This is a genomic window from Streptomyces sp. NPDC094147 (genome assembly GCF_044764265.1).
GTDB lineage: Bacteria > Actinomycetota > Actinomycetes > Streptomycetales > Streptomycetaceae > Streptomyces.
Window position 1 is genome coordinate 675,451 of record NZ_JBIWHT010000001.1, and the last position, 56,848, is coordinate 732,298.

The following is a 56,848-nucleotide window of genomic DNA, read 5'->3' on the forward strand; positions in this document are numbered from 1 at the left end:
CGACGAGTCCGCCATGCCGGGCATCGCGGACATCGCATGGCCGCCGCTCGGGCCCGACGCGTCCGCCGTTCCCGGCATCCCGGCCATCGGCTGGGTCCGGGCGAAGAGGAAGTGCAGGGCGCCCTGTGCGGCGACCTGGCCGCCCGCGATGGCGGCGACCCCGCGCTGCCGTCCGGCCGCGCACCAGGCCGGCACTCCCGTCGCGGCGAACGCGACGAGCAGCACCGGCAGCGGAATGTCATGGCCGGACATGGACGAATGCCCCACCGCGGCCAATGCCACGCACAACGCCGCGAACATCGCGGCCCGCAGGGTGCGCAGCGGCGACCGGGCATTCGTCATGACGGCCAGATCATGCCATTTGCCGCCGTCGGCCCGATGCGCGGGGGTCGGCCCGAGGCCCGGCACAGCTGGTCACCGCCTCCACCCCGATGAGCGCCCACGGCACGAAGAGGCGGGGCACCTCGACGGTGGTGCGCGGCGCGGCGCCGGAGAACGGGCAGTTGTCGCGCGCGGTCTGCGACGCGGCGATCGCTCAGCAGCGCGCGAACCGGTCGAGCGCCGCCTGGGCCGCCCCGCTCATTCCGGGGTGGCCCAGGCCGTGGCCGGCGTCATCGATCACGGCGAGTTCGCAGTCCGGCCAGCGAGCGGCGAGCGCACGGGCGGGGTCGGGCGGCGAGCTGATGTCCTGCGCGCCGGTGATGAGCACACCGGGAATTCCCGCCAACTCGGCCGCTCCGTCCACGAGTTGACCGTCCTCCAGCCAGGCGGCGTGCCGCCAGTAGTGGGTGACGAGCCGGGCGAAGGTCATCCGGAAGGCGGGGTCGGCGTACCGCGAGTCGCCGAAGTCCTCGGCGAGCGGGGACCCCGGCTCCCGTACGTGCGTGTCCTCCCAGCGGCACCAGTTCCGGGCGGCCTCCTCGCGCACGGCCGGATCGGGGTCGGCGAGCAGCCGGGCGTACGCGTCGACCAGGCGCTCGCCCTCGCGGGGCCGGGCGGCGTCGCGGAAGGCGGCCCACGCGTCGGGGAAGTGGACCCGGACGCCCTCGGTGATCCACTCCACTTCGGCGCGGCCGGTCGTCACGACCGAGAAGAGGACGACCTCACTGACCCGCTCCGGGTGCGCCTGCGCGTACGCCAGACCGAGCGTGGAGCCCCAAGAGCCGCCGTACACAAGCCACTTGGCGATGCCGAGGTGCGCGCGCAGCCGTTCCATGTCGGCGATCAGGTGCTGGGTGGTGTTGGTGGCGAGGCCGGTCGCCGGGTCGCTGACCGACGGCGTGGACCGGCCGCAGCCGCGCTGGTCGAAGAGGACGACGCGGTAGCGGGCCGGGTCGAAGTGGCGGCGCCAGGACGGGCCCGCGCCGGAGCCGGGCCCGCCGTGCAGCGCGACGGCGGGCTTTCCGTCGGGGTTTCCGCAGACTTCCCAGTAGACGTGGTTGCCGTCACCGGTGTCGAGCATGCCGTGGTCGTACGGGGCGGTCCCGGGAAAGGTCATGGGGACCAGCATGGCAAAGGGCCGCGCCCGCCGGGGCGCGGCCCTTCACATCGAGCGCCGGTTACGCGACCGCGAGGTTCACGGTGATGTTGCCGCGGGTCGCCTTGGAGTACGGGCAGACCTGGTGGGCCTTCTCGATCAGGTCCTGGGCGGTGGCGCGGTCCACGTTCGGGATGTTCGCGGTGATCTCGACGTAGATACCGAAGCCGTCGTCGTTCTTGCCTATGCCGACGTGCGCGGTGACGGTCGAGCCGGAGATGTCGGCCTTCTCGTTGCGCGCCACGACACCGAGCGCGCCCTGGAAGCAGGCGCTGTAACCGGCGGCGAACAGCTGCTCCGGGTTGGTGCCCGCGCCGCTGCCGCCCATCGCCTTCGGCGGGTTGACGACGACGTCCAGCTGACCGTCGTCGGTGGAGACCCGGCCGTCCCGGCCGTTCTCGGCGGTGGCGACGGCGGTGTAGAGAACCTCGGACTTCTGGATGGACATGCTGGGGTGCTCCTCCTGGGTTCGCGGCCGCTCGCGCCTCACGGCCGCCGTGATGTGGAAAAACCTTATCGGATCGCGGAAACCGTGAGGCGGAGTGTGCGACGGGTCACCCCGGCCGCCGCTCCCTACTTGCCGAGGGAGACGACCATCTTTCCGGTGTTCTCGCCGCGCAGCATGCCGAGGAAGGCCTCGACGGCGTTGTCGATGCCGTCGGCGAAGGTCTCGCTGTACTTGAGCCCGCCCGAGGCCAGCCAGCCCGCGACCTCGCCGACGAACTGCTGCTGAAGCCCGTAGTGGTCGCCGACCAGGACGCCCTGGAGGCGCAGCCGCTTGCCGATGATCATGGCCATGTTGCGCGGGCCGGGGGTGGGCTCGGTGTCGTTGTAGCCCGCGATCATGCCGCAGATGGTGGCGCGCCCGTGCACGTTGAGCACGGAGATGGCCGCTTCGAGGTGCTCGCCGCCGACGTTGTCGAAGTACACGTCGATGCCGTCGGGGGCGGCCGCGCGCAGCTGCTCCAGGACCGGGCCCTTCTTGTAGTTGAAGGCGGCGTCGAAGCCGAGCTCCTCCACCAGCCACTTGACCTTCTCGTCGGAGCCGGCCGAGCCGATGACCCGCGAGGCGCCCTTGAGCCGGGCGATCTGGCCGACCTGGCTGCCGACGGCGCCGGCCGCGCCGGAGACGAACACCGCGTCGCCCTCCTTGAAGGAGGCGACCTCCAGAAGACCCGCGTACGCGGTGAGGCCCGGCATGCCCAGCACACCGAGGTACGCGGAGAGCGGGGCGAGAGCGGCGTCCACCTTGGTGGCGTGCTGCGCCTCGACGTCGGCGTACTCGCGCCAGCCCAGCGGGTGCAGGACGTGGTCGCCCACGGCGAACTTCTCGTCGTTCGAGGCCACGACCTCGCCGACCGCGCCGCCCTGCATCGGCTTGTCGAGCTGGAACGGCGGAATGTACGACTTCACGTCGTTCATCCGGCCGCGCATGTACGGGTCGACCGACATGAAGAGGTTGCGGACCAGGATCCGGCCCGGGGCCGGCTCGGTGACGGGGGCCTCCCGCAGCGCGAAGTCCGACGGCACGGGCCAGCCGTTCGGGCGGGCGACGAGGTGCCATTCACGGCTGGTGGCGGGGAGTGCGGACGAGGTGGCCATGGGGTGCGTCCTCCTGCGAGCAAATGCGTTCAGATCGGATACCCGAGCGGCATCGGTCGATGCTTCAGGTACTGAAAGAACAATGCTCCGAGATATTTGAGATTGTCAAGTAACTGGGTACGCTGAGGGGCATGACCCCCCGAATGGATCCCCTGAGCCTCGAAGTCGTGGAGCTGATCGGCACGGTCGTCGGCCGCTACTACGAGGAGTACGAACGGGCCGCCGCCGAGCACTCCCTCACCGGCGCGCAGGCCCGGGTCCTCGGTCTGCTCTCCCTCGAACCGATGCCGATGCGGCGGATCGCCCAGAAGCTGAAGTGCGAGCCGTCGAACATCACGGGCATCGTGGACCGCCTCGAAGCCCGCGGCCTGGTGGAACGCCGCCCCGACCCGGCCGACCGCCGCATCAAACTCGCCGCCCCCACCCCCGAGGGCCTCACCACGGCCACCCGCCTACGCGACTCCCTGAACTTCGCCCGAGAGCCATTGGCGGAACTGTCGACACAGGAGCGGACGGTGCTGCGGGATCTGCTGCGGCGGATGCTGGGGTCTTGATCAGCCCCGACCGGCGAAAATCCAGCCCCTCGTGAGGGTCCCCCCGGCCCTTTGGGCCTTGGGGGAGTTTGAGGAGCGGAGTGCCGGGGGCGGCGCCCCCGGCAACGGCGAGTCAGATGCACCAGATCAGGAACGGCGTACAGGTCTTGGTCGGCTTGGGCGACGGAGGCGGTGGTGGCGGTGGCGGTGGCGCCCCCGGCGTCGAGGGCCCACCGGAGGGCGCGGGTCCGCCCGGTCCGCCCGGTCCGGGCGACCCGGACGGCCCCGGCGAGACGGGGGCCGACGGCGCGGACCCGGAGGGCCCGGGGTCGGGCGCGGCCGGATCGGAAGCCCCGCCCGCCGCGGAACCGTTCTTGCGCGGGTCGGCCTCGCCGACCCCGGACCGGCCGCTCCGCCCCGACTCCCCAGAGCCCGAGCCGGAACCCCGCCTCCGCTCCCGCGAGACCGGCTTGCCGCTCGGCTTGACCGGCACCGCCGCCGCGCTGCCCGACGGCAGCGGCTGAGGGTCGGAGATCGTCTGGTCCTGCCGCACCGCGGACGCCCGGTTGTCACCCGACGGCTGCGTGGCCACCTGTACGGCCACCACTGCCCCGAGCACCAGCGCCAGGCCGGCCGCACCGAAGAGGATCACCCGCCCGCGCCCGCGCCGCGCCCGCCGCCCTCTGCGGGCACGCCGATGGCCGGAGGGTGCGAGCACCTCCCCGCGGTCAACGCCGGACGTGGCACCGGCGTACACCAGGAGCTCGTCCTCGGGCGCGCGCCAGAGCTCCTCCGCGGGGGTTCCGCAGCCGGCACAGGCCAGTGCGCCGTTGAGGTGCCGTTGGCAGGAGTGGCAGTAATCCATGGCCAACGGAGGCTATTCGGCGGTCGGCCAAAAAAAGGGGCCGGTGGTGTGTGGATCCTGTGTGGAAGGTCACCTTCCGTGGCGTGGCGTCGTGACGAATCGTCATGGACCGGGGCGTTGTCAGTGGGGCGGGGCAGGATGGACGTCATGACGGAAACCGTGACGCCGCCGTTCGGCCCGCTGGACTTCCAACTCGTGCTGCTGCGGCGGATGGCCGACCACCAGCCGGGGCTCGTCGAGGACGCCCGCCAGGAGCTGGGCGCCTCAACAGCCGACCTGCGCGAGGCCAACAAGCGCTGGCAGGCGATGCTCCGGTCCTCCCGTTCGCGCGGCGCCCTGGCCCGCTACCGCTCGGTGCTCGGGGCGCCGGAGGCGGTCGTGCCGCGCACGATCGGGGATCTGCGCTGCGAGGCGCAGCTGTGGCCGGTGCCGCTCTGGCCGGAGCTGCGGTTCGAGGTGCTGGCCGGGCCCGGTGGTGCGGTGTGGAACGAATGGCTGGTCAGAGCCCCCGGCATACCGGGTCCCGAGTTGCGCGGGGAGGAGGATCTGCGGCCCTGGTCGTGCACGGTGGACGAGGTGGCACGGGCCTTCGCCCCGGCCCGCCCGATGGAGGGCTCGGCGCCGACCCGCTGGCAGCTGGCCCTGACGCTGCCCGACGGCCGGGAGCGCGTGGCGGAGTTCACGTGGGGGTTGCTCCAGCGCCTGCTGCCCTGACATTCCGGTACGTCATCTGCCCGCACGTCATCTGGAGGAGGCCACTGAAAGGACACCGCTGAACAGGCTGACCAACCGGCAGCCGAGCTCCGCCGGCAGCCACCTCAGCCGATCGCCGGATCGCCGGCCGGCGCCGGCCAGACCGGGGTCGACCCGCGGGCCATCCCCTTTCTGGCTGACCGTCAGTCGGCTTCTCCCCGACCGGCGCAGCCCAGCGCGCGCCGGTCCCCAAACGGTCGCAGGATGCGAATCAATACCGTTTTCGGGAGGATCTGCCGTGACCGTCAGTCTTGAGCAGTTGCGCCGTTGCCATGTAGCCGTCGACCTCGGAGCCGCCAGGACCCGGGTCTACATCAAGGGTGCCGGGCTCGTCGTGGACGAGCCGAGCGTGGCCGCCGTCAACACCCGTACCGGCGCACTGATCGCCGTCGGCACCTTCGCCGAACAGATGACGGGCCGCACGCCCGAGTACATCCGGGTGGCCCGCCCGGTGACCGGCGGCACCGTCGTCGACATCGAGATGGCCCGGCGCATGCTCCGTCATCTGCTCGGCGAGAAGCTGCGCCGCCAGTTGCGCCGCAAGCCGCGGCTGCGCGCCGCCGCGTGCACCCCGCACAACAGCAACCCGCTCGCCCAGCGCGCCGCGGTGGAGACGCTGATGGGGCTGGGTGCCTGCCGCGTCGAGCTGGTCGACACCCTGATCGCGGCCGCCGTCGGCTGCGGACTCCCGGTGGAGCAGCCCACCGCCACCATGATCATGGCGTGCGGCGCCGCCACCACCCAGATCGCCGTGCTCTCGCTGGGCGCGATCGTGACGGCCGTACGCATCCCGGTCGGCGGCGAGGCCATCGATCACGCCGTCATCCAGCACCTGCGCCAACAGCACGAACTGATGATGCCGAGCCAGTCCATGCGCCCGCTGCAACTGGCCCTGAGCGGCAACGGACTCACCCCGCAGGGCCCCGAGTCCACCGAGATCCACGGCCGCGACGTCGCCACGGGCATGGCCCGCTCGGTCCTGGTCGACACGGCCGCCGTACGCGATGCCATCCACACCCCGCTGACCGCCGTGCTCGACGGCATCGGCAAGGTGCTCCGGGAGTGCCCGCCCGATCTGGTCGCCGACCTCGCCGAGCGGGGCATCATGATGGTCGGCGGCAGTGCGCTGCTGCCCGGCTTCGACCAGATGCTGCGCACCTCGACGGGCATGCCGGTGCGCATCGCGGAGCGCCCCGACGTGTGCGCGATCCTCGGCCTCGGCGCGATGCTGGAGGGCAGCATCCACCCCATGGTCATCGACCCGATGGCTGAGTGAACGGCGCGACTGAGCGGTCCTGCGGAAGCCCGGTGCGGTGCGGTGCGCCCTGAAGGAGCGCGAGGCTGTGACACCATGCGGCTCCGCCGCGTGGGCGCGGCCGGCCTCCCCCAAACTCTCGACTTCGTTCGAGCAGGGGGGACCCCCATCGGCCAGCAGCCGGCAAACGCCGCTCCCCGCGGAGCGCTCGGCGGCCCCGACCGGGGCGGACGGCCGCGGTGAGGGATCCTCGAAGGATGACTGAAGCGGAGAATCCGGACAGTACGGCCGGCCCGGCCAGTGCGCCACCCGGGCTGCCGGTGCTCCTCGCGGCGGTGCTCGGCGTCGGCACCGAGCTCGAACTGCACACCACGCTCCAGCACATCGTGGACACGGCGACCGAGCTGACCGGTGCCCGCTACGGAGCGCTCGGGGTGGTCGACCCAGAGCGCGACCGGCTCACCGAACTGTTCACGGCCGGCCTCACCGACGCCGAACGCGAACGGATCGGCCGGCTGCCCGACGGCCGCACCGGGCTGCTCGGCGCCCTCGTCCACGACCCGCGGCCGCTGCGGCTCGACGATCTGACCACCGACCCCCGCTCGGCCGGACTGCCGCCCGGCCACCCCCCGATGCGCTCGTTCCTGGGCGTACCGATCCGGGTGCACACCCAGGTCTTCGGCAACCTCTACCTCACCGAGAAGCGCGGCGGCCCCTTCACCGAGGAGGACCTGGCACTGCTGCGGGTCCTCGCCGCACAGGCCGGGATCGCCATCGGCAACGCCCGGCTGTACGAGACCGTACGGGTGCGGGAGCGCTGGATCGAGGGCGCCGCGGCCGTCACCACCTCCCTGCTCACCGGCGACACCGCGGCGGACGCGCTGATGACGGTGGCCGAGCGGGCCCGGCTGCTCGCGGACGCGGCGGCCGGGGTGGTGCTCCAGCCCACCGCGGCGGGCGGCATGGAGATCGTCGCCGCCTCCGCGCCGGACGACCCCGACGACATCGTGGGCACCACGATCCAGCCGGGATCGCCGGTCCTGGTCCAACTCCTGGGCGGGGAGCCGGTGTTCGTGGAGGACTCGGCGACCGACCCGCGGATGACCACCCACGTGCGCAGCCGCTTCGGACCCAGCATGCTGCTCCCGCTGCAGAGCGGCGGCAAGCTGATCGGCACCCTCGCCCTGCCCCGGCGGCGCGGCGCCCGCCCCTACACGGAGGTGGACCGGCTGCTCGCCGCCCAGTTCGCCTCGCAGGCGGCCCTCGCCCTCGTACTCGCCGACGCCCAGCACAACCGCGAACAGCTCGCGGTGTACGAGGACCGCGACCGGATCGCCCGCGATCTGCACGACCTGGTCGTGCAGCGGCTGTTCGCCACCGAGATGATGCTGGAGTCGACCCGGCGCCGGGCCGAGAAGGCCGCGGCCGACGACACGGACGAGACGCTCACCCGGGCCGTGGACGAGCTGGACTCCACCATCCAGGAGGTGCGCACCGCGATCTTCGCCCTCCAGCAGCCGCCCGCCGACGCCCCGACGACCCTGCGCGGCCGGGTCCTGCGCGAGACGGCCGGTGCGGGCGCGCTGCTCGGCTTCCGGCCCTCGGTGCGGTTCGACGGCGCGGTCGACACCCTGGTCACCGAACCGGTGGACACCCAGCTCCTCGCCGCGCTGCGCGGCGCGCTGGCCGCGGCGCACCGCCGGGCCGGGGTGTCGTCGGTGCGGATCGCCATCGACGCGGGCGCCGAACTGCCGGACGGGCGGGCCGGGGTGCGGCTGACCGTCGTGGACAACGGGATGCGCGACGACGGCATCCGGGGCACCACACTGACCTGGCAGGCACCGCTGTAGCAGGCGGGCGGGCGCCCGCGAACGCGTACGGCAGGACGGGGATCACGCGTGCGGACGGCGCCGCGTAGGGTCGGTGACCTGGGGCCCGGCACCGTCCGGCGCCCGCCCGTGCCGTCGACCGCGAGGAGTCCCGTACGTGTCCCCTCTCTTCCCCTCCCTGTACGCCGCCGAGCCGCGGGAGGCGATCCGCTTCGGCGAGCACTCGCTGACCCATGCCCAACTGGCGGGCGCGGCGGGCTCCCTGGCCCGCCGCCTCGCGGGTGCCGGGCGGGTCGCGGTCTGGGCGACACCGACCCCGCAGACGGTGGTCGGCGTGGTGGCCGCCCTCGTCGCGGGCGTGCCCGCGGTACCGCTCAACCCGAAGACGGGCGAACGGGAGCTGACCCACATCGTGCGCGACAGCACGCCGACAGTGGTCCTGGCCTCGGAGGGAGACCAACTCCCGCCCGCCCTGGCCGATTTGGTACGTATCGACGTACCGCTCGCCGGGACCGCCGGGCCGCTGCCGCCGGAGCCCGCCGACGACGCGGCCGCGCTGATCGTCTACACCTCCGGGACCACCGGCCCGCCGAAGGGCGCGGTGCTGCCGCGCCGGGCCATCGCGTCGACGCTCGACGCGCTCCGGGACGCCTGGGGCTGGACGGCGGACGACGTCCTGGTGCACGGCCTCCCGCTGTTCCACGTCCACGGGCTGATCCTGGGCATTCTCGGCCCGCTGCGCCGCGGCGGCTCGGTGCGCCACCTCGGCCGGTTCTCGGTGGAGGGCGTCACGCGGGAGCTGTCGGCGGGCGCCACGATGCTGTTCGGGGTGCCGACGATGTACCACCGGATCGCCGAAGTGGTGGGCCGGGACCGGGAGTTGGCGAAGGCGCTGGCGGACGCGCGCCTGCTGGTGTCCGGGTCCGCCGCGCTGCCCGCGCCCGACCACCGCCGCATCGCGCAGGCGACGGGCCGGGCGGTGATCGAGCGCTACGGCATGACCGAGACGCTCATGCTGTGCGCGGTACGGGAGAGCGACGGCGCCCACCCCGGGACGGTGGGGACCCCGCTCCCCGGGGTCGAACTGCGCCTCGCCGACGAGGCCGACGGCATCGGCGAGATCCAGGTGCGCGGCCGGAACCTGTTCAGCGGCTATCTGAACCGGCCGGAGGCGACGGCCGCCGCGTTCACCGAGGACGGCTGGTTCCGCACCGGCGACCTGGCGAGCCGGGACGCGGACGGCCGGGTGCGGATCGTCGGCCGCAAGGCCACCGACCTCATCAAGAGCGGCGGCTACAAGATCGGCGCGGGCGAGATCGAGAACGCGCTGCTCGACCATCCGGGCGTCCGCGAGGCCGCGGTGACGGGCGAGCCGGACCCGGACCTGGGCGAGCGCATCGTTGCCTGGGTGGTGCCGACCGACCACCAATCCCCGCCGTCGGCAACGGAGTTGAGCGACCATGTCGCGTCCGAACTGGCCCCGCACAAGCGCCCGCGCGTGGTGCACTTCCTCACGGAGCTGCCCCGTAACGACATGGGCAAGATCATGAAGCGAGCCCTGCATGTCTGAGCGCATGTCCGCACGCGCGGCGATCGCGACCGTCGCCGCCGACTTCACCGAATTCGCCGCACCCGAGCGGGACTTCCCCGAGGACGGGCCCATCTCCTGGGCGGGATACGACAGTTCACGCGCGAGAGCGACGGAGCGTACCGGCGAGGACGAGTCGGTCGTCTGCGGCCTCGCCTTGGTCGAGGGGCGGCCCTGCGTGCTGATCTCCTTCGAGTTCGGCTTCCTGGGCGGCTCCCTCGGCCGGCGCACGGGCGACCGCCTGGAAACCGCGTACCGGGCGGCGCGCGAGCGGCGCCTGCCGCTGGTCTCGCTGATCGCCACGGGCGGCAGCCGCATGCAGGAGGGCATGCTCGCCCTCACCCAACTCCAGCGCGTGGCACGGCAGTCGACGCTGCTGAGGGAGGCCGGGCTCGCCCAGATCGCGGTACTGCGCGACCCCACGACGGGCGGCGGCTGGGCCACCCTCGGCGCGGGCGCCGATGTGATCCTGGCCCTGCCGGACGCCCAGATCGGCTTCGCGGGCTCCCGGGTGCGCCCCGCGGACGCGGATCCGGCCGCCTACGGCGCCCGCGGCCAGCTGGCCGCGGGCCAGATCGACGCGATCGTGCGCGGCGAGGACCTGCGGGGCGTCCTCGCCGGGTGGCTCACGCTGCTCGGCGGCGGCCGGCGGACCGAACCGGCGCCGGTGCCCGAGGCGTTCGGATCGGCGGGGCTGCCCGCCGACGGGTGGGAGGCGGTGCGGCGGGCACGGTCGGCGGGCCGCCCGCGCGCCGAGGCGTACCTGGACGCGTACTTCACGCACCGGCGGGCGCTGGCCGGCGACCGCTGCGGGGGTGTCGACCCCGGGATGCTGTGCGGGTTCGGCCTGCACGAGGGCGTGAGTTACGCGTACGCCGCCCAGACCGGCACCGCGACCCGTCCGGCGGGCTACCGCACCGCGGCCCGCCTGGTCCGGCTGGCCGACCGGCTCGGCATCCCGGTGCTCACCCTCGTCGACACCCCGGGGGCGGCGAACGACGCGGCGGCGGAGCGGGGCGGGCAGGGCGCGGCGATCGCCGACGCGTTCGCCGCGCTGGCGGCCGCGCGGGTGCCGGTGACCACGCTGGTCATCGGCGAGGGCGGCTCGGGCGGCGCCCTCGCCCTGACGTCACCGGGCCGCACCTGGGTGACGGCGGACAGCTACTTCTCGGTGATCGCGCCGGAACTGGCGGCGGCGATCCTGAAGCGCCCCCCGACGGAGATCGAGCAGACGGCCTCCCAACTCCGGCTGCGCCCGCAGGACTTGGTGGAGCTCGGGGTGGCGAGGGGGATACTGGGCGCCTGACGGTCCGGGGCGCGGGCCCCGGCCGGCCCGCTACGGCACGGGGTTGCGCGCGTCGTAGCGGGCGAAGCCGCGGCGGCTCAGGCCGAGCACCGTCACCGCGAGGACGCACGCGAGGCCGCCGCCCACGATCATCACGGCGGGCGAGGTGAGGTCGGCGACCGTACCGGCGAGGAAGTCACCGAGCCGGGGCCCGCCGGTGACCACCACGATGAAGACGCCCTGGAGCCGGCCGCGCATCTCGTCGGGCGCCGCGACCTGCATCATCGTGTTGCGGAACACCATGGAGACGGTGTCCGAGAACCCGGCGAGCGCGAGCATGAACAGGCCGAGCCACAGGTGCCGGGTCAGCCCGAACACCGCGATCGCGGTGCCCCATCCGCCGACCGAGATCAGCACCGCGAGCCCGTGCCGGCGGACGCGTCCCTGCCAGCCGGAGAACACCCCGCCGAGCAGCGCGCCGACGGCGGGCGCGGCGACCAGCAGTCCGGTGGTGCGGGCGTCGCCGCCGTACCAGAGGACGGCGACGGCCGGGAACAGGGCGCGGGGGTGGGCCAGGATCATCGCGCAGAAGTCGCTGAAGAACGTCATCCGCAGGTTGGGCCGGGTGGCCAGGAACCGCAGCCCGTCCAGGACCGAGGCCCGCTGGGCGCCGGTCCGCTCGGGCAGCATCGCGGGCAGCCGCCACATCGCGTACAGGGAGGCGGCGAAGGTGATCGCGTCGATGAGGTACGCCGTCCGGTACCCGGCGAAGCCGACGACGAGCCCGCCCAGCATCGGGCCGACGAGCGTGCCGGTCGTCATGATCATCGAGTTGAGCGCGTTGGCGGCGGGCAGTTGCTCGGGCGGCAGCAGCTTGGGGATCATCGCGGATCTGGCGGGGGCGTTCAGCGCCTGGCAGACCGACTGGAGCGCGATGACGGCGTACAGGAACCAGACGTTCGCCAGCCCGGCGAAGGCCCCGGCCGACAGGGCCGCGGAGAGCACCGCGGACCCGAGCGCACTGTGCAGGCCGAGCTTGCGGCGGTCAACGGTGTCGGCGATGGCACCGCCGTACAGGCCGAACACGACGAGCGGTACGAGGGTGAAGATGCCGACCAGGCCGACGTAGAAGCTGGAGCCGGTGAGGTCGTAGACCTGGAGGGAGATCGCGAGCGCCGTCATGGCGCTGCCGACCCAGGAGACCATGTTGCCGAACCAGAGGCGGCGGTAGTCCGGGGAGGTGCGCAAGGGGGTGAGGTCGGCGAATATGCTCCGCCTCGCCCGTATCGCCCCGGTGCCGGTCCCGGTGGTGTCCGGCTGCGGCGTCTCGGTCTCGCTGGGTTGCTCGGCTTGTTCGGTCACGCGGGATGCTAACCCCCGGCCGGGACCGGCGGCACGGCCGGGGAAGTCACCGGCCCGGATCGGCGGCCCGGCCGGGAGGTCGCCTTCCCGCACCGGCCGAGACCACCGCGTGCAGCCGGTCCGCCGCCGCCCGCCCGAACGCGGGGTCGTTGATGTGGGTGTCGTACTCGAAGATCTCCGTGCCGCTGCCCCGCGGCCGGTCGGGCCCCGCGGTCAGGATCCCCCCGACGAGATCGTCCGCGAGCTCACTGAGCGTCAGGTCCAGTACGCCCGCGAACATGCCATGTTCGGCGAGGGTCTCCAGGGTGCGCCCGCCGACGCCGCTGACGTGGAACACCAGCACGTCGTAGCCGAGCTCGGCCAGCCGCTCGCGCGCCGCGTCCACCCCCGGGGTGGTCACCCCGACCATGCCGGCCGCTGTCAACGGCCGCCCGCCCGAGGCGAGTTGCCCGGGTCCGAGCTCCCGGGAGGCCGCGGCGAACCCCTTCGCCATCCCGGCCACCGCGTCCGCCGCGTTGGCGAACACCGGGCCCGTGACGCGGTTGATCCCGGCGATGTCGACGACGCTGTACATCATCGCCATGTCCGAGGACCCGACGTACGGGGCGACGTCGCCGCCCGCCATCGAGGACACCATCAACTTCGGTAGGCCGAGCGGGAGTCCGCGCATCGCACGGGTGGCGATGGAGGTGCCCCGGCTGCCGCCGACGGCCATGACGGCGTGCAACTCCCCCTCGGCGTAAAGGCGTTGGAAGGTCGCGGTGGCCCTTCGGCCATCGCCGTGACGGCGGAGCCCCGGTCCCCGCCGGTCCGTAACGCGGCCAGGTCGGCCCCGGCCGACGCCGCCACCTCCGCCCGGGTCACATCCGCGGGCACTCGCGGCTCACCGATCACCCCGGCGTCCACCCGCACGACGTCGACCCCGGCGCGCGGCAGCCGCTCGCGTATCCAGCCGTATTCCTCGCCCTTGGTGTCCAGCGTTCCCACCAGCACCACTACAGCAATGATCTGTAATGTCCACGCCCGGCCCGCCTCCGGCAAGACCCCCTCGCCACCCGGGCCGTACCCCGGGCGGGTCAATGGCCCGGGACCCACTTGCCCGAGCAATGTCCGGCCGTACGGCACCGGCGAACAAGCCCCCGCGCGCCCATCGCCTCAGGTGGGGGGCGTGGCGGCGCCGTCCGGCTGCGGGGACCACCTTTATGCCACGTCCGCATGCGCGCGCCGCAGCCCTTGGCCGCCGCTACGCTTCCCCCGATCAGTCAGCGTCAGAACCGCCCCCGCCCTCATCCGGCGGGGGCGGCCACGCATCACCCGGAAGGCCATCCATGAACACCCTGATCTCCGCCGCCACCCGCAGCGCCACCACCCCGCAGACCACCCGGCGTGTGCCGCTCACCGCGCGGGCCGCGGCACAGCACGCCGGCCACGCCCCGGCCGCCCTCGACCGCGTCACCACAGCCGCCACCAACGTCCCGAGCGCCTCGGCGTTCCAGTCCGCCCTGTGAAAGCTCCGTAACCCCAGGGCCCCACGAAGAAGCCCCCGGCAGCCGCACGGACTTGTGCGCATCGCCGGGGGCTTCTTCCGTTCCGGGATACTCACCGAGGCCCCCCGAGCAAAAGGACACCATGCAGATCCAGACCTTCCCCGAGGCCGACACCCCGGCCCCCCTGCGCGCCCAGGTCCTCGCGCTTCAGGACGAGGCCTGGCCCCGGGACGTGCCGAGCAGCGGGACGAGCCATGACCCGGCGCTGCGGCCCGTGTCCATGCTGCTGGTCGACGGCCCCACCGTGCTCGCCGCCCTCGACATCCTCACCAAGGAGATCGAGCACGCGGGCCACCGGCTGCGGGCCGGTGGTCTGAGCACGGTCGTCACCCGGCGGGCGGCCCGCGGGCAGGGTCACGGGCGCACGCTGGTGACGGCCGCGCGTGAGCACATGGCTCGCGGCGGAACGTACGACATCGGGCTGTTCACCTGCGACCGCCCGCTGCGCGCGTTCTACGAGGCCGCGGGGTGGCAGGAACTGCCCGGCACGGTCCTGGTCGGCGGCACCGACGACGACCCGTTCCCCAGCGACCGCCCCGGCTTCGACAAAGTGACGATGGGCGCCTTCTTCACGCCAGCGGGCCGTGCGGCGCGATCCGCCTTCGCGCACACACGGATCGCACTGCACCCGGGCGGCATCGACAAGCTGTGGTGACGCCACAGGAGGCACGCTGACGACCTGTTGGGGGGTGCGGTGGGCCGTGCGGGTGATCCCTCGATGGAGGCCCTCCGCCGGTTCACGGCGGGCCCGTTGAGCCCTTCCTCGGCGGCGGTTGCCGTCTTCCCCGGATACGCCAAAGGCGCAGGCCAGATCGTTTCTGCACCTGCGCCTAGCAGTGGGGCGGGTGGGACTCGAACCCACGGCCGACGGATTATGAGTCCGCTGCTCTAACCGGCTGAGCTACCGCCCCTAACGGCGCGTCGCGCACATTTGTGCGCGCCGTCTGCCGCAGCATAGCCGCTCATACGATCTCCTGCCTCGGATGGTCGGCATCGCACGACCATGAGGACCGCGCGGAGATCCCAGCGGTTCCGCCGGATACGAAAAAGGACCCCGAAGGGTCCGATTCCGCTGCTCTCCCGACTGGACTCGAACCAGTAACCTGCCGGTTAACAGCCGGCTGCTCTGCCAATTGAGCTACAGGAGATCGAGCTCCCCCGACTGGACTCGAACCAGTAACCTGCCGGTTAACAGCCGGCTGCTCTGCCAATTGAGCTACAGGGGAATGCCTCGTTGCTTCGAACGTACCCACCTCGGGTGATCCCGGGCGGCGTGCGTTCGCTGCGACACATACATTAGCGCAAGCAGGGGGGTGCTCCGCCAATCGGTTCCGCCCCGGGTGATCACGGGGCCGCGCGGGTAGGCGCGGCACACACGCTAGGAAGGGTGACCGCCATGCGATACCGGCTCACGTTCGCCGTCGGACTGGCTCTCGGATACGTGCTCGGAACCCGGGCGGGGCGCGAGCGTTACGAGCAGTTGAAGAAGTCCGCACGTCAGATGGCGCAGAACCCCGCCGTGCGGAACACCGCCGAATCGGCCGCGCAGACCTCGCGCGAGGTCGCTGGCAAGGCCTTCCAGGCGGTGAGCGACAAGGTCGGGGAGCGGATGCCCGCCTCCGTCGCCGACCGGGTGCGCTCCCTGCGCGAGCGCGGCCAGGGCTCCGAGGACGACTGGGGCACCAGCAACACCTGAGCCGCGCGCGACCGGGGCACCGCGATCACCCGCACCCCGCGCGCGACCGGGGCACCGGCACCACCCGGCCCCGCGCATGTCGCGGGGCGCCCCGCACCAGTTGGCCCGCGCCCCGGCGAACTCCCTGACAGCGTTGTCCCGGCCACCGCCGTCCCAGCAGTCCTCCGCGTGCGGCAGAATCGTCGACCATGGGGATAGTCGCCGGGCTGGACAGTTCTTCCGCCTTCACTCGCATCGTCGTCTGCGACACCGACACGGGTGCCGTGCTGCGGCAGGGGTACGCCCCGCATCCCGTCGAGCCGAAGGCGACCGAGGTCGATCCGCAGGCCTGGCTGCTCTCGCTGGGCGAGGCCGCGACCGGCGGGCTCCTCGAAGGGGTCCAGGCGATCGGCGTCTCCGCCCAGCAGCACGGCCTGATCGCGCTGGACGGCCAGGGCACGCTCGTACGGCCCGCGCTGACCGGGAACGACAAGCGGGCGCAGGTCGCCGCCGCCGACCTGGTCGACGGGCTGGGCAGCCGGGAGGCCTGGGCGCAGGCCGTCGGGTGTGTGCCGCAGGCCGCGCAGGCGGTGGCCAAGCTGCGCTGGCTGGCGCGCACCGAGCCGGAGGCCGCGCAGCGCACGACCGGGGTGCTCCAGGCGCACGACTGGCTGGTGTGGCAGTTGCTCGGCCGGCCGGCCCGCCGCACCACCGACCGCGGCGCCGCGTCCGGCACCGGCTACTGGTCCGCCGCCACCGGCTTCTACCGCCCCGATCTGGTCGAGCTCGCGCTCGGGCACCAGGTGGCGCTGCCCGAGGTGCTCGGGCCGTCGGACGCGGCCGGCACCACCCCCGAGGGGCTGCTGATCTCAGCCGGTACCGGCGAGACGATGGCGGCGGCTTTCGGGCTCGGCGTCGGCGCGGGCGACGCGGTGGTCTCGCTCGGCGCCTCGGGTTCCGTCATGGCCGTGCATCACGAGGCGCTGGCCGATCCGAGCGGGATGATTACGTCCTTCGCCGACGCCACCGGGATGCATCTGCCCGTCGTGCATACGAGCAACGCCGTCCGGGCCCTGCGCGGCACGGCGGAGATGCTCGGCGTCGAGAACCTCGACGAACTCAGCGCGCTGGCCCTCAAATCCACGCCGGGCGCCCGCGGTCTCGTACTGCTGCCGTACCTCGAAGGCGAGCGGACGCCCCGGCTGCCGCACGCGGCCGGGACGCTGGCCGGGCTGCGGCGCGAGTCGATGAAGCCGGAGCACCTGGCCAGGGCCGCCTTCGAGGGGATGCTCTGCTCGCTGGCCGACGCCCTGGACGTGCTGCGCGGGCGCGGCGTGGAGGTCCGGCGGGTGTTCCTGCTCGGGGCCGCGGCCGAACTGCCCGCCGTGCAGGCGGCCGCGCCGGCCGTCTTCGGTACGCAGGTGGTCGTGCCCCAGCCCGCCGAGTACGCGGCACTGGGCGCGGCGCGGCAGGCCGCCTGGGCGCTCGGCGTCTCGCAGGGCACGCTCGCGGCGCACACCCCGCCGGCCTGGCAGGGCGCTTCGGCGCAGGTCTTCGAACCGGGCGAGGAACTGGCGGCGGGTCAGGCGGTTCGCCAGCAGTACATCGCGACGCGTGACGAGATCCACCCGGGCGCCTTCGGCCAGGGTGCTTGACGCGGACCCGGTGCGGGCTCTTTGCTATTCCTTTTGACTCCAGCACGATAATCGCTTGAGCTTCCAGGGGTGGAGTGTCGCAAGATGGGGGGTCGAACCCCCGATCTTGCCGACCCGGAGAGCCTGCGCGTGCTCATACGACTCCTGCGGAGCCATCTGGTTCCGTACAAGAAACCGATAGCCCTGCTGGTCCTGCTGCAACTGCTGCAGACCAGCGCCACCCTTTATCTGCCCACCCTCAACGCGAACATCATTGACAACGGTGTCGTGAACGGGGACACGGGCTACATCCTGGGACACGGCGGCATCATGATCGCCGTCAGCCTCGTCCAGGTGTTCTGCAACATCGGCGCCGTCTACTTCGGCGCCCGGACCGCGGCGGCCCTCGGGCGCGACGTCCGGGCCGCCGTCTTCGCGCGGGTCCAGTCGTTCTCCGCGCGCGAGGTCGGCCACTTCGGGGCGCCGTCCCTGATCACCCGCACCACCAATGACGTCCAGCAGGTCCAGATGCTGGTCCTCATGGCGTTCACGCTGATGGTCTCCGCCCCGATCATGTGTGTCGGCGGCATCATCATGGCGCTGGGCCAGGACGTGCCGCTCTCCGCGGTGCTGCTCGCGGTCGTCCCGGTGCTCGGGATCGCCGTCTCGCTGATCGTGCGCAAGATGCGGCCGCTGTTCCGCACCATGCAGACCCGCCTCGACACGGTGAACCGGGTGCTGCGCGAGCAGATCACCGGCAACCGCGTGATCCGGGCCTTCGTCCGGGACGAGTACGAGCAGGGGCGCTTCCGGGGCGCCAACACCGAGCTGACCGACGTCTCGCTGTCCACCGGGCGGCTGATGGCGCTGATGTTCCCGACCGTCATGACCGTCGTGAACGTGTCCTCGGTCGCGGTCGTCTGGTTCGGTGCGCACCGCATCGCCGGCCACCACATGGAGATCGGCCAGCTCACCGCGTTCCTCGCGTACCTCATGCAGATCGTGATGGCCGTGATGATGGCCACCTTCATGTTCATGATGGTGCCGCGCGCCGAGGTCTGCGCCGAGCGCATCGAGGAGGTCCTCGGGACCGACACCAGCGTGGTGCCGCCCGAGAACCCGGTGCGCGAGCTGCGCCGGCACGGTCATCTGGAGGTGCGGGGCGCCGACTTCAAGTACCCGGGCGCGGAAGCCTCCGTGCTGCGGGGCGTGGAGCTGGTGGCCCGGCCCGGCGAGACCACCGCGATCATCGGTTCGACGGGCAGCGGAAAGTCGACCCTGCTCGGGCTCGTGCCGCGGCTGTTCGACGCGACCGACGGCGAGGTGCTCGTCGACGGCGAGGACGTCCGCACACTCGACCCCGTGCTGCTCGCCAAGACCGTGTCGCTGGTGCCGCAGAAGCCGTACCTGTTCTCCGGGACCGTCGCCACCAATCTGCGGTACGGCAATCCCGACGCGAGCGACGAGGAGCTCTGGCACGCCCTTGAGGTCGCGCAGGCCAAGGAGTTCGTCTCCGAGCTGGAGGGCGGCCTCGACGCGCCGATCGCGCAGGGCGGCACGAACGTCTCCGGCGGTCAGCGCCAGCGGCTCGCCATCGCGCGCACCCTGGTGCAGCGCCCGGAGATCTACCTCTTCGACGACTCCTTCTCGGCGCTCGACTACGCCACGGACGCGGCCCTGCGCTCGGCGCTCGGCCGCGAGACCGCCGAGGCCACGGTCGTGATCGTGGCCCAGCGGGTCTCCACCATCCGGGACGCCGACCGGATCATCGTCCTCGACGAGGGACGGGTCGTCGGAACCGGCCGCCATCACGAGCTGATGGCCGACAACGAGACGTACCGGGAGATCGTGCTCTCCCAGCTGACGGAGGCTGAGGCGGCATGAGCGGGCCCGGTGGACGCATGATGATGGGCGGCGGCCCGGATCAGCGGTCGATGAACTTCAAGGAGTCCGGCAAACGGCTGATCAAGCAGCTGGCGCCGGAGAAGGCCACGCTGTCGGTAATGCTGCTCGCGGTCGTGTGCAGCGTCGGCCTGTCGGTGGTCGGGCCGAAGATCCTCGGCAGGGCGACCGACCTGGTCTTCGCGGGTGTGATCGGCAAGAACCCGCTGATGCCGGCCGGAATCAGCAAGGCGCAGGCCATCGAGGCCCTGCGCGCCAAGGGCCAGGGCTCGCTCGCCGACATGCTCTCGGGGGTCGACTTCACCCCGGGCAGCGGCATCGACTTCCACGCGGTCGGCGGAGTGCTGCTCGCCGCGCTCGCGGTGTACGTCGGCGCCGGGCTGATGATGCTGGTGGCGACCCGGCTCTCCAACCGGGCCATCAACAAGACCGTGTTCCGGATGCGCGAGGACATCCAGACGAAGCTGTCGCGGCTTCCGCTGTCGTACTTCGACAAGGCCAAGCGCGGTGAGGTGCTCAGCCGCGCGACCAACGACATCGACAACATCTCCCAGACGATGCAGCAGACGATGGGCCAGCTCATCAACTCGCTGCTGACCATCGTCGGCGTGCTGGTGATGATGTTCTGGATCTCGCCGCTGCTCGCGCTGGTGGCGCTGGTCACGGTGCCGCTGTCGGTGGTCGTGGCGACGAGGGTCGGCAAGCGCTCGCAGCCGCAGTTCGTCCAGCAGTGGAAGTCGACGGGCAAGCTGAACGCGCACATCGAGGAGATGTACACCGGGCACGCCCTGGTGAAGGTCTTCGGGCGCCAGCAGGAGTCGGCGAACGCCTTCGCCGAGCAGAACGACGCGCTGTACGAGGCCTCGTTCAAGGCGCAATTCAACAGCGGCGTCATGCAGCCGCTGATGATGTTCGTGTCCAACCTGAACTACGTCCTGGTGGCGGTGGTCGGCGGTCTGCGGGTCGCCACCGGATCGCTGTCCATCGGTGACGTCCAGGCCTTCATCCAGTACTCGCGGCAGTTCTCGATGCCGCTGACCCAGGTCGCCTCGATGGCGAACCTGGTGCAGTCGGGGGTGGCCTCGGCCGAGCGGATCTTCGAGCTGCTCGACGCCGAGGAGCAGGCGCCGGACGCGTCCTCGCCCCAGCGCCCCGACCAGCTGCGCGGCGCGGTCGCGCTGGAGAAGGTGTCCTTCCGGTACGAGCCGGAGAAGCCGCTCATCGAGGACCTCTCGCTGAAGGTGGAGCCGGGTCACACGGTCGCGATCGTCGGCCCGACGGGCGCCGGCAAGACGACACTGGTGAACCTGCTCATGCGGTTCTACGAGGTCACCGGCGGCCGCATCACCCTGGACGGGGTGGACGCGGCGCGGATGACCCGCGAGGAGCTGCGCTCCGGCATCGGCATGGTGCTCCAGGACACCTGGCTGTTCGGCGGCTCGATCGCGGACAACATCGCGTACGGCGCCGCCAAGGAGGTCACGCGCGAGGAGATAGAAGCGGCCGCGAAGGCGGCCCACGCCGACCGGTTCATCCGGACGCTCCCCGAGGGCTACGACACCGTCATCGACGACGAGGGCACCGGGGTCAGCGCGGGTGAGAAGCAGCTCATCACCATCGCGCGGGCGTTCCTGTCCGACCCGGTGATCCTGGTCCTGGACGAGGCGACGAGCTCGGTCGACACCCGTACCGAGGTGCTGATCCAGAAGGCGATGGCGCGCCTCGCCCACGGGCGTACGTCGTTCGTCATCGCGCACCGGCTCTCCACCATCCGGGACGCGGACGTCATCCTGGTGATGGAGAACGGCTCGATCGTCGAACAGGGCACGCATGACGAGCTGTTGGCGGCTCAGGGGGCGTATGCGCGCCTGTACGCGGCCCAGTTCGCCCAGGCGGTCGCCGAAGTCGACTGATCGGTGGGGCAGTCGGGGCCGGTGCGGGATCCGCACCGGCCCCTTTCCGTTCAGTCCAGGTAGCCCCTGAGCTGGTCCGCGAAGGCGTGGTCGCGGAGTTTGTTGAGGGTTTTGGACTCGATCTGGCGGATGCGTTCGCGCGTCACGCCGAAGATGCGGCCTATCTCCTCCAGCGTGCGGGGGCGGCCGTCGGCCAGCCCGTAGCGCAGCTGGACGACCTTGCGTTCGCGTTCGCCGAGCGTGGAGAGCACGGCCTCCAGGTGCTCGCGCAGCAGCAGGAAGGCGGCGGACTCGACGGGGGACGCGGCGTCGCCGTCCTCGATGAGATCGCCGAGCGCGACATCGTCCTCCTCCCCCACCGGCGCGTGCAGCGAGACCGGTTCCTGGGCCAGGCGCAGGACCTCGCCGACCCGTTCCGGGGTCAGGTCGAGGTGGGCGGCGACCTCTTCGGGCGTCGGCTCGTAGCCGCGCTCCTGGAGCATCCGGCGCTGGACGCGCACCACGCGGTTGATGAGTTCGACCACGTGGACGGGGACGCGGATGGTGCGGGCCTGGTCGGCCAGCGCGCGCGACATGGCCTGCCGGATCCACCAGGTCGCGTACGTCGAGAACTTGTAGCCGCGCGCGTAGTCGAACTTCTCGACCGCCCTGATCAGTCCGAGGTTTCCCTCCTGGACCAGGTCGAGCATGGTGAGCCCGCGCCCCACGTACCGCTTGGCGACGGAGACGACCAGGCGCAGATTGGCTTCGATGAGGCGGCGCTTGGCCATCCGGCCCATGACGACCAACTTGTCGAGATCGACGGCGAGTTGGGAGTCCAGGTCGGATGCCGTGCTCAGCCGCTCCTCGGCGAAGAGGCCCGCTTCCACGCGCCGGGCGAGTTCGACCTCCTCGGCGGCGGTGAGCAGCGGAATGCGGCCGATCTCGCGCAGGTACTGGCGGAAGAGGTCGGAGGAGGGGCCACCGGTATCCGCGCGGCCGGGCCGCGGGTCGGGTGGTTCGGGGGCCTCTTCCTCGGCGACCTGTTCGGGCCCGGCGGCCGGGCCGGACGGCTCCGCCTCCGGGTGGTGTACGGCCCGCGACTGCGGGGGTACGGCCGTGACGACGTCGTTGTCGGTCAGGGTCTGGGTCTGCACGGGGGCGACCTCCAGGGTGATCGCTGCCGGATCGGGGGCGTGCGGCAGCGGGACGGAGGCGGCCGGACCGCTTTCCGTCCCGTACACGATGAGCGGATCCGCGGGGGTGAGGGGCCCACCGTCATGGGTGGACCGGCCGCGCTCCGAGGACTCAGGCACCGCAACCCAGTGTGGGGTACGACACATGATCGACGCGACGGGCGTGCGGTGACTTTTTGAAGCCGGTGCGTGACCGGGTGATTACCCGGGCGGATATGCCGCCGCCTCTGAGCGGACCCCCTAGAGGGCTGCCGCGCCCTTGTTGCGCAGGGCCTGGCCGTACTGCTGGAGGACCCACAACTCGTTCTGGACGGCGGCCAGTTGGGCCGGGTCGCCGTTCTGGCCCAGGCGGGCCAGGGTGCCCTGGATGTCCAGGAGGCGGCGGTCGACGGCCCGGCGGCGAACGGCCACCAACTGCTCCCCCGCGTACGCCTCGTCCACCGTGCGGGCGTGGACGGCTTCCACGGCGAGCTCGGTGACCAGGGCGCGGACCACGTCGTTGGGGGCGCGGTCCATGACGGCCGGGAGGTAGTCGGAGGGGGCGTCGGTGGCGCCGCCCGCTTCCTGGATGCACTGGCGGACCGCCGCGTACGGCGGGGCCGTGAACTCGTCGCTGCCGTACGCGTCGAAGGCCGGGGACACCAGGTGCGGGTGCTGCAACGCCAGCTTGAGCAGCTCGCGTTCGGTGCGGTGGGCGGGGCTGCGCAGGTTCAGCGCGGGGCCGGGGGCGGCTGCCCGGGGGGCGGCGCTCTCGTACTGCTGCTGACGGTGGCCCGTGGGCGCGGGGCCCTTGCCGCCGCGGTCGCGGGCCCAGCGGGCGAGCTGGGCGACCCGCTTCACCACGAACTGGGTGTCCAGGATGCCGAGGATTCCGGCGAGTTGGACGGCGACCTCGTGTTGGGAGGCGACGTTCTTGATGCGGGCGACGATGGGGGCCGCCTCGTCGAGGGCCGCGGCCCGGCCGGCCGGGGTCTCCAGGTCGTAGCGCCGGACGATCTGGCGGATCGCGAACTCGAACAGCGGCGTACGGGGCTGGACCAGGTCCGCGACCGCCTCGTCGCCCTTGGCGAGGCGCAGATCGCAGGGGTCCATGTTGTCGGGGGCGATCGCGATGTACGTCTCGGCGGCGAACTTCTGGTCGTCCTCGAAGGCGCGCAGGGCCGCCTTCTGGCCGGCCGCGTCGCCGTCGAAGGTGAAGATCACGCGGGCCGAGCCGTTGTCCATCAGCAGGCGGCGCAGGATCTTGATGTGGTCGCCGCCGAAGGCCGTGCCGCAGGTCGCGATGGCGGTGGTGACACCGGCCAGATGGCAGGCCATGACGTCGGTGTAGCCCTCGACCACGACCGCGCGGCTGCTCTTGGCGATCTCCTTCTTGGCGAGGTCGATTCCGTACAGGACCTGCGACTTCTTGTAGATCGGCGTCTCGGGGGTGTTCAGGTACTTCGGGCCGTTGTCGTCGTCGCGCAGTTTGCGCGCGCCGAAGCCCACCACCTCGCCGGAGACGTCGCGGATCGGCCACATCAGGCGGCCGCGGAAGCGGTCGATGGGGTTGCGGCGGCTCTCCTGGGCGAGGCCCGAGGTCAGCAGCTCCTTGTCGCTGAAGCCCTTGCCGCGCAGATACCGCGTCAGATGGTCCCAGCCCGCCGGGCTGTAGCCGACGCCGAAGTGGGCGGCGGCGGCCTGGTCGAAGCCGCGCTCCGCGAGGAACGTGCGGCCGATCTCGGCCTCGGGGCTGTCGAGCTGCTCGATGTAGAACTGGGCGGCGGCCTTGTGCGCCTCGACCAGGCGGATGCGCTCGCCGCGCTGGTGCGCGGGGTTGTAGCCGCCCTCTTCGTAGCGGAGCGTGATGCCCGCGGTGGCGGCGAGCCGCTCGACCGCCTCGGAGAACGACAGGTGGTCGATCTTCCGGATGAAGGCGATCGTGTCGCCGCCTTCCTGGCAGCCGAAGCAGTGGAAGAGACCCTTGCTCGGGCTGACCTGGAAGGACGGGGACTTCTCGTCGTGGAAGGGGCAGAGGCCCTTGAGGTTGCCTCCCCCCGCGTTGCGCAGCTGGAGGTACTCGGACACGACGGCGTCGATCGGGACCGCGTCCCGGACCGCCTTCACGTCGTCATCGTTGATCCTGCCTGCCACGCATGAAGTCTACGGGGACGGTGTGACATCAAAGAGCGAGGGAGGCGAGCGGGACCGCCGGATCGGCCAGCGCCTCGGTGTCCACCTGCGCCCCGGACCGGATCAGGGCCTGGATCGGCTCTGTGACATCCCACACGTTCACGTTCATCCCGGCGAGCACCCGGCGCTCCTTCAGCCAGAACGCGATGAATTCGCGCTTGCCCGCGTCCCCGCGGATCACCACCTGGTCGTACGAGCCGGGCGGCGCCCAGCCCGAGTATTCGAGCCCGAGGTCGTACTGGTCGGAGAAGAAGTAGGGGACGCGGTCGTAGGTCACGTCCTGGTCCAGCATGGCGCGGGCGGCGGCCGGCCCGCCGTTGAGCGCGTTGGCCCAGTGCTCGACGCGCAGCCGGATGTCGAGCAGCGGGTGGTGGACGGCGGCCACGTCGCCTGCCGCGAAGATGTCCGGGTCGGAGGTGCGCAGCGAGCCGTCCACGGCGATGCCGCCGCCGTGCGCGCGGTCGACCATGGCGAGGCCGGCCGTCTCGGCGAGCGAGCTGCGCGGGGCGGCGCCGATCGCGGCGAGCACGTCGTGCGCCAGGTGTTCCTCGCCGTCGTCGGTGCGGGCGGCCAGGACCATGCCGTCCTGGCCGGTGATCTCGGTGAGGCGGGCGCCGAAGTGGAAGCGGACGCCGTGCTCGGCGTGCAGGTCGGCGAAGAGCTGGCCGAGCTCGGGGCCGAGCACGTTGTGCAGCGGGGTGGGCTCCGGCTCGACGACGGTGACTTCCGCGCCGTACCCGCGGGCGGCGGCCGCGACCTCCAGGCCGATCCAGCCGGCGCCCGAGATGACGAGGTGGCCGTTGTCGCGGCCGAGCGCCTTCAGGACGTGCTTCAGCCGCTCGGCGTGGGCGAGGCGGCGCAGGTGGTGGACGCCGGCCAGGCCCGTGCCGGGGATGTCCAGGCGGCGCGGTTCGGCGCCGGTGGCCAGGAGCAGCCGGTCGTACTGGATGAGCGTGCCGTCGCCGAGCCGTACCGTCTTGGCGGCGCGGTCGATGGCGGTGACGGTCTGGCCGAGATGGAGCTCGATGTCGGCCTGCGCGTACCAGGCCGGCTCGTGCACGAAGACGCTGTCGCGCTCCTCCTTGCCGGCCAGGAAACCCTTGGACAGGGGCGGTCGTTCATAGGGGTGCTCGCGCTCGTCGCCGATGAGGATCACCCGCCCGTTGAAGCCCTCCGAGCGGAGGGTCTCGGCGGCTTTCGCCCCCGCGAGACCGCCTCCGACAATGACGAATGTCCGATCTGCGTCGACCACTTGATGCCTCCTTGTTGCGCTGCCGCCATCTGCGAGCGTCCCGCACGGAGCGTGATGGGGGAAGGGGGCTTGCTCCGTTGGGGCGCCGGGTCGGCCTGGATTACCGGTGGTGCACGGTGAGTCTGGAGTGCAGGGAGCGGGCCGCCGCGTCGGTGAGCGAGGCGATCTGGTCGACGATCACGCGCTTCTTCGTGCGGTCGTCGTCGGCCTCGTCGTACAGCGCGCGGAACTGCGGGTCCAGGCCTTCGAAGGGGGCCCGCGCGGTCAGCGCGTCGGCGAGCTCGGCGAGGACGGTGCGCTGGTCGGCTCGGAGCCTTTCCTGTTCGTCGCGCTGCATCACGTAGCGGTCGGCGACGGCCTTCAGCACGGCGCATTCGGTGCGCGTCTCGCGCGGGACGACCAGCTCCGCCCCGTACCGCATCAGGTGCCCGGAGCCGAACGCGGCGCGGGTGGCGCCCTCGGCGGCCAGGCAGAACCGGCCGATGAGCTGGCTGGTGGCGTCCTTGAGGCGGGCCTGGGCGACCGCCGAGCCGTCGTAGCCGCGCGGCCACCACTCCCGCTGGACCAGCCGCTCCAGAGCCTCGGTCAGCTCCTGCGGATCGGTGTCCCGCGGTACGTATCTGCCGATCGCCACCCGCCAGATGGCGGCCCGCTCGGTCTCGGAGAAGAGGGCGCGGGGGTCGATGTGGCCGGCGTGCAGTCCGTCCTCGAAGTCGTGCACCGAGTACGCCACGTCGTCGGACCAGTCCATGACCTGGGCCTCGAAGCATGTGCGGTAGGGCATGGCGCCCTCCCGGACCCATTCGAAGACCGGCAGGTCGTCCTCGTAGACCCCGAACTTCACCGAGGTCTCGTCGGTGGGGTGGCCGCCGCGCGCCCAGGGGTACTTGGTGGCGGCGTCCAGGGCGGCCCGGGTGAGGTTGAGGCCGACGCTGACGGGTTTTCCGGTGACCGAGGAGCGCACGAAGCGCTTCGGTTCGATGCGGGTGAGCAGGCGCAGTGACTGGGCGTTGCCCTCGAAGCCGCCGATGTCCTTGGCGAAGTCGTTGAGCGCCTGCTCGCCGTTGTGCCCGAACGGCGGGTGGCCCATGTCGTGGGCGAGGCAGGCGGCCTCGACCAGGTCCGGGTCGCAGCCGAGGGCGGCGCCCAGCTCGCGGCCGACCTGGGCGCACTCCAGCGAGTGCGTGAGGCGGGTGCGCGGGCTGGCGTCCCAGACCTGACTGCGAGAGCCCGGGGTGACGACCTGGGTCTTGCCGGACAGGCGGCGCAGTGCCCCCGAGTGCAGCACGCGCGCGCGGTCGCGCTGGAAGGCGGTGCGGCCGGGCCGCTTGTCGGGCTCGGCGGCCCACCGCTCAGTGTCGGCCTCGGCGTAGAACTCCATGCACCGACAGTAAACGGAGTCACTGACAAGCGGACTCAAGCGGCCGTCGAGGCCGGCCTTTCCAGCCGCGCTCGGGCCACGCCGCGGACCGAACTTCGGGCCGCCCCGAGACCGCTTCTCGGGCCGTGCTTCCCTGCCGCTGCTCAGGCCGGGACGAGCGCCGTGCCGCGGAGCATCGGCGCGGCCGGCCGCGCCAGCGCCTCCTCGTACCGGTGCAGGACGAGCCTGGCCATGGCCGGATGCGCACCCAGGGGGGCGGCGGCGAGCCACGGCGCCTTTGCCGCGCTCTGGGCCGCGAAACATCCCGGCGCGGTGAAGTACGAGGCGATGGCGACCCGGTTTCTGCCGCGCGCGGCGAGTGCGCGCAGCGCCTCGGGCACGGTGGGCGATGCGGCAGAGGCGTACGCGGGCAGCACCGGAACGCCGCCCAGGCGTTCGCTCAGCAGCCGGGCGGTGCGCCGGGTGTCGGCGGCCGAGTCCGGGTCGCGGGATCCGGCGGCGGCCAGCACGACCCCGGCGCCGCGTACCGTCCGGGCGTCGAGGTGCCAGCCCGCCTCCACGAGCCGCCCGTACAGCGCCTCGACGAGCAGCGGGTGCGGGCCGAGCGGGGCCGCCGTCCACGTCCGCAGATGGCTGCCCGCGGTGGCGAGGGCCCCGGGGATGTCGTGCTTGACGTGGTGGCCCCGGCCGAGCAGCAGCGGCACGACGACGGCCGCTCCGCGCAGCCCGGCCAGCGTGTCGGTGAGCAGCGGGCGGTCGATCTCGATGTGGCCGAGGCGGACGTCGAGGCCCGGCCGCAATTCGCGGACCCGCTCCAGGAGCGCGGTGACCGTCCGCAGCGCGCCGGGGTCGCGGCTGCCGTGCGCGACGGCGACGAGGGCGGGGCGGCCGGTGGGGGGCATGGGGGCGCGGGTTCCGTTCAGTCGTACGCGGCTGAGCTGACTGCCCAGTTGGGCCGTGATGCGGGTGAGGAGCTGCGCGGTGGTGTCGAGCGGCAGGGACTGGCTCGTCTCCGTCTGCGCATGGGACCGATCCGTCTCCGTCATGGACCGATCCTGCCGGGCGCACGTTGCCGGGCCGTTGCGCGCCGGTGACAGGTGTTTTCCATGGCCTCACGGGGGCGGCGGGCCGGGGGTGCGGACGTGGTCATGTCACAGAGCTGTACGGATGCGGGCGGTGCGGCGAACCGGCGTGGGTGGCCGCCGCGTCCGTCCCGTCGTACACCCACGGAGATCACCAGGGGGAACCGAAGTGCCGCGCATCCGACTGAAGCGACCGTGTCTGCCGCGCACCCGGGCCGGCCGGCGACGGCTCGTGCAGGCCGTCGTGGCCGGGTGCGTGCTCGCGCTCGCGCCCGCCACCTGGATGTACGCGACCACCGGCGACCGGATCGGCACGGTGGCCGACGCTCCGGCGTCCGGGGTCGCCGTGGTGTTCGGGGCCGGCCTGTGGGAGGGCAAGCCGTCGCCGTACCTCGCCAACCGCCTTGACGCGGCTGTGCAGTTGTACCGTGCGGGCAAGGTGAAGGCGGTCCTGGTCACCGGGGACAACGGCCGCGCCGAGTACGACGAGCCCGACGCGATGCGCGCCTATCTCGTCCAGCACGGGGTGCCGGACCGGCGCGTGGTCAGCGATTTCGCGGGGTTCGACACCTGGGACTCCTGCGCGCGGGCCAAGCGGATCTTCGGCGTGGACCGGGCCGTCCTGGTGAGCCAGGGCTTCCACATCCGGCGCGCGGTCGCGCTGTGCGAGGCCGCGGGTGTCACGTCGTACGGCGTCGGCGTCGCTGCCGCGCACGACGCGACCTGGTACTACGGCGGGGTACGGGAGGTGTTCGCCGCGGGGAAGGCCGCGGTGGACGCGGTGTTCCAGCCCGATCCGACCTTCCTCGGACCGAAGGAGCCCGGCGTCGCCCGCGCGCTGGCGGGCTGAGAGCCTGCGTCCAGCCCCGCCGGGACGCACCCTCACCGGGCCGCGGTGGCCGGGATGAGGCCGCCGCACCCGGCGCGTAACCGCCGGTGGGCGCGGGCGTAACACGGCCGTCCCAGACTGGCGGGATGCTCCTGGACTCCCCCGCCGCCGCGACCGCCACCCACTGCCCGTACTGCTCGCTCCAGTGCGGCATGGGGCTGCGGGCCGCACCCGGCGCGGACGGGGGGCTCGAAGTGGTCGAGCGCGACTTCCCGGTGAACCGGGGCGCGCTCTGCGGCAAGGGGCGCACCGCGCCCGCGCTGCTCTCCCCAGGGGCCCGGCTGACCGGGCCGCTGATCCGCCGCCCCGCCACCGGCCGGCTCGAACCGGCCGGCTGGGAGGAGGCCCTGGGTCTGGTCGCCGGGCGGCTCGGCTCCGTACGGCGGGAGTACGGGGCCGACGCGGTCGGGGTGTTCGGCGGCGGCGGGCTGACCAATGAGAAGGCGTACGCGCTGGGGAAGTTCGCCCGGGTGGTGCTCGGGACCTCGCAGATCGACTACAACGGGCGGTTCTGCATGTCGTCGGCGGCCGCCGCCCACCAGCGGGCGTTCGGTGTGGACCGGGGGCTGCCGTTCCCGCTGGCGGACGTGGCGCGGACCGGCTGTGTGATCCTGGCGGGCTCGAACCTCGCCGAGACCATGCCGCCCGCGCTGCGGTATCTGCGGGAACTGCGGGAGAACGGCGGCAAGTTGATCGTCGTCGACCCGCGCCGCACGAAGACCGCCGAGCAGGCCGATCTGCATCTGGCCCCCCGCCCCGGCACCGACCTCGCCCTCGCGCTCGGCCTGCTGCACCTGGTGGTGGCCGAGGGTCGCGTGGACGAGGAGTTCATACGGGAGCGGACGGCGGGCTGGGAGGCGGCGCGGGCCGGGGTGATGGCGCACTGGCCGGAGCTGGTGGAGCGGATGACGGGGGTGCCGGTGCCCCAACTCCGGGAAGCGGCAGCCATGTTCTGCGCCGCGCCGGACGGGATGGTGCTGACCGCGCGCGGCGCCGAGCAGCACGCCAAGGGCACCGACACGGTCGGCGCGTGGATCAACTTCTGCCTCGCGACCGGCCGGGCCGGGCGCCCGCTGTCCGGGTACGGCTGTCTGACCGGCCAGGGCAACGGGCAGGGCGGCCGCGAACACGGCCAGAAGGCCGACCAGTTGCCCGGCTACCGCAAGCTCACCGACCCGGCGGCGCGGGCCCATGTGGCCGGGGTGTGGGGCGTCGACCCGGACGCGCTGCCGGGGCCGGGACGCAGCGCCTACGAGCTGCTCGACGCGCTGGGCGGCGAGGTGAAGGCGCTGCTCGTCATGGGGTCGAACCCGGTGGTGTCGGCGCCGCACGCGTCCCATGTGGAGGGCAGGCTGCGGGAGTTGGACTTCCTGGCCGTCGCGGACGTGGTGCTCTCGGAGACCGCCGAGCTCGCGGACGTGGTGCTTCCGGTGACGCAGTGGGCGGAGGAGACGGGCACGACGACCAATCTGGAGGGGCGGGTGCTGCTCCGCCGGGCCGCCCTGACACCACCGGTGGGCGTACGCAGCGACCTTGAGGTGCTCAACTCCCTTGCCGAGTCGCTCGGTTCGGACTCGGCGGCGAAGGGGTTCCCGGTCGATCCGGAGGAGGTGTTCGAGGAGCTGCGGCAGGCCTCGGCGGGCGGGGCGGCGGACTACTCGGGCATCAGCTACGCCCGGATCGAGGCCGAGGACGGGGTGTTCTGGCCGTGCCCCGGGGAAGGGCATCCCGGCACGCCCCGGCTCTTCCTCGACCGGTTCGCGACCGAGGACGGCCGGGCCAGGTTCGTGGAGGTCGTACACCGGGGCCCGGACGAGGAGACCGACGCCGACTACCCGGTGGTGCTCACCACGGGCCGGGTCCTCGCCCAGTACCAGTCGGGCGCGCAGACGAGGCGGGTGGCCGAACTCAACGCGGCCGCGCCCGGCGCCTTCGTCGAGCTGCATCCGCTGCTCGCGGCCCGGGTCGGGGTGGCCGACGGCGATCCGGTGACGGTGACCTCCCGGCGCGGCCGGGCCACGGCCCCGGCCAGGGTCACCGCCGCCATCCGTTCGGACACGGTGTTCATGCCGTTCCACTGGGCGGGCGAGGGCCGGGCCAACAACCTGACGAACCCGGCCCTCGACCCGGTCTCGAAGATGCCCGAGTTCAAGGTGTGCGCGGTACGCGTGGAGCGGGCGGAGTGAGCCAGTCGCCGCCGGGGATCGGGGTGCCTCTCGCCCACAGTTCGCGAGCGAGACGGGGCGCGGCCAGATAGGTCAGGCACCGTACGCGGCGCCCCTCGGCCAGCACCTCGCGCACCAGCCGGTCGTAGGTGTTGCGGGGGTGGCCGGGGCCGAGGTATCCCTCCAACTCATCGAGTGCGGCGAGGAGTTCGGCGTGATCGGCGGGGTCGACCTCGATGAGGGTGCCGGTGATCGTGCCGTCCCCCGCTATGGCGTACGGATAGCCGGGGCCGTCGTACAGGAGGGCGCCGGTGAGCAGCGCCGGGCGCTCGGACACCGTACGGCCGTCCAGGAAGCGCCGGTAGTAGCGCTGGCCGGGACGGAGCGTGCCGTACACGAAGAAGGGCAGCGGGGGCTCGGCGGCGGGGCTCATCCGGCGGCCGTCCCGGCCGTGCTCCAGGTCGGTCGGGCGGCGGCGCCCGCCTCCGTCGGCACGGTCGGCGGTTCGGACGATGACACGGCTTCCTCCCTCGGTCATACGGCCGAGTCCGGCCGGGATGTGCAGAGTCCTCCGGCCGGGCCCTTGGTCCCGAACCCGCCGGCTGGGGCGGAGCGTACGCACGGCTGTTACGTGTTGTCCCGGTTTCCGTGATGATGCGTTCCTAGTGTCGAGGGACGCGGCCCGAATCCCGGCCGTCCTCCCGACCCCGGCACTCCATCATGATCCAGACCTTCCGGATTCTCCGCGCGGCCGCCGTCGCGGGCGTCGTCGCGTTCGGCATCGCCGCGGTGGCGCTCGCCGCGTCCGGCTGCGGCACGCGGTCCGGCCTCGAAGAGGGCGGCCGCGCCTCCACGGTCGCCCTCCAGCCGCGGCCCCAGCAGCTGTGGCCCGACTGGTACGAGAACGATGTGAAGCGCAACGGCCTGATGGCGTCCGGACAGGCGGACCCGCCCTCGCCGCTCACCGAGGCGCTGAAGGTGCCGAAGGACGGGCTGCGCGGCATGGACCCGATGGAGATCATCAAGGCAGACCCGCGTGCCAAGAGCCTCGCCCGGCTGCCCATGATCGACCGCCCGGGACGGCCCGGACTCCGCCCGCCGGTCCTGCACGACCTGACGGGCCGCGACGGCTCGCCGGAGCTGATCATCTCGGCGGACCTGGAGAACCACCGCACGGTCGTGATCGTCTACACGGTCCGGGACGCGAGGGTCGTCCCGATCCTGCTCACCGGCGGCAGCCGCCTGGCCGTGGAGGCCGTCGGCACCGACCTGGTGACGCGCGGCGCGGCGGACGACGGCGCGGAACAGGCGGTCCGCTACCGCTGGGACGGGGTGCGGCTGTCACCGGTGAGCGACATCAAGACGTACAAGGAGATAGGGCCGAGGCCCCCGGGCACCCCGGGCGCGGCGGACGAAGGCGGAACCCCGGAGCCGCGCAGGACTCCCGGCCCGGCGAGGACGGGCGGCCCGAAGACGCCGAGGACCACCTCGTGACCCCCGCTCCCCGCCCCCGCCGCATGCTCAGCCGCGCCCGCGCCCTGACCCGGGGCCTCAGCCTGCGCTGGAAGATCGCCGCGCTCCTGGCGATCGGCTGCGCCCTGGTGGCCGTCACCATCGGCCTCCTCATCCACCAGTCCCGCACCGCCCAAGTCGCCTCGACGGCCCGCGAATCGGCCACCGCCCAGCTCATCCGCGTACGTCAGCTGTACGAGCTGACCGGCCAGGTCGACCGCGGGGACACGGAGGCCGCCATCGACCACCCGGAGCTGCCCGAGCCGCTGCGGAAGTCCGCGCACGCCGGGCGGCGCAGCACCTATCTGGACCTGGAGGGTCCGCGCCCGGCCGTGTGGGCCGCGCGGCCCGTGGGCGACCGGGTGCTCTCGGTACGGCAGCCGCTGGACGCCCAGCGGGACGAACTCCACGAGCTGGACAGCCAGTTGGTGGCGTGGGGCGCCGTCGTGGTCGGTCTCGCGGCGCTCGGCGGCGCCGGGCTCGCCAGCCGGCTGAGCCGTGAACTGCGCACCGCCGCGGCCACCGCGCGCCGGATCAGCCGGGGCGAACTCGACGCCAGGATCGGCCAGTCGGACCCGGTCGGACGGCAGGACGAGGTGGCGGAGCTGGCCTGCGCGGTCGACACGATGGCCGCGTCGCTGCAACGACGCCTGGAGGCCGAGCAGCGCTTCACCGCGGACGTCGCGCACGAGCTGCGCACCCCGCTGACCGGGCTGCACACCGCCGCCGAGCTGCTGCCGCCGAGCCGCCCGACCGAGCTGGTGCGCGACCGGGTCGCGGCGCTGCGCACCCTGACCGAGGACCTCCTTGAGGTCGCCCGGCTCGACGCGAACGCGGAGCAGCCCCACCTGGAGGTCCTGCCGCTGGACGCGACGGTGGAGGGGATACTCCAACGGTGCGGGATGGCCGTGGAGTTGGCGTACCCGGAGCGGGCCCTGTGCGGCCCCGAGGGCGCCGACGCAACGGACGGGTCCGCCGGCACCGGCCGCCCGGACACCCTGGTCCGCACCGACGCGCGCCGCCTCGAACGGATCGTGGCCAACCTCGTCGCCAACGCCAGGCGGCACGGTTCCGGCCCGGTCGAGGTGGCCGTGGACGGCACCTCGGTCAGCGTCCGGGACCACGGCCCCGGGTTCCCCGAATGCCTGCTGCGGGACGGCCCGCAGCGCTTTGTGACGGGCGTCCAGGAGCGCGGCCAGGGCACGGGGCTCGGACTGACCATCGCGACGGGCCAGGCACAGGTCATCGGCGCCCGGGTCGCGCTGCGCAACGCGGCGGACGGCGGCGCGCTGGCCGTGGTCACCCTGCCCGCCGCCTGACGGCTTCCGCCCGGGTCGCTCAACCTGCGTACGGGCGGGCCTTCTTGGCGTCCCGCAGCGCCTGCGCCCACCAGGCCACCTGGTCCAGCATCTTCTTCACGGCGGCGTCGGCCTGCGAGGGCTCGCGGTGCTCGCCGTCCTCGTCGAAGAGGCCGTGCGCGTTGTGGAAGCTGACCGTGTCCCGGACGGTGACGGCATGCATCTCGGCGAACACCTGGCGCAGCTGCTCGACCGCCCGCAGGCCGCCGGAGATCCCGCCGTACGAGACGAAGCCGACCGGCTTGGCCTGCCACTGGACGAAGTGCCAGTCGATGAGGTTCTTGACCGAGGCGGGGAAGGAGTGGTTGTACTCCGGGGTGAGCACGACGAAGGCGTCCGCGTCCGCCAACTTCGGTGTGATGACGGAGAGTTGGGCCGCTACCGCGGGGGACGGGTGGTGCGAGATGGCGGTCGGCAGCTCGGCCTCGGCGAGGTCGAGCACCTCGATGTCGAGCCCGGCGTGCTCGCGGGCCCGGGAGAGGAACCAGTCGGCGACGACCGGTGCGAACCGGCCCTCGCGGTTGGAGGCGACGATGACGGTGACCTTGAGAGCAGCCTGCTCGGCTGTGGTGATGTCCATGCCGAGAAGCTTCCAACCTCAAGCCTGGTTGAGGTCAAGCCCGGCCGACGGCGAACTATCTTGAAGCCCATGACACTTCCGTACGTCGAGATCGACGGCCGCCCCGCCGACGCCGAGAACCTCCTCGTCCCCGCGCTGACCGGTGGCTACGGACACTTCACCGCCATGCAGGTGCGCGGCGGGCGGGTCCGCGGCCTCGCCCATCACCTCACCCGCCTCGACCGGGCCACCCGCGAACTGTTCGGCCCGGCCCTCGACGGCGAACGCGTCCGCTCCCTGGTGCGGCAGGCACTCACCGCCTGCGGCCGGTCCGACGCGGCGGTACGGGTCTCTGTGTACGGCCCCGCCGAGGCGCCCACCCCGATGGTCGTCGTGAACGAGCCCGTCGACATGCCGTCCAGCGCCCAGTCCCTGCTCTCGGTGCCGTACGAGCGCCCGGTCGCCCACATCAAGCATCTCGGCGGCTTCGCCCAGGCCTACTACGGCCGCCTCGCCGAACGCCAGGGCTTCACCGAGGCGCTGCTGACCGGACCGGGCGGGGTCGTCGCGGAGGGTGCGATCACCAACATCGCTTTCTGGGACGGCAGTTCAGTGGTCTGGCCGAACCGACCCGCACTGCTCGGCATCACCATGGCGGTACTCGAACCCCGCCTCGCGGAGTACGGCCTGAAGTCGGCCCACCGCGAAGTGACCCTGTCCGCCCTCGACACGTACAGCGCGGCCTTCGTCACCAACTCCCGCGGAATCGCCCCGGTCGGCCGCATCGACGAGCGCGAGTTCGCGGTGGACGCGGAGCTGATGAAGGTGGTGTGGCGCGCCTATGAGGAGGCGCCTTGGGATGTTGTCTGAGACTGGGTGGTGTGGGGGGCGGCCCAACGGCTGACGAGTGACAGGTCGACGGGGGACGACTGCTGCCAACCGTCGGCCTGTCGTCCGACACGGCCGGGCAACCGGGTGGTGATCACCCGTACGGCCCGCCCTCCGTCACCCTTTCGTCCCCCGCCGACGGGCGGCGCAGGCGGTCCCCCAGTTAGGTCGGAGGCAGAAGCCCGATGCCGCGCCGCCCCCGGAGGACCCATGCGTACTGCCCGACTCGTGACCAGTGCCCTGCTGGCGACCGCCACCGTGCTGGGCCCGGCGGGTTCGCTCGCGTACGCCGACAATGAGCAGGGCGGTTCGCTGCGACTCTGGCCGACCAGCGCCTCGCCCGGCACGACGGTGACCGCGAACACCACTGCCTGCGGGTCCGGTTCGCGGGCCAAGGGCGATGCGAACGCGGTGAGCGCGGGCGACTTCCAGATGACGGCCTCCACGCACAAGGACGTGCTCGCCGGGCAGTTCCAGGTGCCGTCGCACGCCCGCGCGGGAAGCTTCCGGATCAGCGTGAGCTGCGAGAACGGCAAGTCCGTCGAGGCGCAGCTGACGGTCACCGGCGGTGGCGACCGCGATACGCGGGGCCGGGACAGCAAGAGCGGGTGGGGGAACGACCCACGGGACCACGACAAGTCCTGGTCCGGCAACGACCAGCGAGATCACGACAAGGGCGGGTCGGGCAACGACCAGCGGGAGCACGACAAGTCCTGGTCCGGCAACGACCAGTGGGAGCACGACAAGGGCGGGTGGGGGAACGACCCGCGGGGTCATGTGAGGACCGGGGTCGGCGGCAGCATCGGCCCCGACACCACCGAGATCGCGGCGGGCGTGGCGGTTCTGGCCGTGGCCGCCGTGGGCGGCACCTGGCTGCTGCGTCGCCGGGCGAGCGGCGCGCAGGGCCGGGGCTGACCGCCCTTGTCGGCCCAGAGCGCACGGCGCAGCGCGGGCTGGCTGATGGTGACCGCCGCGTTCGTCGGCCTCTGGCTGATCGAGCGGGGCTTCGAGTCCGAGGAGCCTCCGCAGCCGTCGGCGGCCGAGGCGTTCGCGGCGGGCCCGGCGGGTCCCGCGGGCCCGGCGTCGGGCCGTACCGGACCGGCAGCCGAGGCCCCGGCCGGGTCCGCGGTCGGATCCCCGCCGGCCGACGGCCTGCCGCCCTCCGAACCCGTACGCATCAAGATCCCCGCGATCCGCGTCGACGCGCCCGTGATGGGGCTCGGGCTCGGCCCCGACCACAGCCTGGAGGTGCCGCCGCCGGGGAACACGAATATGGCGGGCTGGTACAAGAACGGCACCGCGCCGGGCGTCCGGGGCACCTCCGTGATGGCGGGCCACGTCGACGACTCGCGCGGCCCCGCCGTCTTCTACGCGCTCGGTGCGCTGAAGAAGGGCAACCGGGTGGAGGTGGTGCGCAAGGACGGGCGGACCGCGGTGTTCGGCGTGGACGCGATCGAGGTGTACGAGAGCGACGCGTTCCCGGACGCCAAGGTGTACGGGGCCGCCGCGCGCCCGGAGCTGCGGCTGATCACCTGCGGCGGCGGCTTCTCGAAGAAGACCGGCTACCGAGGCAACGTGGTCGTCTTCGCCCACCTGACCGGAGCAACCGAGCCGCCGGCGCTCTAAGGGGCGCATGGAGGTCCGGCAAGGGCAGCGCCCCAAAAGGGCGCGGGGAACTGCGCGACCAGCCACGTACGCCCCGCAGCCGACCAGCCCACCCACACACCCTGCCAGGCACCACACACTCAAGGGGCGCGAGGAACTGCGCGACCAACCACACACGCCCCGCAGCCAACCAGCCCACCCACACACCCTGCCAGGCACCACACACTCAAGGGGCGCGAGGAACTGCGCGACCAGCCACGTACGCCCCGCAGCCAACCAGCCCACCCACACACCCAGCGAGACACCACACACTCAAGGGGCGCGAGGAACTGCGCGACCAGCCACGTACGGCCCGCACCAAAACAGCCCCCCAGCCGCCCCCCCCCAGCGGAGCGACTACGCGTTCCACTGGTCGAAGGCCAGCTTCGCGACCAGCGAGAAGACGACGACGAGCAGCACCCCGCGGACGAACTCGCTTCCCTTCCTCAGCGCCATCCGCGCCCCCAGCATGCCGCCCGCGAGGTTGAACACCGCCATGATCGCGGCCAGTTGCCACATCACATTGCCCTGGTAGGAGAACATCGCGAGCGCACCCGCGTTGGTGCAGACGTTCACGATCTTCGCCGTGGCACTCGCGGTCACCAGGTCGAGGTGGAGCACGGCGGTGAGCGCGAGGACCAGGAAGGTTCCCGTACCCGGCCCGAAGAGCCCGTCGTAGAGACCGATGCCCCCGCCGACGAGGACGATCGCGGTGACGGTACGGGCCCGCGTGACGGTCTGCCCACCAGCCCCCGTACCGAACGCGGGCTTGAGCATGACGAACGCGGCGACGCCGACCAGGACGACGAGGATCACCGGCCGCAGCACCGCGCTGCTGATGCCGGCCGCGAAGAACGCGCCGGTCATGGACCCCGCGAGCGCCGCGAGCCCGATCCGTACCGCCGTCTTCACCTTCACCGGCGCCTTGCGCGCGTACGTCACGGCGGCGCCCGAGGTGCCGACGATGGAGACGGCCTTGTTGGTGCCGAGGATGTGCGCGGCCGGGACGTGCGGCAGGCCGAGCAGCAGGGCGGGCAGCAGGAGCAGTCCGCCGCCGCCGACCACCGCGTCGATCCAGCCGGCCGCCCCCGCGGCAAGGCAGAGCACGATGAGCATGGTCAGCGATATGTCAGGCATGATCGCGACCCTAAGGAGCGGCGAGCGGAGGCGTCCATTACTTTCTGGATGCTTGAGCCAGATCAGAGCTTGCGGCCGCGGGGGTCCGGTCGGGGCCGCCCGCCAGGAGCAGCACCCTGCGGCGGGTGCGGCGGGTGCGGCGGGGTGCAGTCACCGCGCCGAACGGGCCGGTGGCGAGGACCCGGGTGAGGATGGGCCGACCACCGGACAAGGCACCCCTCACACCCCGCTCCCCACCCCGCTGAGCTCAAGGTTCCCCGGTGGAAATCGGCGGGATGCGGCCGGGTAACAGCCGCCGCGCACGCTGGGCACATGAGTACGGACATCGTGGTGATCGGCGGCGGCACAGCGGGTGCCCGCCTGGCCCGGCATGTCCCGGTGACCGTCATCGGCGAGGAGACCCACGCACCGTACAACCGGGTGCTCCTCGCGGAGGTGCTCGCCGGACGGTACGGGCCCGAGGTGATCGCGCTGCCCCCGGTGCCGGTGCGGCGCGGCGTACGGGCAGTGCGGATCGACCGCGCCGCCCGCGTGGTGCACTGCGACGACGGCGGCGCGGTGCCGTACGGGCGCCTGGTCCTGGCGACCGGCTCGAACCCGGTGCTGCCCCCGCTCAGGGGCCTGCGCGAGGGCCGTCTGCCCGACGGCGTGCACCCTTTCCGCACCCTGGACGACGCGCTCGCCCTGCGCGAGAAGGCCGGCGAGGGCACTCCCGCGGTGGTCATCGGCGGCGGGCTGCTCGGCGTGATGGCCGCACGGGCGCTCGCCGAGCGCGGCGCGCAGGTCGTACTCGCCCAGCAGGGCGAGCGGCTGATGGAGCGTCAGCTGGACGCGGCCGCATCGGCCCTCGTCCGAAGCCACCTCGAAGCGCTCGGCGTGGAGGTGCACACCGAGTGCCGGGTGCGCGGTCTGACCGGGCCCGGCGGCACCGATGTCGAGCTCGCCGACGGATTCGTGCTGGCCGCCGAGCTCGTCGTGCTGGCCTGCGGGGTCCGCCCCCGCACCGGTCTCGCGCTGGCCGCCGGGCTCGACGTACGCCACGGCGTGGTCGTGGACGACGAGCTGCGCACCTCCGATCCGTACATCCACGCCGTCGGCGACTGCGCCGAGCACCGCGGCTCGGTGTACGGGCTCGCGGGCCCGGCGCTCGAACAGGCCGACGCGCTCGGCGAGTTGCTCGCCACCGGGCGCGGCCGCTACCCCGGCACCCGCGGTCTGACCCGGCTCACCCTGGGCGGACCGCGCCCGCTGGACCTCGCCGCGTTCGGCGAGCCCACGCCCCGCCCCGGCGACGACGTGGCCCAGCTCGCGGACGCGACCCGGGGCGCCTACCGCAAGGTCGTCGTGCGCGGCGGCCGCCTCGTCGGGGGCGTGCTCCTCGGCGATCTCGGCGCGGTCGGGGCGCTCGCCCGGACCTGGGAGGGCGACGAGCCCCTACCGGACGCACCCCTGCTCCACCTGCTCACCCACGACGGAGGTTCCTGACGTGCCCACCGAACACCTTTCCACGATCGTGGTCGTCGGCCACGGCATGGTCGGCCAGCGCTTCCTGGAGGCGCTCGCCGAGCGCGGCGCGACCGGGCGGGCCCGGGTGGTCGTGCTGTGCGAGGAGCCCCGCCCCGCCTACGACCGGGTCCGCCTCACCTCGTACTTCGAGGGGACCACGCCCGACGAACTCAGCCTGGTACCCGACGACTTCATGCGCCGGAACGGCATAGAGCTGTATGTGGACGACCCGGCCGAGTCCGTCGACCGGGCCGCGCGCACGGTCACCGCACGCTCCGGCCGGACCTTCTCCTACGACACGCTCGTCCTGGCCACCGGCTCCTACCCGTTCGTGCCGCCGGTGCCCGGCAAGGACGCCGACGGCTGTTTCGTGTACCGCACGATCGAGGACCTGCTCGCCATCGAGGAGTACGCGAAGACCGCGACGACCGGCGCGGTGGTCGGCGGCGGGCTGCTCGGTCTGGAGGCGGCCGGCGCGCTGCGCGGGATCGGCCTGGACACGCACATCGTGGAGTTCGCGCCCCGGCTGATGCCGGTGCAGGTGGACGAGGGCGGCGGGGCCGCGCTGCTGCGCACCATCGAGAACATGGGCCTCACCGTGCACACGGGTGTCGGTACGCAGGAGATCACCGCCGATGACGAGGGCCGCGTCAATGGAATGACGCTCTCTGACAGCTCGCATCTCTCGACCGACCTGGTGGTCTTCTCGGCCGGTGTCCGCCCCCGCGACCAGCTGGCCCGCGACTGCGGGCTCGCGGTGGGCGAGCGCGGCGGCATCGTCGTCGACGAGCGGTGCAGGACCGAGGACCCCTCGGTGTTCGCGATCGGCGAGTGCGCGCTGGCGGCCGACGGCCGGGTGTACGGCCTGGTCGCGCCCGGCTACGAGATGGCGGAGACGGCCGCCGACGCGATCACCGCGAGCGCCGGACGGGCTTTCACCGGGGCCGACTTGTCGACCAAGCTCAAGCTGCTCGGCGTCGACGTGGCATCGTTCGGCGACGCGCACGGCACGGCCGAGGGCTGCCTTGACGTGGTCTACTCCGACTCGCGTTCGGGGATCTACAAGAAGCTGGTGATGTCGGCCGAGGGCACCCTGCTCGGCGGCGTCCTGGTCGGCGACGCGGACGCGTACAGCATGCTGCGCCCGCTGACCGGGCACGTTCCGCCGGTCTCCGCCGAGCAGCTGGTCCTTCCGGCGGGTCTTGGCGCACCGGCCGCACTCGGCCCGGACGCGCTGCCCGACGACGCGGTCATCTGCTCCTGCCACAACGTCACCAAGGGCGCCATCACCGCCTGCTCGACGCTGCCCGAGGTCAAGCGGTGCACCAAGGCCGGTACCGGCTGCGGCAGTTGCGTCAAGACCATCGGGCTGCTGCTTCCCCGGTCCGGCGACGGCGGGCTGTGCGGCTGCTTCGCGCAGAGCCGCCAGGAGCTGTACGAGATCGCGCTCACCCTGCGCCTCACCTCGTTCACCGAACTCCTCGACGGACACGGGCGCGAGGCGGCGAAGGGCGGTGAGGGCTGCGAGATCTGCAAGCCCGCCGTCGCCTCGATCCTGGCCGCCCTCGGGAACGGCCACATCCTGGACGGCGAGCAGGCGGCCCTCCAGGACACCAACGACCACTTCCTGGCCAACTTGCAGCGCAACGGCTCCTATTCGATCGTGCCCCGAGTCCCGGGCGGCGAGATCACCCCCGAGAAGCTCATCGTGATCGGCGAGGTGGCCCGGGACTTCGGCCTCTACACGAAGATCACCGGCGGTCAGCGCATCGACCTCTTCGGCGCCCGGGTCGACCAACTCCCGTCCATCTGGACCCGGTTGGTGGACGCCGGTTTCGAATCGGGGCACGCGTACGGGAAGGCGCTGCGGACGGTCAAGTCGTGCGTGGGGCAGACCTGGTGCCGCTACGGGGTGCAGGATTCGGTGCGGATGGCGATCGACCTGGAGCTGCGCTACCGGGGTCTGCGCTCGCCGCACAAGCTGAAGTCGGCGGTCTCCGGCTGCGCCCGCGAGTGCGCCGAGGCCCAGTCGAAGGACTTCGGCGTGATCGCCACCGCCAACGGCTGGAACCTGTACGTCGGCGGCAACGGCGGCGCGAGCCCGCGCCACGCCGATCTGCTGGCGCAGGACCTCAACGATGACGAACTGGTCCGGCTGATCGACAGATTCCTGATGTTCTACATCCGCACCGCCGACCGCCTGGAGCGCACCTCGGTCTGGCTGGAGCGGATCGAGGGCGGCCTCGGCCACATCAAGGACGTGGTCGTGCACGACTCGCTCGGCATCTGCGCCGAGCTGGAGGCCCTGATGGCCGCGCACGTGGCGGGCTATCGCGACGAGTGGGCCGAGACCCTGGACGACCCGGAGCGCCTCGCCCGCTTCGTGTCCTTCGTCAACGCGCCCGGCACGCCCGACCCCTCGGTCCGGTTCGTCCCCGAGCGCGACCAGATCAAGCCCGAACTCCCCCTCCTCACCCTGGGAGCCACCCGATGACCACGCTCCAACTCAAGCTGGACGAAGGCTGGTTCGCGGTCTGCGAGGCCGCCCGGCTCACCCCCGGCCGGGGCGTCGCGGCCCTGCTCCCGGACGGCCGGCAGGCCGCCGTCTTCACCGACCGCCGCGGCCGTACGTACGCGATCGACAACCGCGACCCGTTCACCGGCGCCTATGTCCTCTCGCGCGGCCTGATCGGCGCGACCCCGGAGGGCCGCCCCTATGTCGCCTCGCCGCTCCTCAAACACCGCTTCGACCTGGAAACCGGACGGTGCCTGGACGACGACGCACAGGCCGTCGAGGTGTACTTGACCGATCGTTCCAATTGAATCTACTGTCCTGTCCGTGGCCAGGACCAAGGAATTCGACCCGGACGCCGCGCTGCAGTCAGCCCTGGAGCTGTTCTGGCGGCGCGGCTACGAGGCGACGTCGATGGCGGATCTCGTCGAGCACCTCGGCATCGGCCGCGCCAGCATCTACGCGACGTTCGGCAACAAGCGCGAGCTGTACCTGAAGGCCCTCGACCGCTACGCCGAGCACCGCGATCCCGAACTGCTCACCGAGCTGTCCGGGCCCGGCCCCGCACTGCCCGCCGTGCGCGCGGTCGTGCGGCGCTTCGCCCACGAGTCGACGGCCTGCGAATCCCGCCTGACCGGCTGTTTCGTCACCAACACCGCCGCCGAGCTGGGCCCGCACGACACCGCGGCGACCCGCCGGGTCGAGCTCAGCTGGGAGCACATGGAGACCTTGCTGCACTCGGCGCTCGCGCGGGCCCAGGCCCAGGGCGAGCTGGCGGCGGACCGCGATCCGCGCGGGCTGGCCCGGACGCTGCTCGTGTCCCTCCAGGGCATGCGGGTGGTCGGCAAGGCGTCCGGCGACCCGGGCCGCGTGCGGGACGCGGCCGAACAGATCCTGACCCTGCTCGACTGACCACCGGCCCGCCGGGCGGATCACCGCCCCCTGCTCATTTCCATGCCTTCATAACAGAACGATTGGTCAAGAATCATGTCTGTTCGTTTCGACCGCAGGACCGTTCTCGTCACGGGTGCCGGCTCCGGTCTCGGCCGGGCCGTCGCGCTCGCCTTCGCCGCCGAGGGAGCCCGGGTCGCCGTGGCCGGGCGCACGGCCTCGACCCTCGCCCAGACGGTCGCCCTGATCGAGGAAGCGGGCGGCACGGCGACCGCGTTCACCGCCGATGTGTCCGACTCCGCCGCCGTACGCGCGCTGGTGGCCGCCGTGGTCGAACGGTTCGGCTCGCTCGATGTGGCGGTCAACAACGCCGGTGTCTTCCGTGGCGGTGCCCCCGTCGTTGAACTGTCGGACGACGACTGGCAGACGCTGATGTCCGTCAATGTCACCGGTGTCCTCCACGCACTCCAGGCGGAGATCGCCCAGATGCGCACCCAGGAGTCCGGCGGCGCCATCGTCAACATCGCCTCCAACATCGGCGCCCACCGGCGCCGCCCGGGGCTGGCCGCGTACGCCGCGTCCAAGGCCGCCGTCAGCGCCCTGAGCAGGGGCGCCGCCCTCGACCACATCCAGGACGGCGTGCGGATCAACGCGGTGAGCCCGGGACCCGTCGACACCACGATGTCGCTGCTGCCCGGCGAGACCGAGGCCGAGCGCGCGGTCCGCATGAAGGAGGCCGCGCCGCTCGGCCGGGTGTCCACCACGGCCGAGGCCGCCGCCGCCGTGCTGTACCTGGCCTCCGACGACGCCGCCTCGGTCGTCGGGACGGACCTGGTCATCGACGGCGGCGCCTCCGCCTGACCCGCGCGCCCCCGCTTCCCCGCCCTGCTCACCCGCCATACCGAGCGGTACGGTGGGTCCATGACTCAGGGCTGGAGTGCTCAGGACATCCCCGATCAGAGCGGCCGCACGGCCGTCGTCACCGGGGCGAACAGCGGCATCGGTCTGGTCACGGCGCGCGAGCTGGCCCGCCGTGGCGCACGGGTGGTGCTCGCCTGTCGCAGCGAGGCGCGCGGCAAGGAGGCCGAGGACCGCATCACCAGCGAAGTCCCGGGCGCGGAGGCCGAGTTCAGGCGGCTCGACCTGGCCGACCTCGGCTCGGTACGGGAGTTCGCGGCGGCACTCCCGTACGAGCGGATCGATCTGCTCGTCAACAACGCCGGCGTGATGGCGCTCCCGTACCGCAAGACCGCCGACGGGTTCGAGACGCAGTTCGGCGTCAACCACCTCGGGCACTTCGCGCTGACCGGGCTGCTGCTCCCCCGGCTGCGGGCGGCCGGGGCGGCGCGGGTGGTGAGCGTGTCCAGCGGGCTGCACGCGCTGGCCGACATCGACCTCGGCGACCTCAACAGCGAGCGCCGCTACCGGCGCTGGGTCGCCTACGGCCGGTCCAAGACCGCCAACCTGCTCTTCATCCACGAGCTGGCGCGGCGGCTGCGGGCGGAGGGCTCGGACGTCGTCGCGGCGGCCGCGCACCCCGGCTATGCCGCGACCAACCTCCAGACGCAGGGCGTACGGATGGAGGGCCGCAGGGCCGCCGAGCGGCTCGCCGGGCTCGGCAACCGCGTCATCGCCCAGCCCGCCGAGGCCGGGGCGCTGCCCACGCTGTACGCGGCGACCGCGCCCGGGGTGCGGCCCGACTCGTTCACGGGCCCGTCGCTGTTCATGTGGCGCGGCGCGCCCGCCAGGTCCTGGCGGGCCAAGTGGACGCTGGACGACGTCGCCGGTGAACGCCTGTGGGTGGCTTCCGAACAGCTCACCGGCGTGACGTACGCCGCGCCCTGATCCTCAGGCGTTGACCGCGGCCGGGTCCATGTACATGACCTCCCAGTGGTGGCCGTCGGGGTCCAGGAAGGAACGGCCGTACATGGGCCCCTGCTCCATGGTGTCGTTGGCGGGCGAGCCGCCGGAGGCCAGCGCGGTGTCGACCAGGCGGTCGACGTCCTGACGGCTGTCCGCGCTGAGGCAGACGATCGACTCGACGGTGGTCGCGGTGTCGGCGATCTGCCGCTTCGTGAAGCCCTTGAAGAAGGGCTCGGTCAGCAGCATGGCGTAGATGGTGTCGCTGATGACCAGACAGCCGGCGTTCTCGTCGGTGAACTGGGGGTTGAAGGAGTAGCCCAGCTTCCCGAAGAACTCCTTCGAGCGGTCCAGGTCCTTCACCGGCAGATTCACGAAGATCATGGTGGGCATGAGGCGCTCCCTCGTACGTGGTGGCGTTGCTTACGAGGGGTAGACGGCGGCCCGCAGGAAAACTCATCGCCGCGCCCGGGTTTGTTTTTCGGGCGCCCGCAGAGGTCCCCCGGCGGTGCACCCGAGGCCCCGGGACGGCACGCCCGTCAAGATCTCGTATAGATGCGGAGAACGGCCGCCAAGGTCGCGCCAAGGCGGGATGGCAGGCGTCGGCGCGGGCCGCACGCTGGGGCGCATGCTCACCACGTCGAAGGCCGTCGTCAGCGACGCGGCCCCCGAAGAACCTCCCGGAGCCGGCGCCACCGACCGGACCCGGCTCACCGCCACCCAGGGCCTCGCCGCGCTCTCCCTCGACGCGATGGCCTCCGTGGCGTACGGGCCGGAGGCCATCGTCCTGGTCCTGGCCGCGGCCGGTGCGTACGGGCTCGGCTTCACCCTTCCCGTCACGCTCGCCATCGCCGGCCTGCTCGCGGTGCTGGTCGCCTCCTACCGCCAGGTCATCGCGGCCTTCCCGAACGGCGGCGGCTCCTACGCCGTGGCCCGCCGCCATCTGGGCGCCCGCACCGGCCTGGTCGCCGCCGCCTCGCTGATCCTCGACTACGTCCTGAACGTGGCCGTGTCCGTGACGGCCGGTGTGGCCGCGCTGACCTCCGCCTTCCCCGGCCTCTACGGCGACCGGCTGCTCATCTGCCTCGGTGTGCTCGTCCTGGTCACCGCCGTCAATCTGCGCGGAATCGTGGACTCGGCGAAGGCCTTCATCATCCCGACCGCCGTCTTCATCGCCTCGATCCTCGCGATCGTCGTCGTCGGTCTGTTCCGGTCGGCCCCCGCCTCCACGTACACCGCCGACGGGCACGCCTCCGTCCTCGCGGGCAACGCCACCAGTGTCGGCGCGCTGCTGCTGCTCAAGGCCTTCGCGTCCGGCTGTTCCGCGCTGACCGGTGTCGAGGCCGTCGCCAACGCCGTGCCGTCCTTCCGCGCCCCCGCCGCCAAGCGCGCCCAGCGCACCGAGGTGGCCCTCGGCGCACTGCTCGGGGTCATGCTGATCGGGCTTTCCGTGCTCATCGGCCGCTTCCACCTCCAGCCGGTCGAGGGCGTCACCGTGCTCGCCCAGCTCGCGGACGCCTCCCTCGGCCACAACTGGGCCTTCTACGTGGTGCAGTTCGCCACCGTCGTCCTGCTCGCGCTGGCCGCGAACACCTCCTTCGGCGGGCTGCCCGTCCTCATGTCGCTGCTCGCCCGCGACAACTACCTGCCGCACGTCTTCGGCCTCAAGGCCGACCGGCAGGTGCACCGGCACGGCGTCCTCGCCCTCGCCGCCGTCTCCGCGGCGCTCCTGGTCTTCTCCGGCGGCGACACCAACACCCTGGTCCCGCTCTTCGCGATCGGCGTCTTCGTCGGCTTCACCATCTGCCAGACCGGCATGGTGATCCACTGGCGCCTGGAACGCTCCCCCGGCTGGCAGTGGAAGGCCCTGCTCAACGGCTTCGGCGCCGTCCTCACCGGCATCTCGGCGGTCGTGGTCACCGCCACCAAGTTCACCGAGGGCGCCTGGCTGATCGTCGTCGCGCTGCCGCTGATCGTGCTCGCCTTCGAGGCCGTGCACCGGGCGTACGGGCGGATCGGCGAGCGGCTCGGCCTCGGCCGGGTGCCCGAACCGCCGCGCCGCGACCGGTCGTTGGTGATCGTGCCGGTCTCTCACCTGTCCCGGCTGACCTGCGAGGCGCTGAACGCCGCGGTGTCCCTGGGCGACGAGGTGCGGGCCGTGACCGTCAGCCACCCCGACGAGGAGGACCGGCGCGCCACCGAGGCGCTGCGCCGCGACTGGGAGCTGTGGAACCCGGGGGTGGAACTGGTCGAGCTGACCTCCCCGCACCGCACGCTCGGCCGCCCCGTCGCCGACTATGTGAGCCGTGTCCACACCTACCACCCGCGCACCCGCGTCACCGTGCTGATACCGGAGGTGGAGCCCGCGCACATCTGGCAGCGGGTGCTCCAGAACCAGCGCGGCGCGGTACTGGCCCACGCCGTCCGCAAGGACACCGACGCGGTGATCTGCCGCCTGCGCTTCCGGCTCGGCCCGCCGGCCAACCGCGGCGAGGCCTGACCACCCGGGCGCCGGGCCCGGCATGCCGACACAACGCCGCAATATCGCTGTCGTAATCCCGCTGCATGGTTGATCGTTGAGCCGTACAGCGGGATGACGAACAGGGGGCGTACGCCATGACGATCAGCCGTCGGACACTGCTCGGCACCGGGGCCGCACTCGGCCTGCTCACCGCGTGCGGCTCCAACACCGGCCGGGACAAGGGAAGTTCGCCGGACGGGAAGGTCAGCCTCGACCACTGGTACCACCAGTACGGGGAGCCCGGCACCGAGGCCGCCGTCCGCCGGTACGCGGCCGCGTACGACAAGGCGAAGGTCACCCTCCAGTGGCGGCCCGGCAATTACGACCAGCAGACCGCCGCCGCGCTGCTCACCTCCTCCGGCCCGGACGTCTTCGAGGTCAACGGGCCGACCCTGGACCAGATCCAGGGCGGCCAGGTCGCCGATCTCACCACCCTGTTCGACGGGGTGAAGGACGACTTCAACCCGGCCGTGCTCGCGCCGAAGACGTACGGCGGGAAGATCTGGGGCATCCCGCAGGTCATCGACACGCAGCTGCTCTACTACCGCAAGAGCCTCCTCAGGGAGGCGGGTGTCCAGCCGCCCGGCACGCTGGACGAACTCGTCGACGCGGCCAAGGCGTTGACGCGCAACCAGGTCAAGGGGCTCTTCCTCGGCAACGACGGCGGGGCCGGCGTGCTCGGCGGTACGCCGCTGTACGCGGCCGGGCTGAGCCTGGTCACCGCAGACGGCAGGGCGGGCTTCGACGACCCGGCCGCCGCCCGCACCCTCGGCAAGCTGCACCGGCTGTACGCCGACAAGTCGCTGCTGCTCGGCGCGCCCACCGACTGGTCGGACCCTTCGGCGTTCGTCCAGGGGCTCACGGCGATGCAGTGGTCGGGGCTGTGGGCGCTGCCCGCCGTGCAGAAGGCCCTCGGCGACGACTTCGGGGTGCTGCCCTTCCCCAAGGACGGGCCGAGCGGAAAGCCCTCGGTCCCGGTCGGCGCGTACGCGGCCGCGGTGTCCACCCGCTCGAAGCACCAGGCCGAGGCGAAGGCCTACCTGAAGTGGCTATGGGTGGAACGGACCGACTTCCAGGAGGACTTCGCGCTCTCCTACGGCTTCCACATCCCGGCCCGGCTCTCGCTCGCCAAGAAGGCGGCCAAGCTGCGGCAGGGCGCGGCGGCCGACGTGGTGAAGTACGCGACGGACGACGGCTACGCGCAGCCCCTGCTGTGGACGCCGACGCTTCAGACCGCCTACCAGGACGCGCTGAGCCGGATCATCAAGGACGGCGCCAGCCCTGACAGCGAGTTGAAATCCGTCATCCGAAAGACCAATGACGAACTTCAGCGGGTGAAGAAGCGCTGACAGAGGACAGCTGACAGTCATGCGTAGACGGATTTCGGACAACACCCTCTGGTTCTGGATCTTCGTCGGCCCCTTCGCCGCCGGGCTCGCCCTCTTCACCTACGTCCCGCTGCTGTGGAGCGTCTACCTCAGCTTCTTCGACGCCCACAACACGGTCTCGCCCACCGACTTCGTGGGCTTCGACAACTACACGGCGATGCTCCGCGACGGCGCGTTCACCTCCAGCCTGGCCACGTTCGCGGTGTTCTCGCTGTTCATCGTGCCCGCGACCTACGCGCTGGCGCTCTCCCTCGCGCTGATGGTGAACCGGACCCGCCGCTTCCAGGCCTTCTTCCGCTCGGTGTTCTTCCTGCCCGCGGCCTGCTCGTACGTAGTCGCCACGCTGATCTGGAAGTTGTCGATCTTCAACGGCGTGCGGTTCGGGCTCGCCAACACCGTGCTCGGATGGTTCGGCGCCGACCAGACGGCCTGGCTCTCCACCACGCACCCGCCCTGGTACTGGCTGGTCATCGTGACCGTACGGCTGTGGCTCCAGGCCGGGTTCTACATGATCCTGTTCCTGGCCGGGCTCCAGCGGATCAGCCCCCGCCTGTACGAGGCGGCGGCGGTCGACGGCGCGCGGCCCGGCTGGCAGGTGTTCCGCCACATCACCTTCCCCCAATTGCGCACCACCTCGATCGCGGTGGTGCTGCTCCTGGTCATCAACGCCTTCCAGGCGTTCGACGAGTTCTACAACCTGCTCTCGGACTCCCGCGGCTATCCGCCCTACGCCCGCCCGCCGCTGGTCTACCTCTACTACACCGCTCTCGGCCAGGGGCAGAACCTGGGGATGGGCAGCGCGGGCGCGGTGATCCTCGCGCTCATCATCGCGGTGGTGACGGTGTTCCAGGCCCGCTGGTTCGGGCTCGGCCGCAAGGAGGCCGACGCATGACCGCACGCCGCGCAGACCCCCGCCCCCGAACCGCACCGCGCCGCACCCGCCCGCCGCTCCCCCGCCCCGGGCCCGACGACGCCCTCGTCCGGGCCGGCCGCGCCCTGCGCGGGGTCGTCCTGGTCGCTCTCGCGCTGCTCTTCCTCGTCCCCTTCTACCTGCTCGTGCGCAACGGACTCTCGACCGAGCAGGACATCACCTCGCCCGGGTGGACGTTCTTCCCGTCCACCCTGCGCTGGTCGAACCTGTGCGAAGTCTTCGCCGACCCGGCCGTCCCGATGGCCCGCTCGCTGCTCAACTCGGCGCTCATCGCCCTCGCCACGACGGTCGGCACCCTGCTGTTCGCCTCGCTCGCGGGGTACGGTCTGGCCCGTATCCCGTACCGCTTCGCCAACCAGGTCTTCTACGTGGTGATCGGCACGCTGATGGTTCCCGCGGCGGTCACGTTCGTACCAAGTTTCGTTCTCGTTTCCTCCCTCGGCTGGGTGTCGAGCCTGCGCGGCCTGATCATCCCCACCCTGTTCTCCGGCTTCGCGTGCTTCGTCTTCCGCCAGTACTTCACAGGATTTCCACGGGAGTTGGAGGATGCGGCCCGCGTCGACGGACTCGGCTATTGGCGTACGTACTGGAGGATCGTCGTCCCCAATGCGCGCCCGGTCTTCGCGGCCGTCGGCACCATTGTGTTCATCGGCGCCTGGAATTCATTTCTGTGGCCGCTGGTCATCGGCCAGGACCGGGACTCCTGGACGGTGCAGGTGGCGCTCTCCACCTTCACCACCGCCCAAGTGGTCAACCTGCACGAGCTGTTCGTCGCCGCCGCCGTGTCGATCGTCCCGCTGGTCCTGGTCTTCCTGCTGCTCCAGCGCTACATCGTGGCCGGCGTGGAGCGCTCGGGGATCGACGACTGACGCCGGTGGGGCCCGCGCGGCGGCGCCCCGCACAGCAGGGCGTTGCCGAGCGGGGTCAGCGTATGCAATACGGAGTTGCCGTGCCGCAGCGTGACCAGGAGGCCGGCGTCGCGCAGGACGCCGGCGTGCTGGCTGGCGGAGGCGAGCGAAACGCCCGCCCTGCGGGCGAGTTCACTGGTGGTGCAGCCGTTACCGATGGACTGGAGCACGCTGGAGCGGGTGTGGCCGACCAGGCGGCCGAGCGAGGAGCCGCGGTCGGGGCCCGGCGGGGACTCGTACGGCGCCTGGGTGTGCGTCACCGGGTAGACGAGCACCGGCGGCAGCTTGGGGTCCTGGAGGGCGACCGGGGTGCGGCGGCAGAAGAACGACGGCTGGAGCAGCAACCCCCGTCCGTCCAGGTGCAGTTCGCGGTCCACCGGGTAGTCGGCCTCCAGGACCGGGGCGCGCCAGCGCAGCATCGGCGGCAGCGAGGCGAGCAGTTCGCCGGCGCCGCCGTCGAGCAGCGCCCGGCCGCGGGCCGCCCGGTCGGCGTCGACGCGGGTCTGTATGTGCGCCCAGTACGGGGAGACGGCCGCCTGGTGATAGGCGCCCAACATGTCGGCCAGGCGCCCGAGTTGACCGCTCGCTCCGTCGGCGAGAGCGGCCGCCCAGCCGTTCGTCGGGCGGCCGCCGGGAAGCCGGGAGAGTTCTTCGTTCAGCCGTTCGGGGCCGGTCGCGCGAATTCGCTCCAGACCGGATTCCAGGGAATGCGGCCCCTGGGGCGGCGTGAGGAAGTCGGGGAAATATCCCCGACACGGAACGATCGCGGAGAGCAATCGGGTTTCTCCGCCCAACCGGGCGCGAGTTTCCTGTCGCCATTCACCGAATACGGTGGCGCCCCGCCGGTCCCTTAAGCGATGAAAGCTGAGAATCGTTTCCCACAGCGTGTCGGGACCCGGTGCCATACGGAGCCGGGCCAGATCCTCGCCGGTGAAATGAATGCGCAGCACGGAAACCCCACTTGTCCAGTGTGTTGCAACTTGTTGCCTTGTGTTGCAGCCGCAATTGATCCCCCGCCCGACTCGACTGAGTATGCCTCCCGTCACTACCCGTGACCACGGGCCTTTCAGCCACAGTTGAAAGGCCTCGCGGACAGGGCCCTGAGGAGGGAAAGCTGTACCTCGTCGGGCACGACACCGAGCCGACCGGAAAGATTCTGCGAAGACCGTGGGGGGCTTCACAGCGTCTGGCGGCGGTGGGCGTAGGTGGCGGCTCCGTGCTCGACGCGGTTGACAGAGTGCGGTTCGCGGGTGGGGATCCGTGAACCGCACTCTGCATTTCCGGCCACCACCCCGTTAATTGTCCGCCATTCAACAGGGATTAAGCGCCCGCACACCTGCCGCAGGTACAGCGATCGCACGCGGCGAACACTTACCGGCGCTCCGGACCGGCCGACAGGTACAACACGAAAGGGGCGGCACCCCCGCACAGGGTGCCGCCCCTTCTTGGTGTTCCGGAGCCGCCGCCGGATCGGTGTTGAGGGTCGGGGACCCGGCGGCGGCTCCGGGGCTCTATCGGGAGTCGCTGCCCTTGGACTCCGCCGCCGCCCGGCCCGCTTCGAGGCGGGCGACCGGGATGCGGAACGGCGAGCAGGACACGTAGTCCAGGCCCACCTCGTGGAAGAAGTGCACCGACTCGGGGTCGCCGCCGTGCTCGCCGCAGACGCCGAGCTTCAGGTCGGGGCGGGTCGCGCGGCCGGCCTGCACGGCGGAGCGCACGAGCGAGCCGACGCCGTCCTTGTCGATGGTCTCGAACGGCGAGACCCCGAAGATGCCCTTCTCCAGGTACGCGGTGAAGAACGAGGCCTCCACGTCGTCGCGCGAGAAGCCCCAGACCGTCTGGGTGAGGTCGTTGGTGCCGAAGCTGAAGAACTGGGCGGCCTCGGCGATCTGACCGGCCGTCAGGGCGGCGCGGGGCAGCTCGATCATGGTGCCGATGGTCAGCTTGAGCTCGGTGCCGGTGGCGGCCTCGACCTCGGCGATGACCTGGTCGGCCTCCTCGCGTACGATCTCCAGCTCCTGGACCGTGCCGACCAGCGGGATCATGATCTCGGGGCGCGGGTCGCCCTTGGCGTTCTTGCGCTCGGCGGCCGCCTCGGCGATCGCCCGCACCTGCATGGCGAACAGACCCGGGATGACCAGGCCCAGGCGCACGCCGCGCAGACCGAGCATCGGGTTCTGCTCGTGCAGCTTGTGCACGGCCTGGAGCAGGCGCAGGTCGTTCTCGTTGGCGTCCCTGCGGGACTCGGCCAGCGCGACGCGGACCGACAACTCGGTGATGTCGGGCAGGAATTCGTGCAGCGGCGGGTCCAGCAGGCGGACGGTGACCGGGAGTCCGTCCATCGCCTCGAACAGCTCGACGAAGTCCTTCTTCTGGAGCGGGAGCAGGGCACTGAGTGCCATTTCGCGCTCGTCGTCGGTGTCGGCGAGGATCAGCCGCTCGACCATCTCGCGCCGCTCGCCGAGGAACATGTGCTCGGTGCGGCACAGGCCGATGCCCTGGGCCCCGAACCGCCGTGCGCGCAGGGCGTCTTCGGCGTTGTCGGCGTTGGCCCGTACCCGCAGTCGGCGTACCCGGTCGGCGTACGCCATGATCCGGTGCACGGCGGCGACGAGCTCGTCGGCGTCGTCGGCACCCGCGTGCATGCGGCCCTCGAAGTACTCGACCACCGGGGACGGCACGACCGGGACCTCGCCGAGGTAGACCTTGCCGGTGGAGCCGTCGATGGAGACGAGGTCGCCCTCTTCCACGACCACACCGCCGGGCGCGGTCATCCGGCGCCGCTTGGTGTCGACTTCGAGCTCCTCGGCGCCGCAGACACAGGTCTTGCCCATGCCGCGCGCGACCACGGCGGCGTGCGAGGTCTTGCCGCCGCGCGAGGTCAGGATGCCCTCTGCGGCGATCATGCCGTCGAGGTCGTCCGGGTTGGTCTCGCGGCGGATCAGGATGACCTTCTCACCCGAGCGCGACCACTTGATCGCGGTGTACGAGTCGAAGACGGCCTTGCCGACGGCCGCGCCCGGCGAGGCGGCGATGCCGCGCCCGAGCTGATCGACCTTGGCGTTGTCGTCGAAGCGCGGGAACATCAGCTGGGCGAGCTGGGCGCCGTTGACGCGCTGGAGCGCCTCGGCCTCGTCGATCAGGCCCTGGTCCACGAGCTGCGTGGCGATCCGGAAGGCGGCACCGGCGGTGCGCTTGCCGACCCGGGTCTGGAGCATCCACAGCTGGCCGCGCTCGATGGTGAACTCGATGTCGCAGAGATCCTTGTAGTGGGTCTCCAGGGTCTCCATGATCTGCATGAGCTGGTCGTACGACGCCTTGTCGATCGACTCCAGCTCGGCCAGCGGCACGGTGTTGCGGATGCCCGCGACGACGTCCTCGCCCTGCGCGTTCTGCAGGTAGTCGCCGTACACGCCCTGGTGACCTGAGGCCGGGTCGCGGGTGAACGCGACGCCGGTGCCGGAGTCCGGGCCGAGGTTGCCGAAGACCATCGAGCAGATGTTGACCGCGGTGCCCAGGTCACCGGGGATGCGCTCCTGGCGGCGGTACAGCTTGGCGCGGTCGGTGTTCCACGATTCGAAGACCGAGCGGATCGCGAGGTCCATCTGCTCACGCGGGTCCTGCGGGAAGTCGCGCCCGGCCTCGGTCTTGACGATCTTCTTGAACTGCTTGACCAGCTTCTTCAGGTCGCCCGCGTCGAGGTCGGTGTCGACGGTGACCTTCTTGGCGGCCTTGGCGTCGTCGAGGGCCTCCTCGAAGAGCTCGCCGTCCACGCCGAGCACGGTCTTGCCGAACATCTGGATCAGGCGGCGGTAGGAGTCCCAGGCGAAGCGCTCGTCGCCGGCCTGGACGGCGAGGCCGGCCACCGACTCGTCGGAGAGCCCGATGTTGAGGACGGTGTCCATCATGCCCGGCATCGAGAACTTGGCGCCCGAGCGGACGGAGACCAGCAGCGGGTCGTCGGCCTGGCCGAGCTTCTTGCCCATCGCCTGCTGGAGGGCGTCGAGGTGTGCACTCACCTCGTCGCGCAGCTCGGCGGGCTCGTCGCCACTGTCGAGGTAGACCTTGCACGCCTCGGTGGTGATCGTGAACCCGGGCGGGACCGGGAGGCCGAGATTGGTCATCTCGGCGAGGTTCGCGCCCTTCCCGCCGAGAAGGTCCTTGAGGTCCCTGTTCCCCTCGGTGAAGTCGTAGACGAACTTCTGGGTGTGCTGGAGGTCTTTGTCTTCCGACACGGGTCTCGACTCCTCGAATCCGCGAACGGCATGGTGGCTGCCCTGACGGCGAGGAACATACCCAGATCGAAGGTGTCTGGGTACGTCCACTTGTGCGTCACGGGGGCTTAACCACTCGTCCGCCACCAGATCGAAAGTGACTGACGCGTAACCAGGTTTAACCGTGTCCGTTCAACTCTTGAAGAGTCAATGTCGGACACGCCCCAAAATGCGCGCTCACCTGAGCAAGCACTGGCGCATCTGATTTCAGCTTCTGAACATCAAAGGGGTGGCACTCAGTGCCACCCCTTTCAGAGATGCAGCCACCCGCGATCCGCTCATCTGAGCGCAACCCCTATCAGGGGTGGCGAGAATCACGCGTCTGATCGATCAGAAATCCAGGGATCCGGAGCCATCAGCGTACGCCGAAGTCAGCCGCCGGAGGTGTCGAGCTCGGCTTCCATGCTGATCCCGGAGCAGTCGTACGGGTCCTTCAGCCAGCCGTCCGGCAGGACGACCCGATTGTTTCCGGACGTTCTGCCGCGCGGGCCGTCGGCGCCGTCCGGCCACGACTGGTCCAGATCCAGCTCGCTCAACTGAGCGCCCAGCTCGTCCAGGGAGGAGGTGATCGCCAGGCTCTTGCGCAGCTGCGAACCGACCGCGAACCCCTTGAGGTACCAGGCGACGTGCTTGCGGAAGTCGATCACGCCGCGCGTCTCGTCGCCGATCCACTCGCCGAGCAGCGTCGCGTGCCGCAGCATCACCTCGGAGACCGTGCGCAGCATGGGGCGCGCGAAGGAATCCGTACCCTCGAAAGCGGCCACCAGGTCGCCGAAGAGCCAGGGCCGCCCGAGGCAGCCGCGGCCGACCACGACGCCGTCGCAGCCGGTCTCCTTGACCATGCGCAGCGCGTCCTCGGCGGACCAGATGTCGCCGTTGCCGAGCACCGGGATCTCCGGGACGTGCTCCTTGAGGCGCGCGATGGCCTCCCAGTCCGCGGTGCCGCCGTAGTGCTGGGCGGCGGTGCGGCCGTGCAGGGCGATCGCGGTGACGCCCTCCTCGACGGCGATCCGGCCCGCGTCGAGGTAGGTGATGTGGTCGTCGTCGATGCCCTTGCGCATCTTCATCGTGACCGGCAGGTCCCCGGCGTTGGAGACGGCCTCGTTCAGGATCGCGCGCAGCAGCGGGCGCTTGTAGGGCAGGGCCGAGCCGCCGCCCTTGCGCGTCACCTTGGGGACCGGGCAGCCGAAGTTGAGGTCGATGTGGTCGGCCAGGTCCTCGTCCACGATCATGCGGACGGCCTTGCCGACGGTGACCGGGTCCACTCCGTACAGCTGGATCGAGCGCGGGGTCTCGGCCTCGTCGAAGTGGATGAGCTGCATGGTCTTCTCGTTGCGCTCGACCAGCGCCCGCGTCGTGATCATCTCGCTGACGAACAGGCCCTTGCCGCCGGAGAACTCGCGGCACAGGGTGCGGAACGGAGCGTTGGTGATGCCGGCCATGGGTGCGAGCACCACGGGCGGCTGCACGGTGTGCGGGCCGATGGAGAGCGTGGTCATCTGTTCATTGTCACCCATGGCTGCGGCCCGCCCCAGGAGTCATTAGTTAGGCGTACTATCGAAG

47 protein-coding genes, 3 tRNA genes and 1 pseudogene (1 of these 51 cut by a window edge) are annotated in these 56,848 nt (G+C 71.9%); 29 read left to right on the forward strand and 22 right to left on the reverse strand.

The annotated features are described in order from the left end of the window. From ACIQ8J_RS03100 to ACIQ8J_RS03115, 4 genes are all read right to left on the reverse strand, one after another. Positions 1-342: the beginning of a hypothetical protein gene (locus ACIQ8J_RS03100; RefSeq protein ID WP_403264183.1), read on the reverse strand. It extends 468 nt beyond the left edge of the window; the window shows 342 of its 810 coding nt (coding positions 1-342); it begins with the start codon at positions 340-342; its stop codon lies beyond the left edge, outside the window. A 193-nt stretch (positions 343-535) separates the two neighbouring features. Beyond that, entirely contained in the window at positions 536-1,498 is a 963-nt protein-coding gene (gene pip, locus ACIQ8J_RS03105; RefSeq protein ID WP_403264185.1) for a prolyl aminopeptidase, read from the reverse strand. A gap of 61 nt (positions 1,499-1,559) precedes the next feature. Beyond that, a complete protein-coding gene (locus tag ACIQ8J_RS03110) occupies positions 1,560-1,985 on the reverse strand; it encodes an organic hydroperoxide resistance protein (RefSeq protein ID WP_403264186.1) in 426 nt (141 codons plus the stop codon). 125 nt (positions 1,986-2,110) lie between these two features. Then, positions 2,111-3,139, reverse strand: a complete 1,029-nt coding sequence (locus ACIQ8J_RS03115; protein WP_403264188.1) for an NADP-dependent oxidoreductase — start codon at positions 3,137-3,139, stop codon at positions 2,111-2,113. Positions 3,140-3,270: 131 nt separating this feature from the next. On the opposite strand from ACIQ8J_RS03115, the gene ACIQ8J_RS03120 reads away from it, so the two are divergent. Further along, positions 3,271-3,693 carry a MarR family winged helix-turn-helix transcriptional regulator gene (locus tag ACIQ8J_RS03120; RefSeq protein WP_403264190.1) on the forward strand — a complete coding sequence of 141 codons (423 nt, stop codon included), beginning with the start codon at positions 3,271-3,273 and terminating at the stop codon, positions 3,691-3,693. A 112-nt stretch (positions 3,694-3,805) separates the two neighbouring features. On the opposite strand, the gene ACIQ8J_RS03125 is transcribed toward ACIQ8J_RS03120, so the two are convergent. Further along, the gene (locus ACIQ8J_RS03125) at positions 3,806-4,537 is read right to left on the reverse strand and encodes a hypothetical protein (protein ID WP_403264192.1); all 732 of its coding nucleotides are present in this window, start codon (positions 4,535-4,537) and stop codon (positions 3,806-3,808) included. 147 nt (positions 4,538-4,684) lie between these two features. On the opposite strand from ACIQ8J_RS03125, the gene ACIQ8J_RS03130 reads away from it, so the two are divergent. The 5 genes from ACIQ8J_RS03130 (at position 4,685) to ACIQ8J_RS03150 (ending at position 11,268) form a co-directional block, all read left to right on the forward strand. Next, positions 4,685-5,251, forward strand: a complete 567-nt coding sequence (locus tag ACIQ8J_RS03130; RefSeq protein WP_403264193.1) for a hypothetical protein — start codon at positions 4,685-4,687, stop codon at positions 5,249-5,251. A gap of 277 nt (positions 5,252-5,528) precedes the next feature. Next, on the forward strand, positions 5,529-6,566 hold the full coding sequence (locus ACIQ8J_RS03135) for a rod shape-determining protein (protein ID WP_403264195.1): 1,038 nt from the start codon (positions 5,529-5,531) through the stop codon (positions 6,564-6,566). Positions 6,567-6,802: 236 nt separating this feature from the next. Beyond that, positions 6,803-8,395: a GAF domain-containing protein gene (locus ACIQ8J_RS03140; protein ID WP_403264197.1), complete on the forward strand. Its 1,593-nt coding sequence runs from the start codon at positions 6,803-6,805 to the stop codon at positions 8,393-8,395. 136 nt (positions 8,396-8,531) lie between these two features. Continuing rightward, positions 8,532-9,944: an acyl-CoA synthetase gene (locus tag ACIQ8J_RS03145; RefSeq protein ID WP_403264199.1), complete on the forward strand. Its 1,413-nt coding sequence runs from the start codon at positions 8,532-8,534 to the stop codon at positions 9,942-9,944. Continuing rightward, positions 9,937-11,268 (forward strand): carboxyl transferase domain-containing protein, encoded by a 1,332-nt coding sequence (locus ACIQ8J_RS03150; RefSeq protein ID WP_403264201.1) that lies wholly within the window; start codon positions 9,937-9,939, stop codon positions 11,266-11,268. The genes ACIQ8J_RS03145 and ACIQ8J_RS03150 overlap by 8 nt, the downstream gene beginning before the upstream one ends. A gap of 30 nt (positions 11,269-11,298) precedes the next feature. Here ACIQ8J_RS03150 and ACIQ8J_RS03155 read toward each other — a convergent pair whose 3' ends face one another. Both ACIQ8J_RS03155 and ACIQ8J_RS03160 read right to left on the reverse strand, forming a co-directional pair. Next, entirely contained in the window at positions 11,299-12,534 is a 1,236-nt protein-coding gene (locus ACIQ8J_RS03155; protein WP_403265198.1) for an MFS transporter, read from the reverse strand. A gap of 121 nt (positions 12,535-12,655) precedes the next feature. After that, a pseudogene (locus ACIQ8J_RS03160) lies at positions 12,656-13,734 on the reverse strand (Tm-1-like ATP-binding domain-containing protein). Between the two features lie 203 nt (positions 13,735-13,937). Here ACIQ8J_RS03160 and ACIQ8J_RS03165 point away from each other — a divergent pair. Beyond that, the gene (locus ACIQ8J_RS03165; RefSeq protein ID WP_403264203.1) at positions 13,938-14,117 is read left to right on the forward strand and encodes a hypothetical protein; all 180 of its coding nucleotides are present in this window, start codon (positions 13,938-13,940) and stop codon (positions 14,115-14,117) included. 121 nt (positions 14,118-14,238) lie between these two features. Beyond that, a complete protein-coding gene (locus tag ACIQ8J_RS03170) occupies positions 14,239-14,811 on the forward strand; it encodes a GNAT family N-acetyltransferase (RefSeq protein ID WP_403264204.1) in 573 nt (190 codons plus the stop codon). Between the two features lie 182 nt (positions 14,812-14,993). On the opposite strand, the gene ACIQ8J_RS03175 is transcribed toward ACIQ8J_RS03170, so the two are convergent. The 3 genes from ACIQ8J_RS03175 to ACIQ8J_RS03185 form a co-directional block, all read right to left on the reverse strand. Continuing rightward, positions 14,994-15,067 (reverse strand) — tRNA-Ile (locus ACIQ8J_RS03175). A gap of 164 nt (positions 15,068-15,231) precedes the next feature. After that, positions 15,232-15,304, reverse strand: a tRNA-Asn gene (locus ACIQ8J_RS03180). Positions 15,305-15,309: 5 nt separating this feature from the next. Then, positions 15,310-15,382 (reverse strand) — tRNA-Asn (locus ACIQ8J_RS03185). A 170-nt stretch (positions 15,383-15,552) separates the two neighbouring features. Here ACIQ8J_RS03185 and ACIQ8J_RS03190 point away from each other — a divergent pair. From ACIQ8J_RS03190 to ACIQ8J_RS03205, 4 genes are all read left to right on the forward strand, one after another. Then, positions 15,553-15,852: a YtxH domain-containing protein gene (locus ACIQ8J_RS03190; RefSeq protein ID WP_403265201.1), complete on the forward strand. Its 300-nt coding sequence runs from the start codon at positions 15,553-15,555 to the stop codon at positions 15,850-15,852. A 188-nt stretch (positions 15,853-16,040) separates the two neighbouring features. Continuing rightward, positions 16,041-17,486, forward strand: coding sequence for an FGGY family carbohydrate kinase (locus ACIQ8J_RS03195; RefSeq protein ID WP_403264206.1), 1,446 nt, complete (start codon positions 16,041-16,043; stop codon positions 17,484-17,486). A 129-nt stretch (positions 17,487-17,615) separates the two neighbouring features. Beyond that, entirely contained in the window at positions 17,616-19,349 is a 1,734-nt protein-coding gene (locus ACIQ8J_RS03200) for an ABC transporter ATP-binding protein (RefSeq protein ID WP_403265203.1), read from the forward strand. Further along, the gene (locus ACIQ8J_RS03205) at positions 19,346-21,280 is read left to right on the forward strand and encodes an ABC transporter ATP-binding protein (RefSeq protein WP_403264208.1); all 1,935 of its coding nucleotides are present in this window, start codon (positions 19,346-19,348) and stop codon (positions 21,278-21,280) included. The genes ACIQ8J_RS03200 and ACIQ8J_RS03205 overlap by 4 nt, the downstream gene beginning before the upstream one ends. Positions 21,281-21,330: 50 nt before the next feature. Here ACIQ8J_RS03205 and ACIQ8J_RS03210 read toward each other — a convergent pair whose 3' ends face one another. From ACIQ8J_RS03210 to ACIQ8J_RS03230, 5 genes are all read right to left on the reverse strand, one after another. Next, entirely contained in the window at positions 21,331-22,575 is a 1,245-nt protein-coding gene (locus tag ACIQ8J_RS03210) for an RNA polymerase sigma factor (protein WP_403264210.1), read from the reverse strand. Positions 22,576-22,695: 120 nt separating this feature from the next. Then, positions 22,696-24,588, reverse strand: a complete 1,893-nt coding sequence (gene dnaG / locus ACIQ8J_RS03215) for a DNA primase (protein ID WP_403264211.1) — start codon at positions 24,586-24,588, stop codon at positions 22,696-22,698. A 28-nt stretch (positions 24,589-24,616) separates the two neighbouring features. Then, positions 24,617-25,879 carry an NAD(P)/FAD-dependent oxidoreductase gene (locus ACIQ8J_RS03220; RefSeq protein ID WP_403264213.1) on the reverse strand — a complete coding sequence of 421 codons (1,263 nt, stop codon included), beginning with the start codon at positions 25,877-25,879 and terminating at the stop codon, positions 24,617-24,619. Between the two features lie 100 nt (positions 25,880-25,979). Then, positions 25,980-27,260, reverse strand: a complete 1,281-nt coding sequence (locus ACIQ8J_RS03225; RefSeq protein WP_403264215.1) for a deoxyguanosinetriphosphate triphosphohydrolase — start codon at positions 27,258-27,260, stop codon at positions 25,980-25,982. A 143-nt stretch (positions 27,261-27,403) separates the two neighbouring features. After that, positions 27,404-28,306: a sirohydrochlorin chelatase gene (locus ACIQ8J_RS03230; RefSeq protein ID WP_403264216.1), complete on the reverse strand. Its 903-nt coding sequence runs from the start codon at positions 28,304-28,306 to the stop codon at positions 27,404-27,406. A 205-nt stretch (positions 28,307-28,511) separates the two neighbouring features. Between ACIQ8J_RS03230 and ACIQ8J_RS03235 the strand changes: the two genes are divergently transcribed. Further along, positions 28,512-29,192: a vancomycin high temperature exclusion protein gene (locus tag ACIQ8J_RS03235; protein WP_403264217.1), complete on the forward strand. Its 681-nt coding sequence runs from the start codon at positions 28,512-28,514 to the stop codon at positions 29,190-29,192. A 125-nt stretch (positions 29,193-29,317) separates the two neighbouring features. Further along, positions 29,318-31,417 (forward strand): molybdopterin oxidoreductase family protein, encoded by a 2,100-nt coding sequence (locus tag ACIQ8J_RS03240; protein WP_403264219.1) that lies wholly within the window; start codon positions 29,318-29,320, stop codon positions 31,415-31,417. On the opposite strand, the gene ACIQ8J_RS03245 is transcribed toward ACIQ8J_RS03240, so the two are convergent. Continuing rightward, positions 31,380-31,934 (reverse strand): gamma-glutamylcyclotransferase family protein, encoded by a 555-nt coding sequence (locus tag ACIQ8J_RS03245; protein WP_403264221.1) that lies wholly within the window; start codon positions 31,932-31,934, stop codon positions 31,380-31,382. The genes ACIQ8J_RS03240 and ACIQ8J_RS03245 overlap by 38 nt on opposite strands. 182 nt (positions 31,935-32,116) lie before the next feature. Between ACIQ8J_RS03245 and ACIQ8J_RS03250 the strand changes: the two genes are divergently transcribed. Both ACIQ8J_RS03250 and ACIQ8J_RS03255 read left to right on the forward strand, forming a co-directional pair. After that, positions 32,117-32,890 carry a hypothetical protein gene (locus ACIQ8J_RS03250; protein WP_403264222.1) on the forward strand — a complete coding sequence of 258 codons (774 nt, stop codon included), beginning with the start codon at positions 32,117-32,119 and terminating at the stop codon, positions 32,888-32,890. Next, on the forward strand, positions 32,887-34,227 hold the full coding sequence (locus tag ACIQ8J_RS03255; protein WP_403264224.1) for an ATP-binding protein: 1,341 nt from the start codon (positions 32,887-32,889) through the stop codon (positions 34,225-34,227). The genes ACIQ8J_RS03250 and ACIQ8J_RS03255 overlap by 4 nt, the downstream gene beginning before the upstream one ends. A 19-nt stretch (positions 34,228-34,246) precedes the next feature. On the opposite strand, the gene ACIQ8J_RS03260 is transcribed toward ACIQ8J_RS03255, so the two are convergent. Then, complete coding sequence (locus ACIQ8J_RS03260) at positions 34,247-34,846, reverse strand: NADPH-dependent FMN reductase (RefSeq protein WP_403264226.1); 600 nt, start codon at positions 34,844-34,846, stop codon at positions 34,247-34,249. 69 nt (positions 34,847-34,915) lie between these two features. On the opposite strand from ACIQ8J_RS03260, the gene ACIQ8J_RS03265 reads away from it, so the two are divergent. The 3 genes from ACIQ8J_RS03265 (at position 34,916) to ACIQ8J_RS03275 (ending at position 37,339) form a co-directional block, all read left to right on the forward strand. Further along, the gene (locus ACIQ8J_RS03265) at positions 34,916-35,695 is read left to right on the forward strand and encodes an aminotransferase class IV (RefSeq protein ID WP_403264228.1); all 780 of its coding nucleotides are present in this window, start codon (positions 34,916-34,918) and stop codon (positions 35,693-35,695) included. 228 nt (positions 35,696-35,923) lie between these two features. Then, positions 35,924-36,628, forward strand: a complete 705-nt coding sequence (locus tag ACIQ8J_RS03270) for a hypothetical protein (protein WP_403264230.1) — start codon at positions 35,924-35,926, stop codon at positions 36,626-36,628. A 45-nt stretch (positions 36,629-36,673) separates the two neighbouring features. After that, positions 36,674-37,339, forward strand: a complete 666-nt coding sequence (locus ACIQ8J_RS03275) for a class F sortase (RefSeq protein ID WP_403265205.1) — start codon at positions 36,674-36,676, stop codon at positions 37,337-37,339. Between the two features lie 375 nt (positions 37,340-37,714). Here ACIQ8J_RS03275 and ACIQ8J_RS03280 read toward each other — a convergent pair whose 3' ends face one another. Then, the gene (locus ACIQ8J_RS03280) at positions 37,715-38,494 is read right to left on the reverse strand and encodes a sulfite exporter TauE/SafE family protein (RefSeq protein ID WP_403264232.1); all 780 of its coding nucleotides are present in this window, start codon (positions 38,492-38,494) and stop codon (positions 37,715-37,717) included. A gap of 312 nt (positions 38,495-38,806) precedes the next feature. Here ACIQ8J_RS03280 and ACIQ8J_RS03285 point away from each other — a divergent pair, with 312 nt between their 5' ends. The 6 genes from ACIQ8J_RS03285 (at position 38,807) to ACIQ8J_RS03310 (ending at position 45,248) form a co-directional block, all read left to right on the forward strand. Continuing rightward, entirely contained in the window at positions 38,807-39,979 is a 1,173-nt protein-coding gene (locus ACIQ8J_RS03285) for an NAD(P)/FAD-dependent oxidoreductase (RefSeq protein ID WP_403264234.1), read from the forward strand. A 46-nt stretch (positions 39,980-40,025) separates the two neighbouring features. Beyond that, positions 40,026-42,494 carry a nitrite reductase large subunit NirB gene (nirB, locus tag ACIQ8J_RS03290; protein ID WP_403265208.1) on the forward strand — a complete coding sequence of 823 codons (2,469 nt, stop codon included), beginning with the start codon at positions 40,026-40,028 and terminating at the stop codon, positions 42,492-42,494. Beyond that, positions 42,491-42,823, forward strand: a complete 333-nt coding sequence (gene nirD, locus ACIQ8J_RS03295) for a nitrite reductase small subunit NirD (RefSeq protein ID WP_403264236.1) — start codon at positions 42,491-42,493, stop codon at positions 42,821-42,823. The genes nirB and nirD overlap by 4 nt, the downstream gene beginning before the upstream one ends. A 16-nt stretch (positions 42,824-42,839) precedes the next feature. Beyond that, complete coding sequence (locus ACIQ8J_RS03300; RefSeq protein WP_403264238.1) at positions 42,840-43,424, forward strand: TetR/AcrR family transcriptional regulator; 585 nt, start codon at positions 42,840-42,842, stop codon at positions 43,422-43,424. A gap of 75 nt (positions 43,425-43,499) precedes the next feature. Next, positions 43,500-44,264 (forward strand): SDR family NAD(P)-dependent oxidoreductase, encoded by a 765-nt coding sequence (locus ACIQ8J_RS03305; RefSeq protein WP_403264240.1) that lies wholly within the window; start codon positions 43,500-43,502, stop codon positions 44,262-44,264. Between the two features lie 60 nt (positions 44,265-44,324). After that, positions 44,325-45,248, forward strand: a complete 924-nt coding sequence (locus ACIQ8J_RS03310; protein ID WP_403264243.1) for an oxidoreductase — start codon at positions 44,325-44,327, stop codon at positions 45,246-45,248. A gap of 3 nt (positions 45,249-45,251) precedes the next feature. On the opposite strand, the gene ACIQ8J_RS03315 is transcribed toward ACIQ8J_RS03310, so the two are convergent. After that, the gene (locus tag ACIQ8J_RS03315; protein ID WP_403264245.1) at positions 45,252-45,656 is read right to left on the reverse strand and encodes a VOC family protein; all 405 of its coding nucleotides are present in this window, start codon (positions 45,654-45,656) and stop codon (positions 45,252-45,254) included. A gap of 235 nt (positions 45,657-45,891) precedes the next feature. On the opposite strand from ACIQ8J_RS03315, the gene ACIQ8J_RS03320 reads away from it, so the two are divergent. From ACIQ8J_RS03320 to ACIQ8J_RS03335, 4 genes are all read left to right on the forward strand, one after another. After that, on the forward strand, positions 45,892-47,763 hold the full coding sequence (locus ACIQ8J_RS03320; RefSeq protein ID WP_403264247.1) for an APC family permease: 1,872 nt from the start codon (positions 45,892-45,894) through the stop codon (positions 47,761-47,763). A gap of 116 nt (positions 47,764-47,879) precedes the next feature. Then, complete coding sequence (locus ACIQ8J_RS03325) at positions 47,880-49,133, forward strand: ABC transporter substrate-binding protein (RefSeq protein ID WP_403264249.1); 1,254 nt, start codon at positions 47,880-47,882, stop codon at positions 49,131-49,133. A gap of 19 nt (positions 49,134-49,152) precedes the next feature. Beyond that, on the forward strand, positions 49,153-50,064 hold the full coding sequence (locus tag ACIQ8J_RS03330) for a carbohydrate ABC transporter permease (RefSeq protein ID WP_403264250.1): 912 nt from the start codon (positions 49,153-49,155) through the stop codon (positions 50,062-50,064). Further along, positions 50,061-50,972 (forward strand): carbohydrate ABC transporter permease, encoded by a 912-nt coding sequence (locus ACIQ8J_RS03335; protein WP_403264252.1) that lies wholly within the window; start codon positions 50,061-50,063, stop codon positions 50,970-50,972. The genes ACIQ8J_RS03330 and ACIQ8J_RS03335 overlap by 4 nt, the downstream gene beginning before the upstream one ends. On the opposite strand, the gene ACIQ8J_RS03340 is transcribed toward ACIQ8J_RS03335, so the two are convergent. From ACIQ8J_RS03340 to dusB, 3 genes are all read right to left on the reverse strand, one after another. Continuing rightward, a complete protein-coding gene (locus ACIQ8J_RS03340; protein ID WP_403264254.1) occupies positions 50,930-51,961 on the reverse strand; it encodes an ArsR/SmtB family transcription factor in 1,032 nt (343 codons plus the stop codon). The two genes, ACIQ8J_RS03335 and ACIQ8J_RS03340, sit on opposite strands and share 43 nt — an antisense overlap. Positions 51,962-52,522: 561 nt before the next feature. Continuing rightward, entirely contained in the window at positions 52,523-55,246 is a 2,724-nt protein-coding gene (ppdK, locus tag ACIQ8J_RS03345) for a pyruvate, phosphate dikinase (protein ID WP_403264256.1), read from the reverse strand. A gap of 410 nt (positions 55,247-55,656) precedes the next feature. Further along, positions 55,657-56,802, reverse strand: a complete 1,146-nt coding sequence (gene dusB, locus ACIQ8J_RS03350) for a tRNA dihydrouridine synthase DusB (RefSeq protein ID WP_403264258.1) — start codon at positions 56,800-56,802, stop codon at positions 55,657-55,659. Positions 56,803-56,848: the final 46 nt, after the last annotated feature.

Bases quoted from the DNA above. Each gene is read 5' to 3' on its own strand.
- pip (WP_403264185.1), bottom strand. From the start codon at position 1,498: ATGACCTTTCCCGGGACCGCCCCGTACGACCACGGCATGCTCGACACC.
- ACIQ8J_RS03110 (WP_403264186.1), bottom strand. From the start codon at position 1,985: ATGTCCATCCAGAAGTCCGAGGTTCTCTACACCGCCGTCGCCACCGCC.
- ACIQ8J_RS03115 (WP_403264188.1), bottom strand. From the start codon at position 3,139: ATGGCCACCTCGTCCGCACTCCCCGCCACCAGCCGTGAATGGCACCTC.
- ACIQ8J_RS03120 (WP_403264190.1), top strand. From the start codon at position 3,271: ATGACCCCCCGAATGGATCCCCTGAGCCTCGAAGTCGTGGAGCTGATC.
- ACIQ8J_RS03125 (WP_403264192.1), bottom strand. From the start codon at position 4,537: ATGGATTACTGCCACTCCTGCCAACGGCACCTCAACGGCGCACTGGCC.
- ACIQ8J_RS03130 (WP_403264193.1), top strand. From the start codon at position 4,685: ATGACGGAAACCGTGACGCCGCCGTTCGGCCCGCTGGACTTCCAACTC.
- ACIQ8J_RS03140 (WP_403264197.1), top strand. From the start codon at position 6,803: ATGACTGAAGCGGAGAATCCGGACAGTACGGCCGGCCCGGCCAGTGCG.
- ACIQ8J_RS03150 (WP_403264201.1), top strand. From the start codon at position 9,937: ATGTCTGAGCGCATGTCCGCACGCGCGGCGATCGCGACCGTCGCCGCC.
- ACIQ8J_RS03165 (WP_403264203.1), top strand. From the start codon at position 13,938: ATGAACACCCTGATCTCCGCCGCCACCCGCAGCGCCACCACCCCGCAG.
- ACIQ8J_RS03170 (WP_403264204.1), top strand. From the start codon at position 14,239: ATGCAGATCCAGACCTTCCCCGAGGCCGACACCCCGGCCCCCCTGCGC.
- ACIQ8J_RS03190 (WP_403265201.1), top strand. From the start codon at position 15,553: ATGCGATACCGGCTCACGTTCGCCGTCGGACTGGCTCTCGGATACGTG.
- ACIQ8J_RS03195 (WP_403264206.1), top strand. From the start codon at position 16,041: ATGGGGATAGTCGCCGGGCTGGACAGTTCTTCCGCCTTCACTCGCATC.
- ACIQ8J_RS03205 (WP_403264208.1), top strand. From the start codon at position 19,346: ATGAGCGGGCCCGGTGGACGCATGATGATGGGCGGCGGCCCGGATCAG.
- ACIQ8J_RS03225 (WP_403264215.1), bottom strand. From the start codon at position 27,260: ATGGAGTTCTACGCCGAGGCCGACACTGAGCGGTGGGCCGCCGAGCCC.
- ACIQ8J_RS03230 (WP_403264216.1), bottom strand. From the start codon at position 28,306: ATGACGGAGACGGATCGGTCCCATGCGCAGACGGAGACGAGCCAGTCC.
- ACIQ8J_RS03240 (WP_403264219.1), top strand. From the start codon at position 29,318: ATGCTCCTGGACTCCCCCGCCGCCGCGACCGCCACCCACTGCCCGTAC.
- ACIQ8J_RS03245 (WP_403264221.1), bottom strand. From the start codon at position 31,934: ATGACCGAGGGAGGAAGCCGTGTCATCGTCCGAACCGCCGACCGTGCC.
- ACIQ8J_RS03250 (WP_403264222.1), top strand. From the start codon at position 32,117: ATGATCCAGACCTTCCGGATTCTCCGCGCGGCCGCCGTCGCGGGCGTC.
- ACIQ8J_RS03260 (WP_403264226.1), bottom strand. From the start codon at position 34,846: ATGGACATCACCACAGCCGAGCAGGCTGCTCTCAAGGTCACCGTCATC.
- ACIQ8J_RS03265 (WP_403264228.1), top strand. From the start codon at position 34,916: ATGACACTTCCGTACGTCGAGATCGACGGCCGCCCCGCCGACGCCGAG.
- ACIQ8J_RS03270 (WP_403264230.1), top strand. From the start codon at position 35,924: ATGCGTACTGCCCGACTCGTGACCAGTGCCCTGCTGGCGACCGCCACC.
- ACIQ8J_RS03275 (WP_403265205.1), top strand. From the start codon at position 36,674: ATGGTGACCGCCGCGTTCGTCGGCCTCTGGCTGATCGAGCGGGGCTTC.
- ACIQ8J_RS03280 (WP_403264232.1), bottom strand. From the start codon at position 38,494: ATGCCTGACATATCGCTGACCATGCTCATCGTGCTCTGCCTTGCCGCG.
- ACIQ8J_RS03285 (WP_403264234.1), top strand. From the start codon at position 38,807: ATGAGTACGGACATCGTGGTGATCGGCGGCGGCACAGCGGGTGCCCGC.
- nirB (WP_403265208.1), top strand. From the start codon at position 40,026: ATGGTCGGCCAGCGCTTCCTGGAGGCGCTCGCCGAGCGCGGCGCGACC.
- nirD (WP_403264236.1), top strand. From the start codon at position 42,491: ATGACCACGCTCCAACTCAAGCTGGACGAAGGCTGGTTCGCGGTCTGC.
- ACIQ8J_RS03305 (WP_403264240.1), top strand. From the start codon at position 43,500: ATGTCTGTTCGTTTCGACCGCAGGACCGTTCTCGTCACGGGTGCCGGC.
- ACIQ8J_RS03310 (WP_403264243.1), top strand. From the start codon at position 44,325: ATGACTCAGGGCTGGAGTGCTCAGGACATCCCCGATCAGAGCGGCCGC.
- ACIQ8J_RS03315 (WP_403264245.1), bottom strand. From the start codon at position 45,656: ATGCCCACCATGATCTTCGTGAATCTGCCGGTGAAGGACCTGGACCGC.
- ACIQ8J_RS03320 (WP_403264247.1), top strand. From the start codon at position 45,892: ATGCTCACCACGTCGAAGGCCGTCGTCAGCGACGCGGCCCCCGAAGAA.
- ACIQ8J_RS03325 (WP_403264249.1), top strand. From the start codon at position 47,880: ATGACGATCAGCCGTCGGACACTGCTCGGCACCGGGGCCGCACTCGGC.
- ACIQ8J_RS03330 (WP_403264250.1), top strand. From the start codon at position 49,153: ATGCGTAGACGGATTTCGGACAACACCCTCTGGTTCTGGATCTTCGTC.
- ACIQ8J_RS03335 (WP_403264252.1), top strand. From the start codon at position 50,061: ATGACCGCACGCCGCGCAGACCCCCGCCCCCGAACCGCACCGCGCCGC.
- dusB (WP_403264258.1), bottom strand. From the start codon at position 56,802: ATGGGTGACAATGAACAGATGACCACGCTCTCCATCGGCCCGCACACC.